Annotated in this window: 56 protein-coding genes (1 of these 56 running past the window's edge); 24 read left to right on the plus strand and 32 right to left on the minus strand. The window is 45.4% G+C overall.

The features are described 5' to 3' along the window. The first annotated feature begins 185 nt into the window (after positions 1 to 185). The 3 genes from G493_RS0113525 to G493_RS0113535 all read left to right on the plus strand — a co-directional run bounded on the left by G493_RS0113525 (position 186) and on the right by G493_RS0113535 (position 2,757). Positions 186 to 560 carry a TonB-dependent receptor gene (locus G493_RS0113525; RefSeq protein WP_028580835.1) on the plus strand — a complete coding sequence of 125 codons (375 nt, stop codon included), beginning with the start codon at positions 186 to 188 and terminating at the stop codon, positions 558 to 560. Between the two features lie 155 nt (positions 561 to 715). Beyond that, positions 716 to 1,996: a hypothetical protein gene (locus G493_RS0113530; RefSeq protein ID WP_028580836.1), complete on the plus strand. Its 1,281-nt coding sequence runs from the start codon at positions 716 to 718 to the stop codon at positions 1,994 to 1,996. A 191-nt stretch (positions 1,997 to 2,187) separates the two neighbouring features. Then, complete coding sequence (locus G493_RS0113535) at positions 2,188 to 2,757, plus strand: hypothetical protein (RefSeq protein ID WP_028580837.1); 570 nt, start codon at positions 2,188 to 2,190, stop codon at positions 2,755 to 2,757. A 91-nt stretch (positions 2,758 to 2,848) separates the two neighbouring features. Here the strand turns inward: G493_RS0113535 and G493_RS0113540 are convergent, their stop codons facing one another. The 4 genes from G493_RS0113540 to G493_RS29220 all read right to left on the minus strand — a co-directional run bounded on the left by G493_RS0113540 (position 2,849) and on the right by G493_RS29220 (position 10,029). Next, complete coding sequence (locus tag G493_RS0113540; RefSeq protein ID WP_028580838.1) at positions 2,849 to 4,786, minus strand: lipase family alpha/beta hydrolase; 1,938 nt, start codon at positions 4,784 to 4,786, stop codon at positions 2,849 to 2,851. Positions 4,787 to 4,830: 44 nt separating this feature from the next. After that, the gene (locus tag G493_RS29215; RefSeq protein ID WP_084813580.1) at positions 4,831 to 6,852 is read right to left on the minus strand and encodes a cation:proton antiporter domain-containing protein; all 2,022 of its coding nucleotides are present in this window, start codon (positions 6,850 to 6,852) and stop codon (positions 4,831 to 4,833) included. A gap of 348 nt (positions 6,853 to 7,200) precedes the next feature. Beyond that, a complete protein-coding gene (locus tag G493_RS0113550; protein WP_028580839.1) occupies positions 7,201 to 7,893 on the minus strand; it encodes an endonuclease/exonuclease/phosphatase family protein in 693 nt (230 codons plus the stop codon). Positions 7,894 to 7,899: 6 nt separating this feature from the next. After that, the gene (locus G493_RS29220; protein WP_035274488.1) at positions 7,900 to 10,029 is read right to left on the minus strand and encodes a VTT domain-containing protein; all 2,130 of its coding nucleotides are present in this window, start codon (positions 10,027 to 10,029) and stop codon (positions 7,900 to 7,902) included. Positions 10,030 to 10,848: 819 nt separating this feature from the next. On the opposite strand from G493_RS29220, the gene G493_RS0113560 reads away from it, so the two are divergent. Both G493_RS0113560 and ilvN read left to right on the plus strand, forming a co-directional pair. Then, a complete protein-coding gene (locus G493_RS0113560; protein ID WP_035274489.1) occupies positions 10,849 to 12,552 on the plus strand; it encodes a thiamine pyrophosphate-binding protein in 1,704 nt (567 codons plus the stop codon). 226 nt (positions 12,553 to 12,778) lie between these two features. Further along, the gene (gene ilvN / locus G493_RS29225; RefSeq protein ID WP_035274491.1) at positions 12,779 to 13,297 is read left to right on the plus strand and encodes an acetolactate synthase small subunit; all 519 of its coding nucleotides are present in this window, start codon (positions 12,779 to 12,781) and stop codon (positions 13,295 to 13,297) included. Positions 13,298 to 13,457: 160 nt separating this feature from the next. On the opposite strand, the gene G493_RS33425 is transcribed toward ilvN, so the two are convergent. Continuing rightward, positions 13,458 to 13,610: a hypothetical protein gene (locus tag G493_RS33425; RefSeq protein WP_153306519.1), complete on the minus strand. Its 153-nt coding sequence runs from the start codon at positions 13,608 to 13,610 to the stop codon at positions 13,458 to 13,460. A 423-nt stretch (positions 13,611 to 14,033) separates the two neighbouring features. Between G493_RS33425 and ftsH the strand changes: the two genes are divergently transcribed. Continuing rightward, positions 14,034 to 15,863, plus strand: a complete 1,830-nt coding sequence (ftsH, locus tag G493_RS0113575) for an ATP-dependent zinc metalloprotease FtsH (protein ID WP_028580841.1) — start codon at positions 14,034 to 14,036, stop codon at positions 15,861 to 15,863. Positions 15,864 to 16,063: 200 nt separating this feature from the next. Here the strand turns inward: ftsH and G493_RS0113580 are convergent, their stop codons facing one another. The 3 genes from G493_RS0113580 to G493_RS0113590 form a co-directional block, all read right to left on the minus strand. After that, complete coding sequence (locus G493_RS0113580) at positions 16,064 to 16,723, minus strand: CBS and ACT domain-containing protein (protein ID WP_232363765.1); 660 nt, start codon at positions 16,721 to 16,723, stop codon at positions 16,064 to 16,066. Between the two features lie 140 nt (positions 16,724 to 16,863). Further along, positions 16,864 to 17,244 carry a hypothetical protein gene (locus G493_RS0113585; RefSeq protein WP_028580843.1) on the minus strand — a complete coding sequence of 127 codons (381 nt, stop codon included), beginning with the start codon at positions 17,242 to 17,244 and terminating at the stop codon, positions 16,864 to 16,866. An 11-nt stretch (positions 17,245 to 17,255) separates the two neighbouring features. Further along, positions 17,256 to 18,251 (minus strand): helix-turn-helix transcriptional regulator, encoded by a 996-nt coding sequence (locus tag G493_RS0113590; protein WP_028580844.1) that lies wholly within the window; start codon positions 18,249 to 18,251, stop codon positions 17,256 to 17,258. A 513-nt stretch (positions 18,252 to 18,764) separates the two neighbouring features. On the opposite strand from G493_RS0113590, the gene extJ reads away from it, so the two are divergent. From extJ to G493_RS33430, 4 genes are all read left to right on the plus strand, one after another. Next, the gene (extJ, locus tag G493_RS0113600) at positions 18,765 to 18,977 is read left to right on the plus strand and encodes a selenite/tellurite reduction operon protein ExtJ (protein WP_028580846.1); all 213 of its coding nucleotides are present in this window, start codon (positions 18,765 to 18,767) and stop codon (positions 18,975 to 18,977) included. A 38-nt stretch (positions 18,978 to 19,015) separates the two neighbouring features. Further along, positions 19,016 to 19,459, plus strand: a complete 444-nt coding sequence (locus G493_RS0113605; protein ID WP_028580847.1) for a hypothetical protein — start codon at positions 19,016 to 19,018, stop codon at positions 19,457 to 19,459. Between the two features lie 314 nt (positions 19,460 to 19,773). Beyond that, complete coding sequence (locus G493_RS29230; RefSeq protein WP_205623682.1) at positions 19,774 to 20,271, plus strand: hypothetical protein; 498 nt, start codon at positions 19,774 to 19,776, stop codon at positions 20,269 to 20,271. 316 nt (positions 20,272 to 20,587) lie between these two features. After that, complete coding sequence (locus G493_RS33430) at positions 20,588 to 21,256, plus strand: hypothetical protein (protein WP_153306520.1); 669 nt, start codon at positions 20,588 to 20,590, stop codon at positions 21,254 to 21,256. A 139-nt stretch (positions 21,257 to 21,395) separates the two neighbouring features. Here the strand turns inward: G493_RS33430 and G493_RS33840 are convergent, their stop codons facing one another. Then, positions 21,396 to 21,542 carry a hypothetical protein gene (locus tag G493_RS33840; RefSeq protein ID WP_153306521.1) on the minus strand — a complete coding sequence of 49 codons (147 nt, stop codon included), beginning with the start codon at positions 21,540 to 21,542 and terminating at the stop codon, positions 21,396 to 21,398. Next, the gene (locus tag G493_RS0113625; RefSeq protein ID WP_028580850.1) at positions 21,514 to 21,792 is read right to left on the minus strand and encodes a GrlR family regulatory protein; all 279 of its coding nucleotides are present in this window, start codon (positions 21,790 to 21,792) and stop codon (positions 21,514 to 21,516) included. Before G493_RS0113625 ends, G493_RS33840 begins: the two co-directional genes overlap by 29 nt. A 111-nt stretch (positions 21,793 to 21,903) precedes the next feature. Here G493_RS0113625 and G493_RS0113630 point away from each other — a divergent pair, with 111 nt between their 5' ends. Further along, complete coding sequence (locus G493_RS0113630) at positions 21,904 to 22,149, plus strand: hypothetical protein (RefSeq protein ID WP_028580851.1); 246 nt, start codon at positions 21,904 to 21,906, stop codon at positions 22,147 to 22,149. A 206-nt stretch (positions 22,150 to 22,355) separates the two neighbouring features. On the opposite strand, the gene G493_RS33440 is transcribed toward G493_RS0113630, so the two are convergent. The 6 genes from G493_RS33440 to G493_RS0113660 form a co-directional block, all read right to left on the minus strand. Next, entirely contained in the window at positions 22,356 to 22,526 is a 171-nt protein-coding gene (locus G493_RS33440; RefSeq protein ID WP_153306522.1) for a hypothetical protein, read from the minus strand. Between the two features lie 194 nt (positions 22,527 to 22,720). After that, entirely contained in the window at positions 22,721 to 25,807 is a 3,087-nt protein-coding gene (locus G493_RS0113640) for a response regulator (RefSeq protein WP_028580852.1), read from the minus strand. A 21-nt stretch (positions 25,808 to 25,828) separates the two neighbouring features. Beyond that, the gene (locus G493_RS29235; protein WP_051309293.1) at positions 25,829 to 27,091 is read right to left on the minus strand and encodes a branched-chain amino acid ABC transporter substrate-binding protein; all 1,263 of its coding nucleotides are present in this window, start codon (positions 27,089 to 27,091) and stop codon (positions 25,829 to 25,831) included. Between the two features lie 225 nt (positions 27,092 to 27,316). Next, positions 27,317 to 28,606 carry a multiheme c-type cytochrome gene (locus tag G493_RS0113650; protein WP_028580853.1) on the minus strand — a complete coding sequence of 430 codons (1,290 nt, stop codon included), beginning with the start codon at positions 28,604 to 28,606 and terminating at the stop codon, positions 27,317 to 27,319. A gap of 122 nt (positions 28,607 to 28,728) precedes the next feature. Beyond that, on the minus strand, positions 28,729 to 29,961 hold the full coding sequence (locus G493_RS0113655) for an IucA/IucC family C-terminal-domain containing protein (RefSeq protein ID WP_028580854.1): 1,233 nt from the start codon (positions 29,959 to 29,961) through the stop codon (positions 28,729 to 28,731). A gap of 305 nt (positions 29,962 to 30,266) precedes the next feature. Then, entirely contained in the window at positions 30,267 to 31,523 is a 1,257-nt protein-coding gene (locus tag G493_RS0113660) for an MFS transporter (RefSeq protein WP_028580855.1), read from the minus strand. A gap of 934 nt (positions 31,524 to 32,457) precedes the next feature. Here G493_RS0113660 and G493_RS0113665 point away from each other — a divergent pair. From G493_RS0113665 to G493_RS29245, 7 genes are all read left to right on the plus strand, one after another. Continuing rightward, positions 32,458 to 34,467, plus strand: a complete 2,010-nt coding sequence (locus G493_RS0113665; RefSeq protein ID WP_028580856.1) for a CoB--CoM heterodisulfide reductase iron-sulfur subunit A family protein — start codon at positions 32,458 to 32,460, stop codon at positions 34,465 to 34,467. Between the two features lie 11 nt (positions 34,468 to 34,478). Next, positions 34,479 to 34,982 carry a 4Fe-4S dicluster domain-containing protein gene (locus G493_RS0113670; protein ID WP_035274492.1) on the plus strand — a complete coding sequence of 168 codons (504 nt, stop codon included), beginning with the start codon at positions 34,479 to 34,481 and terminating at the stop codon, positions 34,980 to 34,982. Between the two features lie 15 nt (positions 34,983 to 34,997). Then, a complete protein-coding gene (locus G493_RS29240; RefSeq protein ID WP_035274493.1) occupies positions 34,998 to 35,915 on the plus strand; it encodes a CoB--CoM heterodisulfide reductase iron-sulfur subunit B family protein in 918 nt (305 codons plus the stop codon). 2 nt (positions 35,916 to 35,917) lie between these two features. Then, positions 35,918 to 36,331 (plus strand): hydrogenase iron-sulfur subunit, encoded by a 414-nt coding sequence (locus G493_RS0113680; protein WP_028580858.1) that lies wholly within the window; start codon positions 35,918 to 35,920, stop codon positions 36,329 to 36,331. A 2-nt stretch (positions 36,332 to 36,333) separates the two neighbouring features. Next, positions 36,334 to 37,341, plus strand: coding sequence for an NADH-quinone oxidoreductase subunit B family protein (locus G493_RS0113685; protein ID WP_028580859.1), 1,008 nt, complete (start codon positions 36,334 to 36,336; stop codon positions 37,339 to 37,341). Positions 37,342 to 37,502: 161 nt separating this feature from the next. Next, positions 37,503 to 38,969: a Ni/Fe hydrogenase subunit alpha gene (locus G493_RS0113695; RefSeq protein WP_028580860.1), complete on the plus strand. Its 1,467-nt coding sequence runs from the start codon at positions 37,503 to 37,505 to the stop codon at positions 38,967 to 38,969. A gap of 137 nt (positions 38,970 to 39,106) precedes the next feature. Next, entirely contained in the window at positions 39,107 to 39,589 is a 483-nt protein-coding gene (locus G493_RS29245) for a hydrogenase maturation protease (protein ID WP_051309294.1), read from the plus strand. Positions 39,590 to 39,710: 121 nt separating this feature from the next. Here G493_RS29245 and G493_RS0113710 read toward each other — a convergent pair whose 3' ends face one another. The 6 genes from G493_RS0113710 to G493_RS32230 all read right to left on the minus strand — a co-directional run bounded on the left by G493_RS0113710 (position 39,711) and on the right by G493_RS32230 (position 43,846). Further along, positions 39,711 to 39,908 (minus strand): hypothetical protein, encoded by a 198-nt coding sequence (locus G493_RS0113710; RefSeq protein WP_028580861.1) that lies wholly within the window; start codon positions 39,906 to 39,908, stop codon positions 39,711 to 39,713. 186 nt (positions 39,909 to 40,094) lie between these two features. Continuing rightward, positions 40,095 to 40,997, minus strand: a complete 903-nt coding sequence (locus tag G493_RS0113715; protein ID WP_051309295.1) for a helix-turn-helix domain-containing protein — start codon at positions 40,995 to 40,997, stop codon at positions 40,095 to 40,097. Positions 40,998 to 41,282: 285 nt separating this feature from the next. Next, a complete protein-coding gene (locus G493_RS0113720; protein WP_028580863.1) occupies positions 41,283 to 41,885 on the minus strand; it encodes an O-methyltransferase in 603 nt (200 codons plus the stop codon). Positions 41,886 to 42,100: 215 nt separating this feature from the next. Further along, positions 42,101 to 42,670 (minus strand): DJ-1/PfpI family protein, encoded by a 570-nt coding sequence (locus G493_RS0113725; RefSeq protein ID WP_028580864.1) that lies wholly within the window; start codon positions 42,668 to 42,670, stop codon positions 42,101 to 42,103. Between the two features lie 139 nt (positions 42,671 to 42,809). Next, positions 42,810 to 43,322 (minus strand): hypothetical protein, encoded by a 513-nt coding sequence (locus tag G493_RS0113730; RefSeq protein WP_028580865.1) that lies wholly within the window; start codon positions 43,320 to 43,322, stop codon positions 42,810 to 42,812. A gap of 50 nt (positions 43,323 to 43,372) precedes the next feature. After that, positions 43,373 to 43,846: a hypothetical protein gene (locus G493_RS32230; RefSeq protein ID WP_051309296.1), complete on the minus strand. Its 474-nt coding sequence runs from the start codon at positions 43,844 to 43,846 to the stop codon at positions 43,373 to 43,375. Between the two features lie 185 nt (positions 43,847 to 44,031). Here G493_RS32230 and G493_RS0113740 point away from each other — a divergent pair, with 185 nt between their 5' ends. After that, a complete protein-coding gene (locus G493_RS0113740; RefSeq protein ID WP_153306523.1) occupies positions 44,032 to 44,280 on the plus strand; it encodes a hypothetical protein in 249 nt (82 codons plus the stop codon). 9 nt (positions 44,281 to 44,289) lie between these two features. Here the strand turns inward: G493_RS0113740 and G493_RS0113745 are convergent, their stop codons facing one another. The 5 genes from G493_RS0113745 to G493_RS0113765 all read right to left on the minus strand — a co-directional run bounded on the left by G493_RS0113745 (position 44,290) and on the right by G493_RS0113765 (position 49,468). Then, entirely contained in the window at positions 44,290 to 44,736 is a 447-nt protein-coding gene (locus G493_RS0113745) for a hypothetical protein (RefSeq protein WP_028580867.1), read from the minus strand. 965 nt (positions 44,737 to 45,701) lie between these two features. After that, positions 45,702 to 46,211 (minus strand): DUF6653 family protein, encoded by a 510-nt coding sequence (locus G493_RS0113750; RefSeq protein ID WP_028580868.1) that lies wholly within the window; start codon positions 46,209 to 46,211, stop codon positions 45,702 to 45,704. 423 nt (positions 46,212 to 46,634) lie between these two features. Further along, the gene (locus G493_RS0113755; protein WP_028580869.1) at positions 46,635 to 47,477 is read right to left on the minus strand and encodes a 3-hydroxyacyl-CoA dehydrogenase NAD-binding domain-containing protein; all 843 of its coding nucleotides are present in this window, start codon (positions 47,475 to 47,477) and stop codon (positions 46,635 to 46,637) included. Between the two features lie 75 nt (positions 47,478 to 47,552). Further along, positions 47,553 to 48,131, minus strand: a complete 579-nt coding sequence (locus G493_RS0113760) for a TetR/AcrR family transcriptional regulator (protein WP_028580870.1) — start codon at positions 48,129 to 48,131, stop codon at positions 47,553 to 47,555. Between the two features lie 485 nt (positions 48,132 to 48,616). Beyond that, complete coding sequence (locus G493_RS0113765) at positions 48,617 to 49,468, minus strand: hypothetical protein (protein WP_028580871.1); 852 nt, start codon at positions 49,466 to 49,468, stop codon at positions 48,617 to 48,619. 338 nt (positions 49,469 to 49,806) lie between these two features. On the opposite strand from G493_RS0113765, the gene G493_RS0113770 reads away from it, so the two are divergent. Further along, positions 49,807 to 50,316 carry a YgjV family protein gene (locus G493_RS0113770; RefSeq protein ID WP_028580872.1) on the plus strand — a complete coding sequence of 170 codons (510 nt, stop codon included), beginning with the start codon at positions 49,807 to 49,809 and terminating at the stop codon, positions 50,314 to 50,316. 98 nt (positions 50,317 to 50,414) lie between these two features. Beyond that, entirely contained in the window at positions 50,415 to 50,648 is a 234-nt protein-coding gene (locus tag G493_RS0113775) for a hypothetical protein (RefSeq protein WP_028580873.1), read from the plus strand. An 18-nt stretch (positions 50,649 to 50,666) separates the two neighbouring features. Here the strand turns inward: G493_RS0113775 and G493_RS0113780 are convergent, their stop codons facing one another. Beyond that, positions 50,667 to 50,864: a hypothetical protein gene (locus G493_RS0113780; protein WP_028580874.1), complete on the minus strand. Its 198-nt coding sequence runs from the start codon at positions 50,862 to 50,864 to the stop codon at positions 50,667 to 50,669. On the opposite strand from G493_RS0113780, the gene G493_RS0113785 reads away from it, so the two are divergent. Next, a complete protein-coding gene (locus G493_RS0113785; protein ID WP_028580875.1) occupies positions 50,863 to 51,306 on the plus strand; it encodes a hypothetical protein in 444 nt (147 codons plus the stop codon). The genes G493_RS0113780 and G493_RS0113785 overlap by 2 nt on opposite strands. 196 nt (positions 51,307 to 51,502) lie before the next feature. Here the strand turns inward: G493_RS0113785 and G493_RS0113790 are convergent, their stop codons facing one another. Then, complete coding sequence (locus tag G493_RS0113790) at positions 51,503 to 51,934, minus strand: hypothetical protein (RefSeq protein WP_028580876.1); 432 nt, start codon at positions 51,932 to 51,934, stop codon at positions 51,503 to 51,505. Positions 51,935 to 52,866: 932 nt separating this feature from the next. Here G493_RS0113790 and purU point away from each other — a divergent pair. Further along, a complete protein-coding gene (purU, locus tag G493_RS0113805; RefSeq protein ID WP_028580879.1) occupies positions 52,867 to 53,748 on the plus strand; it encodes a formyltetrahydrofolate deformylase in 882 nt (293 codons plus the stop codon). Between the two features lie 133 nt (positions 53,749 to 53,881). On the opposite strand, the gene G493_RS29255 is transcribed toward purU, so the two are convergent. Beyond that, positions 53,882 to 54,166 carry a DUF7352 domain-containing protein gene (locus G493_RS29255; RefSeq protein ID WP_051309297.1) on the minus strand — a complete coding sequence of 95 codons (285 nt, stop codon included), beginning with the start codon at positions 54,164 to 54,166 and terminating at the stop codon, positions 53,882 to 53,884. Between the two features lie 262 nt (positions 54,167 to 54,428). Between G493_RS29255 and G493_RS0113820 the strand changes: the two genes are divergently transcribed. Continuing rightward, the gene (locus tag G493_RS0113820; protein ID WP_028580881.1) at positions 54,429 to 56,318 is read left to right on the plus strand and encodes a transketolase C-terminal domain-containing protein; all 1,890 of its coding nucleotides are present in this window, start codon (positions 54,429 to 54,431) and stop codon (positions 56,316 to 56,318) included. 215 nt (positions 56,319 to 56,533) lie between these two features. Here G493_RS0113820 and G493_RS33445 read toward each other — a convergent pair whose 3' ends face one another. Together G493_RS33445 and G493_RS0113830 are read right to left on the minus strand one after the other, a co-directional pair. After that, a complete protein-coding gene (locus tag G493_RS33445; protein ID WP_153306524.1) occupies positions 56,534 to 56,707 on the minus strand; it encodes a hypothetical protein in 174 nt (57 codons plus the stop codon). A gap of 111 nt (positions 56,708 to 56,818) precedes the next feature. After that, positions 56,819 to 56,972, minus strand: the final stretch of a protein-coding gene (locus tag G493_RS0113830; RefSeq protein ID WP_028580882.1) for an Hsp20/alpha crystallin family protein. The gene runs 413 nt beyond the window's last position; 154 of the gene's 567 nt are visible here — the last part of the coding sequence; its start codon lies off the right edge, out of view; the stop codon is at positions 56,819 to 56,821.

The raw sequence follows: 56,972 nt of genomic DNA on the forward strand, positions 1-56,972 counted from the left end.
CCTGTCGAGCTATTCTGGAAATGGATAAAACCCAAAGTATACGGATTTTCAGCGTTAGGGGGACTTTCAGAATTAATTACCAGATTTCGAAAATTGGTCTGGCATTATAATCAAGGCATGATAGAAAACCCGATCCAATTCAGCTTTAAGGCATACAACTTGTTGTTATAGTTATTTTTGTCAATATGCTTAGCACTGATATAGAGCTGAATTATGTATTTCAGGATACGGAAAATAAAGATAACGGCAAAGAGTTAAGCTATGCTCCAATGCATTCTGTGAAGTGTATTTTCAAGACGCAGTTTGCAACTAAAACCCGCCTTGAGTGGACCACCCGCGGGTATTCCAAGCAGTACTCGGATATCGAGAACACAGAGGCTGAACGACTTGATAGCTACATTACAACAGATATAAAATTGAGCCAGCCTATTACCATGTGGGAAAAACAAGGCCTGGTATTCGCGGATGTTCATAACCTTTTTGATGAGGATTACTCTTCTCATTATGGATATCCCGATGACGGCATAACTTTTGAGGTCGGTATGAGTCTCAGTTTTTAATACCGGATTTTATTCCCCAGGTAATTTCCTTTATAAATCAGGCTTGAGAAAAGTTGTGAATTACGATTTGTAAACTTCCAAGCATGTCGTTGAACTTGCCTAGACTGATAAGACGATTGGAACTCAGGCTAACACTTGATAATTCGTAATTATTTATGAGCAAAAAACTGTCAACAAATATAGATATCATCTTATTTCAAAGTGGCCCAGCTTGGCATAGGATTACGTCGTCAAAAAACAAATTAATTACTGGACTTGTTGACTTCCTGAAATCTATTCCCTCTAGTTCTGGCCCATTAATTGCTGATGATATTTCAACGGATAGAGCAGCCAGAACAGCTATTTGGATGCTTGATCGTCTCGTTTCCCCAAGTCAATCTGAAATATTTTCTGACTTGGGTGAGAGTCAAAAATTCCATAATAATCAATGGCTGATTTATGCATGGGCAAGACGCAAAAGCAAGCAAGAGTTTGAAGGCATATTCCAGCAATCATGGATCAATTTAGAAAAAAGTCACCAAGGAGCATTGATGGCATGGATTGATGTCGTCAATACCAATAATCCTGGAAAGTTATTAGAGTGGTGGAAGTTGGTTAAAAGATCATGCATACCAATACGTGATGATTGGTTTTACACTCCTTTGTTAATTGAAGATTATTCCAAAAAAATCAAAAATAATAGGGAGAGGCAAGCTAAACTACTGGAGCTTGTATTCTCTGGCACAGATAAATTCAACTTGCTTAACCCGATCCATAACAGTTGCCTCCGGCTTATAATTCGTGATATTGCAAGCGAAGTTCCAGAATATGTAAACCAAATGCCAGAAACCGACAAGGGATGGTTTGCCTTTCTATACAATATGTTAGGTCAACTTGGGTTCCAGGATATTTCTAAAATCTGTCAAGAGGCGTATGTTCCAAATGAAGGTTATGGCGCTATCTTGTCATGTGCAAAATTGTTGTGGGTTTATAGCAATTTTAGCCATTCATTAATTCGCCTGATTGATAATTTAGATACAGTTGAAGATATCTGTCCGTATGATAGCTTGAGACTCATGACAAAATTGGTTCCAAAGAGCAAGGTTGAAATTTGGGATATTGTTCTCGACTATCCTGAACGAGGATTATTTCCAATGGTTGCATTTTGCAAATGGTTAAAACCTTCATATAGAGATTCATTGTTCCCTTACTTCGGACACTACGATAACGAAATTGCATCCTGCGCATATCAAGCCTATTTAAACAAAACGCCCCGCACTGTTGTAAACTTTTTATGGAAAAATAACGGGTTCAAGCAACCAATGTGGCAAGAGATAATTTTAGATAGACACCTCTTTGCCCCAAAAGAGATAAAGCCACCTTCAGTTGTTGAGGATGTACAATCTGTTGAGTATGATATGCGCTTATATGATCCATTAAATATAAGGAGATTTTAAGGAAAGATGACTCGATAATGAAATCCAGGCAACGGGAGAAAGCGCACTGGCACTGATTTCACCAATCTTCTTATCCCGGGAACACGGAGCTTGACCAACACTATAAATGTAACAATCAATCTGCGCTTGCCTGCGCTGCTAACCACCTGGTCAACCCCCGAGATGAGGCAAAAATTAATGGGAATGTGGGAATGAAATACATACGCATTCTTTATGCTATATTTTTTATTGGAACTATTTCAAATTGTTCAACTCCTCTCTATGAGATTGAATCGATAGTTTCAGATAAGCACTATGAAAAATCGCTTGTTTTAGATCTACCGTTTGAAGAGGTAAGGCAAGGCTGCTTGGAGGCACTGTCTTTGGATTATCAATTGAAGCATAAACTCGGTTTGGAGCGATGGGGAACTAGTACTTGGTCAGTTGAAGTTATGGAAGACCAATTATTTTGCAAGGACATATTCCAGAAAGAAAATACAAATTACGATGTCTGTTTTAACAAATTCTCAGAATACTGGTATTCAAAATCCTATATGGTAAACGGCAATCCTTCGTTAGCAACAGGGAAGTTTCATATTCATTTTGAAAAACTTGAAAATAATGCCACAGAATTATCGGTTAATATTGTAAATCATCGAGTAGTAAACGGACTTGAATGTTGTGGCCCACATGGTCGATATGTTCGATTAACTCCAGTGGATTCGACAGGTGCAGATGAATATCAGGTTTTAAAGTATTTGGCAGATTATTTTAAAAAGTGATAAAAGAAAAAAGCGAATTTACACATAAGGGTCCGAGGATTTTTTACAGGCTTAAGGACGTATATTCAAATAAAACAGCCTAGGTGATGTGCTACTCTTGCTGTTTTTGCACACTCCTCATCTCAAAAAACTCAGTGGGAGATTCCTTACCTGGCGTTACGGTATAGTATGCCTTGAGCACTTTGTAACCAGCGGCTTGCATTACCAGTTCATATTCACCTGCACGTAAGCCGAAAAAACGGAACCATCCTCGATAACAGTAGTCAGTACGCGATATTTCCTGATCTTCCCAATTGAAATCTTTCTCTCCACAAGAATCAAGAGAACGCGAAATTCCGTTTCCTTTCAATGTTATCCTCTCCACAGAAATCGGGTTGTTTTGAGGTATCTGTTCCCACTCCGGCATACCGACGACCTTGTCTTCCTCGGGAAGAGCTTCGATGATATATCCTGATATCGTGCCATCGGGTGTCAATGCAAATTCAAGATTACTGGTATTGTTGGCTCTGATGGTTATGGGCACCCATTCTTTCTTTGTTTTGAAGCCTCCTAGATATAACCTGGCCAGGTAGTTGCCTGTCGGAAAAGGGCCTATCGCATTCCCTTTATCCTGAGGCCGCAGGGTGATTGTTGTTTCCGCCTTGTTATCCTCAGTAGATCTGAGTGTGAGATTAGGCCATGGCGTAATATATTCTTGCGGCTGGTCAAAAGCAAATTGTACTCTGATTGAGCCTCCAGATGGTTGCTGTGCAGCGTTTTGAGTACCTGCATAGCTGTTGAGTATGGCATTATATTGTTCCATTACCTCTTTACTCTGCATAATGCTGGCGTGATCCTCATTAAAACCGTAAAGCATGTCTGCTTCACTCTGCGCCCTGCGATCCAACAGGCTGGAAAGGGTGATGGTACCATCGTTGTTCGAACGAAAGGGATTACGGTTGCCTGCATGACCAAAAAAAATATAGAAGCCTACTGGATCCGGCAGTTCGCTCTGAAACAGCGACTGGATGAACCTACCTTCCGGTTGCATATCCAGCCAGCAGGGTATAACTGCGGGAGATTGTTTGACCCCGTATTCGGCCATTTTGTCACCGCCCCATGGCGTAGCCAGGGAAATCAGCAGCTTCACATATGGGGTATCGCGTCCAAAATCCATGATAAATGAGCGGGCTATCAACCCGCCCATGCTGTGTGCCGTAATATAGAGTTCTTTGAACCGGTATTTTACCTGAAGATTGGTCAGCTTCCACAGCAGCAGATGAGACATGCTCCTCATCCTGGCACCTGATGGATAGTAGAAGAACCATGGCTGGAAACGCTCTCGATCGATATTGTCAACGAAATATTTCCATCCCCTTGGAGTTCCCCCTGCTCCATGTATAAAGAGTAGGGGGATCTTGTGTGGATCATATTCTTCCAGAAAGTAGATGGTTCCTCCGAATTGTTTATAAAAGGAAACCGGTTCCCAGAATCCCTGTCCACCGTATTCATCAAGAAAAATTTCATCATCCAGAGTTGTTATTGAGCCGGCAAGTCTGCTATGGAATGCATGTTTTGTGATATCTGCAATTTTTTTGCCGATCGGCCAATCAATGGCTGTCGTTATCTCTTGGATGAAGATTTCAATATTTTGGACAATGCCCCCGGACGGTGCAAATATCAGGTCTGGAGCGCCAAATTGGGCTGCGGGTTCACCCTTGTCATAGACGAGGTTGCTGTTTGTATCGACATAGGCGAATACATGGTACTCTCCCTTTGTGACCATCAGCTCAAATTCGCCGTAATCATCGAGAACCGTATAGTGTGACACAAGCCGTTCGCCATTTTGTGTATTGTAGGCGACAACGACAAGTGGGCTGTTCACCGCTACACGGCCGAAAACATGACCGATCAGTATGGTTGATGTTTCGGTGGCATCCACTTCCTGTCTGAGTTTTGTAAGCGTGCAGGACGAAAGTATCAGGCATACTATTGCAACGATGGCCGCTGTTTTCGGATTTTTTGGGTGCAAAGGATTTCTGCTAATCATTTGGCCCTTCAAAGTTTAACTCAATTTTTCCGTGAAAAAAGGGGTTACGATGTAATTGTCAGGCGCTGGTCATCCAGGTTTATCAGAATGCCTTCACAGCTTTCTGCCGTTGGATTGATGAAGCAATGAAATTTAGTGCGTGCCTTGGCTGATCCTATGGTGGCAACCAGATCTCCCTGGGCAAAGAGAAAATCAGGCCCTGGATTTACAGAGAGATCCTGGTCGCGGATAATACCTACCACGGAGACACCTGTTATTTTACGGAGCTCTGTCTCGGCAATGGTATGGCCGATGAGTGGATTACCCGTTTGCAGTTCGGTCCACTGCAGATCGAATTGCTGTTCTGCTGACCGAAGCTGTCCAAGGGTCTGGTATTCCTCAGTGGAATTACTTTCCGCAATAAGCATCTTATGTCTCAGTTCTTCTGTGTAGAGCTGGATCTCTGGAACAGGGATGCGGAGATAGAGCAAAACCTGTCGGATCATTTCAAGACCTGCTTCAAATTCAGGAAAGACGAGATCCTTAACATGCATTTCCTGGAAGACAGAGAAGAAATCCGGGTCGGAAATTCGGGCTATGACTTTCAGGTCTGGGTTGGCTTCCAATGCTTTTTGCGTAATGGTGGTGGCCATAACGATGCTTGGAAGCGTCACTACAAGCAGCGCCGCTGTATCAATGTGCAGGGCTTCCTGCACTACTTCATGGCTGCCGTCACCATATATCATGGGATATCCAGCCTGTTGCCCTATTTCCACACGGTACTGATCTATTTCCACTACAACAAAGGGGATACCGATTTTTTGTAAAACCTGGCCAATCTGAAAGCCGATGCGACCACATCCTGCTATGACAATATGGCGGTTCAAGCCTGTTTCCGGAAAGTTGATGGTTTCAACCGGTTCATGGTTAAACCATTTTTTCTTTAATGCATAGAGCCTGGCTGTACGTCCTGAAATCAGTGGTGTCATTACCATGGAAACAACAGCGGTGGTGAGAATAAGGTTATAGAAATCATTACTTATGGATTCGCTTGCAAGGCCTACTCTGGCAAGCACAAAGGAGAATTCGCCAATCTGAAACATTCCCAGGCCGAGAGCAAGGGGCACCACGTTTCGATACCGAAAGATCCAGGCCAGTGAAGAAAAAATGATACCTTTTCCCAGGCAGACAACGGTGACCAGGAAAAAGATTTCTCCGTAATGCTCAAAGAGAAATTTGGGGTCAAGCAGCATTCCCACAGACGCGAAAAAGAGCAGGCCAAACAAGTCCCGAAGCGGGATAATGTCGCTGAGAGCCTGGTGGCCATAATCGGATTCACTGAGAACCATACCTGCAATGAATGCTCCAAAGGCAAAAGAGAGGCCGAACAGGTGGGTCAGGTAACCGATGCCCAGCCCAATGGTGGTAATGGCAAGCAGGAACAGTTCCCTGGACCCAAGTCGTGCTATCCTTTTCAGGAGAAAAGGGAGCAGTCGTGTACCCAGCAGGAACATTCCCAGGAGAAATACAACTGCCTTGACCGCTGCAAAGCCTATGGCACTCAGTCCTGTGGCAGGATCATTCAGTTGTGGCAGAATAATCATTAACGGAACAACTGCCAGGTCCTGGACAATGAGCATTCCCACCATCACCTTGCTGGAAAGAGTCCCAAGCCACCCCTGATTCATCAGGGTTTTGAGGATCACCATGGTCGAGGACAGGGAGATAAGCGCACCAAACCAGAGTGAAGTTTGCCAGGGCCATGACATTATCTGGCCAATGAGGAGACCAAAACCGATGCTCAAAAGCATCTGGATGGGGGTACCTATCAGAGCAATGCCCTTGACAGGTTTGAGGTCTTTCAGGGAAAATTCAAGCCCCAGCGCAAAGAGCAGCAGGGCGACGCCTATTTCAGCGACAAGTTCAATGTGGTGGATTTCTGAATCTACGATCAGTCCTGAATGTGGACCAAGGATAATGCCTGCCAGAATGTATCCAAGAATCAATGGTTGATGCAGTCGCTGCATGAGAAGACCACAGACAAAGGCTGTGGCCACAAGAAGAATGATACCGGTTACTATACCCATGAAATTCGCACGTAGAAATAGAGGAAAATTTGAAAATAACCCAACACTTTAACTAGCCTATTTTTCTGAAACACCATTGTTTTTCAAACGTGTTCAGGACATGCTAGTAATCCAACCCGGGTTAAGGGTCACGGAAAAAATAAACTATCCAATCTCGCTTGTCTTTCAATTCGCTAACGTCGTCGCGTCAATGGCTCAATACGCCAGTATGGAACCATTGACGCGACGACGTTACCAAACCGATATCCTACGCAATTTTTGGATATTTATTATTTTCCGCGACCCTAAAAAGATGTACGTAGGTGCTGACTATACCAAATACTTGAGACGTAAAGCAATGTTAACGTCTCAATCATCCAGGGTCGCAATCAGGGGAAGATGATCAGACGCAAGTTTACTGAGATTTGTCTGGTGCCGCCAGATTTTCTGTATCCTGGAAGCCGGACGTACCCATATACGGTCAAGTTTCATGAGTGGCATGTGTGCTGGGAAGGTCGCGGGCGTGGGAGGGTGAAAGTTCTGGGTAAACATATTTTTGAGCCTTTGTAAAGATCGGCTCCAGGGCAACCATTCATTGAAATCACCCATGAGAACAACTATGTCTGAGTCAGTGCTGTTGAGTTTTACTGATAATTTTTGCACCTGTTGTCTTCGCTCTTTTGTACTCAGCCCCAGATGAGTGGCAAAAAGAGTGAGAGAAGTGTGCCGGCCTTTCATTGTAACTTCGATTAATCCACGAGGTTCCCGATGGGGGATACTCAGATGATATCTGTGAAACGACTCCGGTGCCGTCCTGGTGAGGATAACATTACCATATCGACTTTCCCTATCCATGAGAGTGAATCCGGAAATTGCGGTATAGCCAAGGGATGCTGTGACGCGGTGTAGGAAATCGGCTGGAAAAGAATAATGTGAGGCGACTTCCTGTAACGCAACAATGTCAGCATCAATTTCCTGCAAGACAGAGACAATACGACTCTGTGATATTTTTTTATCCAGGCCGATGCATCTGTGAATATTGTAGGTGGCGATTTTGAGCACAGAGGTTTAGCTTCCTGTATTTCGCTGTTGTTTTTTGTTTTTGAGCCATTTACGTAGACCATATAAACCAAGGCCTGAACCCACAAATACTGCCATTAGCGTACCGATGCTTCCAAAATCCGGAGTTTTCAGTGAGCGGGCAATCTGGTCGGCAACCAGCGTAATGGTAATTATCCCTGGCAGCAGGCCAATGAATGTACCCAGAATAAAATCCCTTCGAGAGATATTTGAGGCGCCAGCTACCAGATTCACCACGGAGAAGGGTGCCACAGGAATAATTCGAAAGGTTATTACAGCTGCTATGCCGTTTTCTGAGAGGCGTTTATTCACCCTGTTCAGGATACTTCCTGCCATACGTTGTACAGTGCTTCGTCCCAGATGGCGGCCAAGTATAAAAAGAATCAAAGCGCTGAGTTCCGCCCCTAAAATAGCGTACAATGGCCCTAGCCAGGGGCCGAACAATACCACCGTGGCAATAATCATTAAGGTAATGGGAAAGACAGCCAGCCCTCCAACAATGAAGGCCAGAGGAACCATGAGAGGTGCCAGAGGTTGTTGCTGCACCCATTTGCCTGCCTCCAGCACACTTTCCACTGTAAGAAACTGGTTAAGAGGAGTCCAACGCCACAGGGCTGTTATGCCAAGAAGAATAACCAGGCCTGAGACTATTTTTAGCAGGTGGCGGTACGCAAATACCTGATCTCTTGGTTTGATCAGATAATTGAAAAATTCATCCGGTTCCAATGGCTTTTCCGGGTCAAGGAGTTTGGATTCAGGTACCCACTGGTCGATTTCTTTGTTTTCATTTTCATCTACAGGGATAAGGGTCCGCTCTTCGTCTCGCAGTGCTTCTATGGCCGCGATAGGTGTTGCATGTTTGTGCATTGCCAGGGTTACTTCCTCTTGCTTTTTTCCCAGATGTTCCGCCAGAAGGCGGTTGCGAAAGGTTGCAATGGTTTCACTCTGCTCAGTTTCAGATTCGGCTGCCAGGGCCAGGTCGCATTCAGAGTCAAGGCCCAGTGAACGGTTACTGAGATTTGAAGAGCCTATATGGATAAAGGTATCGTCGATGATCATAACTTTGGCATGCACCATGAGACTTACCTCTGGGTTTATTCCTACCCGGGGATAGTATACGCGCAATCGATCATGTCTATCGGCTTCTTTAAGCTTCCTGAGGATACGGCCCCGTAAAATATCCATGGTGTGCTGCTCGAGCCACCCTCCTGTTTTTTGGGGCATAACTGCGATGATTTGGGGCCCATTTTTTTCAAGAAGTCGTTTTTTCAGGGCTTCTCCGATGATGTATGAGCTGAGATACTGGTTTTCGATGTATATGTAATGCTTTGCTGCAGCAATGGAGTCCAGATACAGCTGTTCCACCTCTCGGATTTCAGGGTAATCTTTGTATTTTGGAAAAGTGCGTGCTATGACAACCCGATGGTTGGCGAACAGTGGGGGAATGCTTTCTGGCCAGGGGATATTCGGATGCGCATGGGATGGAGAAGGCAGGACGTTCCCTGTTGCTCGTTGCCAGCGCTGTCTGACCAGTTCCCCCAGGGCCTGGGCCGCAGCACCTGATACAACCATCTGGATATCATGAAAAGGTGGGTAGGCATCTCCTTCCGGTGCAACCCGAAGCGGATTCTCCGGAAGGTGCTCTGAAGTGTCCCAGCGCCATTTACTTATATCCAGTCCCCCACAGAACGCAACCTTGTCATCGATTACCACGACTTTTTGATGTTGTGAGGCGCCAATCGGATGCTCACCATCCAGACAAAATTGAATACGTCTGTGCGTACGCCATTTTAATTTGTAACGTGGGAAAAACTCACGTTCCATCGCATAAATCATGGCAAAATCCCAGCTCAGGAGGAATATCTTAAGGTGCTTGTTTTTCCGGGCAAGTGTGTTGAGAAATTTACCAAGCTTGGTAGGGAGTTCTGATGGAGTATCCCCACGGATGAGCTGAACCTCGCTATGCAGATCCCAACCAGTTATCAATATGGACTCCTGTGCCATCTGCATGGATTCGTGAATTGCCTGATAATAATCTGCTCCATCAACGATAATAGAGACTTGATCCGCCTGAACTGTTTTCCAACAGTTTTTTCCAGGAGTAAAAGAGACTGTCACGATTGTTCTTCCTATTGCTTAGCCCGGAGAAACATAATTTTTTTTGGTGATTTTCCCAGGCGGATGTTTGTTAGGTCATTTGCCTTGTTACCCGTATTTACAGGTTCACACCCTGTCCAATAACAGGCGAAGACTTGGTCAGCTTTCCGCAGTTGCAAAAACATGCTTGAGAGAAACCCGGAACCATACATTGAGAAAAATCATAGAGTATCTCGACAATGGATCATGTTATGAACATAACAGAAAAAGATGTGTCCAATCTCCTTGGATGTCAAGATCCTGTATATTCACGTAATTTGTTGAAAACACCTCGGGCAGAATAAACAGATAGTGCCTGCCGAGGCTTTGGTTCAATGCATTGGCATAAGCTGTATCATGCGGATAATCTGGCAGTCATGGCTAGAAAGTGGTAATTTAAGTGTCTCTATTTCAGGTAATACCACAAGGTGACAAGAAATAGGGTCGCGGAAAGAATAAATATCCAAAAAATACGTAGGATATCGGTTTGGTAACGTCGTCGCGTCAACGGTTCCATACTGGGCGCATTGAGTCATTGACGCGACGACGTTACCGAGTTGAGAGACAGGCAAGATTGGATAATTTATTTTTTCCATGACCCATATATGAACGTAACTGCTCGCCGTGCACGGAATCTTTCCGCGATCAGATTGGCTTATGCATGATCCAATACGCTGCGCCAGCCTGCTTGTGTAAAGCTCAGGCACCTTGTAACCAGTTACAAATACAGGGGCGTTTCACGTTTATCCGTTTCCCCAAAGGGTAGTTATATATGAACTTTACAGGGAGTGAGATTGAGTTATGAATAATGCGCAGATTTTGGCGAAAAGTTTGATTGATTTAGGTGTTGAGCACATCTTTGGTTTTTCAGGGGCCACGATTCTGCCTGTTTTTCATGCCATTGCAGAAACTTCGCTGAACATAACCGTTTGTGCCAATGAGCAAGCCTGTGCCTTTGCGGCTGAAGGGTATTCGCGGTCCAGTGATCAGGTCGGCATTACGGTGGTTACTTCCGGCCCGGCTATCACCAATACCTTGACAGCGGTGGCAGATGCACACGCTGATTCCATTCCCATGCTTGTTTTTGCCGGTCAGGTAGCCCAAACAAAAATGGGAACCGATGAGTTTCAGCATATTGATGTGCAGGGTGTTTTTGCCAATGCGGCAAAAAAAGTGATACTGGTCAATGAATTACAGAAAGTCGAAGAGATTGTAAAAGATGCCTATTACTATGCAAAATCCGGTAAGCCGGGGCCGGTTGTTATCGATTTTCCCTATGATATTCAGCTGGCAGAAGGGGAATATGAAGGCGTTGCCATAGAACGTTTTGCTCAAAAGTATGACGAAGAGCGTCATCTTGGCGAGAATCAGTGTCGTCAGTTTTTTGACCTGTTGAAAAGTGCAAAACGCCCACTTCTCTATATTGGCGGAGGTATGAACTCGCAGGCTGCCAGTGACCGTATTCGGGCTTTTAACCGGAGATTTGCCGTTCCTTCCATAAACAGTCTGATGGGAAAAGGGATTCTGGATGAAACCGCGTACTGGGCACTGGGAATGCTCGGTATGTACGGTGTACCATGTGCCAACAAAGCTATTCAGGAAACCGATCTTTTTGTCGCTTTCGGGGTCCGATGGGATGATCGGGTCAACCAGAAAGTAGGTGAATCAGGATTACAGGCTGATATCGCCTACTTTGACATCAACCCGGAGAAGGTGCAGGAAGTCCGTTTTGCCAGAAACCCAAAGTTTTCCTTTATTGGGAAGGCAGAGACAGCACTGGACGATCTTCTTAATTATGCTGTTAAGAATGATATTCAGCTCGACATCGGAGAATGGCAGGAGCATATCAAAAGTTTAAAAAAGAAGTATGTACTGAATTTTAACAGAAGTGCACAAGAAATTCAGCAGGCGGAAGTGATGGAGTTGCTGGCAGGATTTATCACCGATGAAACCAGGGTGACGACCGGGGTAGGGAATCATCAGATGCTTGCTGCCCAATACCTGACCATGTTCAAACCAAAATCATTTCTTACTGCCGGGGGCTTTGGCCCCATGGGCTTTTCCCTACCCGCATCCATCGGGGCATATCATGCCAACCCTTCAAGTAAGATCCTGGCAATTGATGGTGACGGCAGCCTTTTGATGAACCTTGGCGAACTGTTTACCATTGGGCGTTATAAGCTGCCCATTAAGGTTTTGCTGCTGAACAACCGGGGGGACGGCATGGTTCGTAATCTGCAGGATGTCTTGTATAACGGCGACCATGTGGCGACCAATAAGGATTCAGATGTCGATTTTTCTGCAGTGGCAAGGGATATGGGGTTCCCGTTTGCACAGAGGGTAACGCATCGAGCTGAATTGAAAACACGTCTTGCCGATTTCATGGCTGCCACAGGGCCGTCTTTTCTGGTGGTGGAATGTGATGTCAATGAGATGATATATCCTCGTATACCCGCAGGATCTGGATACAAGGATATGGTTTTGGGCCCGTATATGGAAGAATAATAGTAACTGCTCACAGCGAACCGGATTTTTCCGCGATCAACCTGGTTTATATATAGGCAAATACGCTGCGCCAGCCTGGTTGCGAAAACCTCAGGCACCCTGTAACCAGTTACAGATACAGGGGGATACGTTTATTCGTCTCCCCCAATGAGTAGTTACCGTCTGTTTATAAATAGTCTGCAGTAGCCGTCTAAACTTACTCGAAACTCTGCATTAGAGGTCTGATATGGAAGAAAAAGTGTATATCCTGACCATGCTGGTGGCAAATAAGCCATCTGTAACAGCTCGAATAACCGGACTTTTTTCCGGTCGTGGTTACAACATACAATCTATCTGCGGTGCCCCGACTCATAATCCTGATATTTCTAGAATCACCATAAAAACACAGGCTTCTCCCAAGCAGTATGATGAAATCATGAAACAGGTCAGTCGGCTCATTGATGTCATCAAGCTCCGTGATATGACCGAGGATGATGCCGTGAAAAGGGAAATGGCATTGATAAGTGTCGGGGTGACGCCTCAAAATCGTACAGAACTTATCCAGACAGTGGATATATTCAACGCCAAAGTCGTCAATGCTGGAATTGATTCGTATATCATTGAGGTGACAGGGACAGAGAAAAAAATTGATGCCATGGTGGAGATTCTTCGTCCCATGGGGATAAAGAAGTTAACCAGATCTGGTGTTCTTGCACTGTACCGGGAGTTGGAGGAAGATCATCTGGAGCAAAGCACTCCGGCCTGATACTGAAAACAGCCTTGCTTTACTGAGTTGCTCAGTTTCTTCGGTTGAGTAGTGTGCAGCAGCTTTGTTGTCGCGGAGTTGTAATAATGTGCTACGGTAGTACCCTCGTTGCCTCGGTGATAGCGCTGCTGCCGCAAATATGTCTGATACGGCCTGTAACCTATTGTTCTTTTTCTTTTTTAGTCAATCGTGGTTTCAGGTATAATTTGACAGCATAGTACCCTATGATGGGCGCAGTACAAATGGTGAGCATGCCGAAAGGATCCTGAATATACAGGTTGATTTTTTCCATAATGAGAGTCAGTTGATCCATGTTTTCTCTCCACAGAAATATGATTAATTGTATTCAACAGCTGGAAAGCTGTCCAATGACAAGAAGATATATTCAAAATTGTATCTTCTTGCACGTTTTTTCAGATTCCTGCCTGTGAACTCTTCAGTATTCCCATAACGTGCACCCCCTGTCTATAGGTAGTCATACTATTGCCGGTGAAGTTCATATATCGCAACTGATTTTTGAATTACCCGAAAACTCCCTGTTTTTTTCTAGTTTAAAGACTATGTTATAGAAGACTGCATACAGATTATGGAGTGTATAGGCCGGTTGAAAACGTGACTGTTCACTGTGCACTTGATCCTTCCGCGACCCTTTCTTGAACAGAATGCTTTGTAGAGTTGGACATTGGGTCTTTCAAGCCAGGCATTGAATCAAACAGAGAAAACAACACAGGAAAAAATGGATAACAAGGTTCGTTTTAATCTCATTTATGCGTTTATCGCATTGTTTGGCATTCTCATGCTGCATGAGTTTTGGGTGCAGCAGCAGACTATTCAGCTTGTACCTTACAGCGAACTGGAAAAGTTACTTTCCGAAGGTAAAGTTGAAGAGTTGAGTATTCGTGAAAACTATATCTCCGGACATTTGAAAAAGCCTGATGAGCATGGCAAAACAGTTGTCCTTGCAAATCGTGTTGACCCTAAACTGGCAGAACAGCTTTCCCGGTATGATGTCCCTTTTACCCAGGTGAGGGAGAGTAAATTCCTGGCAACACTTTTATCCTGGGTGGTTCCCGCTCTGGTCTTTGTTGGTATCTGGTTTATCCTGATGCGTAAATTTGCTGAAAAGCAGGGCTTGGGCGGTGGATTTATGAACATTGGAAAATCTAAAGCCAAAATCTATGTTGAACAGGAGACAGGGGTATCTTTTGAAGATGTGGCTGGCGTCGAAGAGAGCAAAGCAGAACTGGAAGAGATTATCAATTTCCTGAAGACACCTGAACAATATGGCCGCCTTGGAGCCAGAATGCCTAAGGGTATTCTTCTGGTAGGCCCTCCAGGTACAGGAAAAACTCTTCTGGCACGGGCAGTTGCAGGAGAGGCTTCAGTACCTTTTTTTTCCATCAGCGGTTCAGAGTTTGTTGAGATGTTCGTGGGGGTTGGTGCTGCCCGTGTACGAGATCTCTTTGAACAGGCAAAAAAATCCGCGCCGGCCATTATCTTTGTTGATGAGCTTGATGCCTTGGGGCGCGCTCGTACCGCAGCTGGCATGGGGGGGAATGATGAACGTGAACAGACATTGAATCAGCTGCTGGTAGAACTCGATGGTTTTGATCCCACCAGTGGCTTGGTGCTTCTTGCAGCTACCAACCGTCCGGAAGTGCTCGATCCTGCGCTTCTTAGGGCAGGTCGTTTTGACCGGCAGGTACTGGTTGATAGACCGGATAAGGTTGGCCGGGTGGCTATTTTAAAGGTTCACATGCGTAAGGTGAGCGTTGGCGATGATGTGGAAGCTGAGAAAGTGGCTGATCTGACTACAGGTTTTTCAGGGGCAGATCTTGCCAATCTGGTAAATGAAGCAGCACTCCTGGCCACAAGGAGATCTGCAGACCAAGTGAGTATGGATGATTTCACCAATGCCATAGAGCGTATTATTGCCGGGCTGGAAAAGAAAAATCGTCTGCTGAATCCCAGGGAACGAGAGATTGTGGCCTACCATGAGGTCGGACATGCTCTTACGGCCCTTGCACTGCCAGGTATGGATCCTGTGCATAAGATCTCCATAATTCCCAGAGGTATCGGGGCATTGGGCTATACGATGCAGCGTCCAACCGAAGACAGATTTCTCATGACCAGGGAGGAACTGCTCAACAAGATTGCTGTTCTTCTGGGTGGACGAGCTGCCGAGAAGCTTGTTTTCGATCATCTTTCCACCGGTGCATCCGATGATTTACAACGGGTGACGGATATCGCCCGAAACATGGTAACCAAGTACGGTATGGATGAGCAGATCGGTCATGTTGTTTATGAGGATTCCCATCAAAACTTTCTTGGCCAGGAAGGGCATCCATACGGTGGGGGATGCTCGTTGAGCGACCAGACAGCTGAGCGAATTGATGCGGCTGTTCGCCGCATTATTGATGATATGTTCAGTAAAACCGTAAGCATCCTGGAAAGCAATCATTCCCTGCTTGAGGAATGTGCTCTATACCTGCTGGAGCATGAAACTCTGTTGGAAGATGATCTGCGCCAGATGACCACAGGTATAATAAAATGTGGAGAGAATTGAGTATTGCCTGGGAGGCTGTTGTGGAGAGGTATTATTTTCTGTGGTTCTTACTTTGGAATAATAATGCTCGCCATATCAAGTGAATGGAAGTGCTTGTTTTTCTGTAATGCCTTGGTCTGAGTGTTTGTCTGAAGACAAATGATAGAAACTGTGTTCCAGGTAAAATGCAGCTGTGCATTTTACCTGGGAAAATGCTGTTTTCAAGGGCGCTGGGGAAGGTAAGGCTCAATATCTTTCACATATTTGGTTGCCACCTTAAACCCTGCTTTTTCAAGGGCAATGACCGATTGTGCCCCATCTTCACCGTCAATACGCATGACCAGCTGTATTATCCCCGGATGATTTTTTACAGGCCAGCTGATAAGACTCTGTATATTGATATCAGCTTCTTGGAAAACATCGGTAATTTTGGCAAGCTCTCCAACATTATCTTGTACGTACAACGTGAGACGTACACTGCTCTCACTCATTCCAATGGCCTCAAGCAGTGTGCCCATAACATCAGTACTTGTGATAATCCCCACAAGATTCTCTCCGTCCTTGACAGGGAGGCAGCTGATATTGTTGGTTTGCATGATGTAGGCGGCCCGTTCAATGGTGGTGTCCGGAGAGGCGGTGATGACCGTTTTAACCATGATCATGCCCACCTCCACCTTTTCCAGCAGATAATTAAGCTCATGTGTGGACAACGCTGTAGCTGGCGAAGCCCAGTTTTGTTTCAGGTCACGATCAGAGATCACCCCTACCAGCTGGCCTTTGGTATTTACTACCAGAAGGTGGTCTACATCATTTTCAGCCAAGATATCACGTGCTTCAACGAGGGTGGTTTTCGGCTGAACCGTGATTAAATCCGTGTGCATTATCCTGCCGATATACATCCTGATCTCCTTCTCTGGTTTAATGTTTTATCAGCTCCGGGAACGGAACTCGGATACGAGTTATATTTTACTTTATACGTATAGTAGCTTAAATATCAGGTGCGGGCCATAGTGATATGTTATCAGTGGATTTTTTTCGTGATCATGGCCTGGTTACCTGGATGTCTGTACCGGATTTCACCCTGGAGTTGCCCGGGCGAGACAGGTTTTGAAAATTGCATGCTGATCGTGTAGCTGCCGCTTCGAGGTTGCTTGAAAAGCCATTTTGCAGAGGAACTGCCTAAGCCATTGACGGGTTTGGGGGTGGCAGAAACCAATTTCACCCCTGGAGGGGCCGTCTGCAGAATGATAAACGCCATGGGAGCCGGTGATCCGACTTTGACACTGATAGTGGCAGAGTTTCCTTTGCCCTGGTAATTTGCGGAGACCTCCGGTTTTGCCAGGCTGAAGGTCGGCTGTAACAGGAATAGGCATGAGAACAGGAATGTAAGATAATACTTCATGGAAGCTCCTCTCATTGTTGGGGCTGTGGCTGAAAGGTTTTTGTGTTTTCATCCCAAAAATATCGCCCAGCCAGCCATAGAGTTTCTGCCTCGCTGAAATCAAAACCAATGCTTCCTGGGATGGTGTATTCTTCGTAAGCCTTTAATATTTCGTTGTCTGTGATGATGTAATTTCGGTCAACATCAGCCCAGTGAAAAGGGGCGATGGCAACAACGGATTGACCTGTTATTTTTTCTCCATGTTGATGCGTTTCTCCTGACATGCAATTTCCAAAAAAACGGATCGTGTCTGTGTGGGTTGTTTTTGCATCGGGAATGACCATGTATAAAAATGCAGCTTTACCATCTTGTAATTTCCCGATCCATCGTGGTTTGGTCTCAAATTGATGATTGCGGGATTTCCCTGAAAGGCTTTCTGCGGTTGCATAGCCCTCTATTTCTTCCCGCAAGAGAATCGGCAGTTCGAGATCTTTATCGCCCCGGACACGTACAATGACTGGAAATGGCTGGTTCGGACCGGTGTGTGTAGGAGCGGTACGTACCGCAGTAATATTAGGCGAAGTGGTATTGTCCCTGGTCAGATTCAGTGCAAGCAGGAGGGCGATAATGCAGAGAAGGAGTATTATTATTCCTGAAAATATCATCGTCCTTTTGGAAAAATGAGTTAAAAAAGAAGAGTTCTTTTCCAACGGAGCTTCAGCATCATCCTGTTTTTCACCCTGTTCGTCTTCCTGCAGAATTTCCGGGCTCTCTACGTCGGTTGTCTGCTCTTCCTGCTCCTCATACTTTTCTTCATTGTCTGCATCAAGGATTTGATCAATTTCTACCTCCAGCGCCTGGGCAAGTTTTTCGGCATTCTCAAATTTTATAGAGGGGTATTTGCGGTTTTCCCATCTGGAAATGGTATCGGTGGTCACACCAACGACAGTGGCCAGGTAAAGTTGGGTTAATCCTTTTTCTTCCCTCAGGGAGCGAACTGCATCACCATCAATTTGCACACTACTCATAGGTAACGATCCTGCATGGTTGGGGCTGATACAGAGATCCAGGAGGATGTCTGAGAGTACCCTTTTTCCACAGCTCAAAGCGTTTTAGGAAAATAATGCCCACAATATGCCGTATATGGCTGGGCCGATTTTTCTGAAATGTCTTGATCTGAGTAAAAATGCTACTTCCCTGATAACCTTCTGGTTCATTTAGAGAAATGTGTGGCCGTGCTATTTTGCTCATCAGTTTTTTCCTTGTGGACATCCTGGTGTCCGTGTCCGTATGGACATGTCGCGATGCAAGCTAAAACAATGAGGTTCCACAACGGCGCATCCCTGAATCATTCTGCTTTGTATATACCCTATATTTTTATAAAGTGTTGATATTATGTGGTTACGTCGGGTCGACATCACCCTATGTCGGGTCCGATGTCCATATATGTCGGCTGACAGGCAATGACCAATCCCTTACAGTGGAATCACAAACGAGGCAAAAAATGTAATCACACAAATACTGACTAAGGAGGAAGCCTCATGAAAAAAACATTGGTCGTCACTCTGGTAACTTTTGTATCTGTTTTCATCTCAACAGCGGTCATGGCAAAATCCCAAATCTGTGAGATCACTGCCATTGAAGGTGAGCAACTCACCTTGCAATGCGATCAGGTTGAAGGGCTTTCCACGGGTGATACCGTCAAATTGAAAACAAAATCCAAAAAAACAACATCAGCAGTCGAAGGATGTTAATGAGTTCATTCCCGTAAGACAAGGAAATAGGTGAACAAATGAAAAGATATCTTAAGACATTAAGTGTTTGTAGTGTGTTTGCAATGGCTATCTGGGCTGCGGTTCCAGGCGCAGCAGAAGCAGGACATCATCATAAAGGTGTAAGCGTATCCATTAATGCTCCTGAACTTGGCATGAGTATGGTTATTGATGATTCAGGCCGGGGACCGCATTTTCGTCCGATGCACAGACCCAAGCCACATCGCAGGCCCCAGGTAACAACCACAACGACCACTACTACCACCACAACAACAACCTATCATGGGCGTCCTCACGGGAAGCCCGGATATTATAATGGCAGGGATTACAGGCCTGACCACAGGTACCCTACCCAAAATCAGTGGCATAGACCTCCACATCATGGTCAGGGACAGCATTTTGTACATTATCCCCCTCCTCCTCCCCAGGACTGGCATAGGGGACGTCTTGATCGCTGGAGATAGTAATTCTCCCTTGAAAAGATAATACAAAGGCTGCAGATCCATCGGATCTGCAGCCTTTTTTTAATCTGGACGAAGCAGGACACGAGAGGACTGTCTTGTACTGTCGTTAACGTCTATCTGTTTGATTTAGTTTGATTTCATAATTTTTTCTGAGACGGGCTTGCGTAAGTGGCTGTATATATGTTTGTATGTAAAGTTAGGTGCAGAAGTTATAGCGTAAATTGAGCAGCTGGCCTGAATATCTGTTAATTCGTTTGAGTTTTCCTGAACTCCCTCCCTTTTTCTGAACCGGGCAATGCAGAATATGTCTTCACATGATGAACTCATGTTTAAAAATGTTTGATCAATTTGGGAAAGTTCTCAAGATTTTACGGCAAGGCTGTTGGAAATCGAGTCTTTCAAGTGAACATGCCATGTATGTCTGTGTCGATTTTGATGGAACCATTGTAGATCATCAGTTCCCCAGATTGGGAGAACCGGTGCCCGGTGCAATCAGATGGTTGAAACGGTTTATTGAGCTTGATGCCAAACTGATCCTGTTTACAATGCGGTCAGATGGAATGCCCTATGGGGATGTTCTTACAGAAGCTGTTCAGTATCTCCAGCAAGAGGGAGTAGTGCTGTTTGGCATCAATCATAATCCTTCTCAGGATTCCTGGACTTCAAGTCCAAAGGCGTATGGAAATGTCTATATAGACGATGCCGCTGTAGGATGTCCGACTATCCATCCCCAGGGGTTTTCCAGGCCATGCGTTAACTGGAACATGGTTGGCCCATATGTGGAATCCATGCTGTTGACTCCACGGCAGTAGTCTGATGTTTTTAGAATAGCGTTAACGACTTCAATCTTGTAAATATTCATAGGGGTAGTGAGTAAGCTTGGCAACTCCCCTGTCTTTGAGAAGTTACTTAATCTTCTATATTCTGTGGTGGCGGTGGTCTAAAACAGAGTGGTTTCAGCCAGGTTATCTTACGGCTATATTTTGCTGTGGAGGTGAGGCCCTGTGTACGTGTACAGGTCTTTGTGCAGGTTGTGGTAGACTACTCTGTGAAGGATTGTAAAATGCCCTTAAAGACAGGTGCTTAATTCAAGAATAAATACTAATGAAGAAGGTGTGTATTGGAATTATGAAAAAAATATTTTCCTGGGTTATTGTTTTTTGCAGCCTTTTGGGGAGCCAGTACTGTATTGGTGAGGAAAATACCGATTGGAATCTGTTTCTGCCTGGTATTATTGGTTCTAAAAAGGACTGTGCTGGAGTGATTGGCGGTACTGCCTATCTGGACAATTGTGATATCTGCGTTGGCGGCAACACCGGCAATACGCCGTGTACGCAGGATTGTTCCGGTGTCTGGGGGGGCACTGCGGCCATTGATAATTGCGGCGTGTGTGTGGGCGGCACTACGGGACAAATCGCATGTACTCAGGATTGCAATGGGGTCTGGGGAGGGACCGCCACTGTCGATAGCTGCGGGATTTGCGGTGGCGATGGAACAACGTGTGACAATTTGAACCTGGGAGTGACATGTTCAGGTACTTGCGGACCTAGCTCTATTTGTCAATACAAAGATGTCGTCGGTGCCGAGGAATGTAGTGGCTCAGAACTTGACAGGCCATGCATAGGAAGTAGTGCAGGCATGTATTGTTCTGACTCCTGCTTAACAGACAATGATTGTGCAAATGGAAATATTGACATGAAATGCCTGAATAATTGTCCAGGTGCCCCTGAAGAGTATCTGGGAGTCTGCTGGAGTGAGTCGGATTATGCCATCATTAAAGGATGGTACTGTAACTGATCGTTTCCTGTAGCAAATTTCCATACTCTCCATGTAACTGCTTACAGCGGATCTAAAGTTTTCGCAAATTGGCTGGCACAGTATGTTGGCCCACATGTAAGCCAGTTTGATCGCCGAAAGATCAGAGTGCTGTGAGTGGTTATCTCTTAAAAAAAGTTGCTTCTTCAGGCCTGTTGCAAGCATCTTCCTTCCCATGCCTGTTTCGAAGGCGCAATACGGTCAGCACGACCCCATGGATCAGCCATGGGGGCTGGCCGTTATCCTGCCCAATTTTTCGTGAACTCATATTCTCCTTTACATGTGAGATGAATGACATGGTGGCCATAGGCATGCCCTTGGAGGGTAAATGTACCCAACTCTTGATCAAGTTCACCTTCCATGTAAAAAGTCGCTTCCTTGAATTTTCCTAAAGGTGCGTAGCCATTTGCTGTTCCTTGGGTGATGGTTAACACACCATTGATACACGCCTTTTTTACAGGACTGATTTGCCCCCGGATTGTGTATCCCTCTCCATTTCCTTCAATTTTTCCTTCCAAAATCTGTACAGTGTTGTTTATACAATTCTGATTCCGAGATTGTAAGTGTAAGCGGTAGTGTCCGTTTATAAGCATTTGTTAAAATATTTCGAGGAAGAGTTATGTGGGTTCATGACAGTATGGACAGCGCTGGTCATCGGCCTTTCTTGGCTTTCCGCAATTGGGGCAGGAAAGAGACACGGTTTGAGTAATGGTATTCGTACCTCTGAAGCTACACCGATTTTCCAATTGCTCCAGACGGGAGCGCAGCCCACAGACTTCTTTTCGGTATTGAGAAACTCGGTATTGCATGAACAGTGTGTATCCGGCAAGTGCACCGAAACAGACGAACAACAGATAAAACCATCCACCGATTAACTGCATGGGATATCCTCCATAAAAAAATCATGGGCGAAAACGTGCAGCAACGCTTCTCGATAAACATGAAACGTGCTCATGCTGAACGGGCAGTTTTGTGTTTATGGCGTGGGTTACAGATGAGTTGTTGTGTATGCTAACTGCCTTAGATGTTACATCATTTATCCACAGACAGGTAGAGATAAAACAGATGGAGCGAAGGCGGGCTAAACGGAGAGTTTTGTAACCGTTATAATCACACCATAATTACGTTCTTCGCGGTAAAGTATTTCTCCACCTTCATTGGCAATGATTGCATCCATGCCGTCAGCCATGAGCGGTACGCAGAGAAAAGTGAATTGCTGCCTTGGGGTCATATCTGTTAGACGTGCCCGCACGTCCGTGTATCCCCATCAGCAATCTTTTCGGTAGTCTATATCAATGCGTATTCGTTTTCTCATATTTTTTTGAGTTATCCGTTTTTTTTGAGGTCGCTGCAGCAACATTCATTTAAAATTCTGGAAAAACAATATATTATCCAGCCTTGTTGACTTGTTGCGAAATTTTGTGGTGCTTATTATTTTCCATACCCTTAACTGTCCAGTGCATCCCTCACTGCTTTTCCTAACCTTTCGATGTTGTATGGTTTTTTTAGAAAACCTCGGGCTCCTAGGGCCAGTGCATTTTTAACTGCGCTGCTTTCAGAAAAGCCGCTTATGAGTATTGCTTTTTGCTCAGGGTTGCGGTTGTGGATCTGGTTGAAAGTTTCTTCACCTGAGATCCCTGGTCCAAGGATCATATCAATGATGACCAGATCGGCGGTGTTGCTTGTAAGCCATTCCAGGGCCTGTTCACCTGTTTCTACCCCTGTAGTTTCATATCCGAGATGGTCCAGCATACGTGTCGCAATATCACGGGGCTGACGTTCATCCTCCACCACAAGAATGTGTTCGCCACTTCCTGATGCGGAGAAGGCTTCTTGCTCGGTAATGGGATGCGGCACGGCAGGCTTATCAGTACTTGGAAAATACAATTCAAAGCAAGCACCTTTATCAGGGGTGTTGGAAACAATGGCTGCCCCCTGGTGATCTTTCATTGTATTCCATACCACAGACAGTCCCAGGCCTGAACCACTTTTGGTTCCCATTGCCTTTTTACTGTAAAAAGGCTCAAAAATGTTTTCCATGTCCTGCTTGGCGATTCCCTTACCTGTGTCAACCACCCTGAGTACGGCATATTCACCCGGCTCCAGGCCATAACGTTGCAACAGTGCCTCCCCAGGGGTAACTCTCTGGGTAGATATATGTACTTTTCCTGGCTCTTCAATTGCTTCAGCAGCATTGGAAACCAGGTTCATAACACATTTTTTCACGTGGACAGGAGAACACTGTATAAGGGGAAGGTAGTCCTCGTAACTGAAAGTAAAACGTATGTGGGGACTGTTGGATTTCAGCTTGATAAACTCCGGTGAACCCAGGTATTCATTGACAAGATCATTCAGGCTGCGTACTTCCTGCACTCTGGCTACACCCCGTGCAATGGTGAGAAGATCGGCAACAACAGCGGCGGAACGCTCGCCAGCTTCTTTGAGTGCAAGGACTGGTTCTCGCAATTCGCTGTTTTTCGGCAGCTTCAACAATATGAGCTCCGGATACCCGGTAAGGGATGTTAAAATATTATTGAGATCATGGGCAACACCTCCGGCCATCAAGCCTATGGCCTCCATTTTTTGAGCACGTTGCAGCCGTTTTTCCATGACCAGTTTTTCATTTTCAGCCTGTTTTTGTTGAGTGAGGTCGTTAAAGACGAGTACTATTTCACAATTGGGCAATCGGTACACCCTTGTGTCACGCCAGCTGTCGATGTTTTTATCATGGTAATGACAAGTTGGATGTTGCTGGGGAACTCCTGTTTCCCATACCTTGCGCATCAACGGAAGTAGGCCTATATCTTCCGCAAAGGGATAGAGGTCCAGGATTGTCATACCTGCAAGGGTATTCCTTGACAGGTTGTTCATATCCATGCCTGCCTGGTTCATTTCCCTTATGCGAAAATTTCTGCCTCTGTCAACAGCTTCACACAGGGCAAGCCCGCTGCTTGAGTGTTCAAATATCTGACGAAAGAAGGCTTCATTCAGTCTGCTTGATTCCTGGGCAAGTTTCAGCTCGGCAAGGTCAAGGTCAACGCAGTAGATAGTTTTGCTTTGGTCGCTGTTCACCTGCATAACAGGTGAGGAGTAGACTGGTACCGTATTGCCGTTTTTGTGGAGGAGTTCCTGCTCAGAGGAAGGAAAAATAATACCGTGCTCGAACCAGTTGGTGAACTGAGACATACTCTGGGGACGTTGAGCAGGAGGAAGAAGCAACTCTTCAACTTTTTTGCCAAGGGCCTCGTCTGAGGTGTAGCCGTAGAATAATTCACAGGCTTTGTTCCAATAGACGATGCTTCTTGTTTCATCTAGTCCCCGTACAGCGAGTTTGGGAAGGTCGTTGACCAGATGGCGAAAACGCTGCTCACTGGCAGCAAGCTCTGCGGTACGTTTTTCCACTTCCTGTTCAAGGTTATTGATCAGGTTTTTAAGGCGCAATGCCATTGCATTAAAGATTTTACTTAACTGGCCGATTTCGTCGGTGGAATAGATCTGTACCTGGTTATCAAGCTCACCCATTGCAAATTTTTGCGCAGTATTGGTAAGCAGCAGAATATTTTTTGTAATTGTTGTGTGGGTCAGTTTGGCAATAAAGAAAAGAATCAGCGCGGAAATAACGGCAGCTGCCAGCATGACCACGCCGGTGACCAGCTTAAGTTGCTGAATAACCGTTTGAGAGGAGTTTATTTGATGTTGAACGTATTCGGTGAGCTTTTTAGACAAGGGACGGACTGTTTCTTCCTGGAGTGCAAAATCCCGAATTTTTCCCTCAAGTTCTTGATCAACATCGAGTAATGCATTGGAAAGTTTTTTCTGCTCAATAAAGAGTTGATATAACCTTTCAGCATCCTGCAGCTTGAGAGATGCGTGCCGCAGAGTGACCTGGATCTCTTCAAGTGCATTTGTTGAAGACTGCATGAGGTAGCGCTGGCGGCTCAGCAGGTAATCCTTAAAATACGAGAATGCTTCTCTATGCATGGCCCGTAGATCCGGATATTTACCAAGAGCCTTGTCGAGTTCTAGGTAGACATTGTTCAGTCTGGTTTCCAGGCCGCGTTCAGGAGCCACTTTTTGTGTAATCAGCTCCACCGCCTCAATGGATGTTGCCGCAAAGCGATTGGCAGAGCTGAGATAGAGGTTTAAATCAGCCCTGCTGATCGTTACCTTCTGCTCAGGTGTCTGCGAATATAAAAGGGTCTTCAGGCGTGTGCTGATACGTATGACTTCAGCGATTTCCCTTATGGCTGGCTGGGCATATTGTTCATGGGCTTTTTGGAGGCCAAGATAGGGGTAGTGAATAAGAAAATTGGCATGTAGCCTTTTCGCTCTTTCAAGGCCACGGTCCATTTGCAGAACCAGCTGGCCTATTTTCATGCTGTTATGAATTTTCATTTCTGCCCGGTGAATATGGCGAAATGCAATAAGGCCTGTGCCGATTATAAGGAGAATAAGCAGGAAGAGCAGAGAAAAAGCCAGACTGAATTTGGTTGTTATACCCAGATCATTCCAATTCAGTCGCTGTTTTTTCATATCAGGTTTGATCCACAAGGTTTAAAGGTGTTCTGGATAGGTATAGAGAACGTTTTTTTCAAGACCTTTTACACCGGCGCTCGGGTCTTCCAGGCGAAGAATGTTGAATACGGAGGTTCCGCAATCCCCATATCTGTCGCAGGTAAGTGAGCCGCTTACGGCATCATAATTGGCTATGGAATGAAGCATATTCCGCAAGGCTTGTCTGCCAATGTACAGGCTGCCGTCAGGCGAGGTTACTGATATGTTTTTTATGGCATAGAAGAGCATGTCCGCGGCATCATATGCCGTGATATAATAGCTGGTGGACGGAAGGGAGCCGAATTTTTGCAGGTATGCCGTTGTGAGCTGTTCGGTTTTTGCCCCTTCCGGAGGGCGTGGACCAACAAAGTAGAGGCCAATACCCCTATTGCCCACCGTATCAATGAAACTTTGTTCTATAAGGGCACCGTCGCTCATCAATATCAGATCTGATAGCTCGGGACTGGCTTTTGCCTGTAGTAATATTAGGTTGCCTTCAGGTTGAAATAACGGAAAAAAAAGGAGCTCGGCACCGGCTTGAGAAACCGCAGCAAGGACAGGCTGCATTTCGGTTTCCCCTTTGGCGATGGCTGCTCCCAAGACAATTTCACCGCCCAGCTCGGCAAAAGAATTGCTGAAACTCATGATCAGCCCTTTGCTGTAAATGTCTCCGTCATTGAGCGTAGCTGCTTTGCGAACCCCAAGTTTGTTAAAGGCAAAGAATGCAGCTGCTTTACCTGCGTTTTCTTCATTGCTAGCAGTGCGGAAAAATCCAGGCTGCCAATGTTGGCCAGCGACTCCGTTGACAGACGTCAGGTGTGGAGATGAATTGTTTCCTGATATCATGGTGAGCCCTGCGTCGGACATTACCTGGGAAGCCGTCATAGCCGCCTGTGAGCATGTTGTTCCAAAAATGGCAACGCTTTGAGGGTCAGCAATGATTTTAAGGGCGGCATTGGCACCACCTTCTGCGGTGCAACCTGTATCTTCAACCTGCAAGGCGATAGGATGGCCTAAAAGAATATTATTGTGTTTTTCCAGGGCCAATTCCAGCCCATGCAATTGTGCGAGGCCAAGGGGGAGAACTTTGGCGTGCAGCGCCTGGAGCACACCGATTTTTATCGGTTGGCCGGGGCCTACATGAACGCAGCCGAGTTTATCTGTGCAGGTAAACTCTTTTTCAGGTTGCCGGCAACCGTTCAGTGTGACAAGTATGAGGATGAATATAAGGAGAACGCAGGGAGTGCGATGGGCTGTCTGCATGGGCAGAACTCCAGTAAAAGGCTGTTTTCCTTTTTAAAAGGTATATGAGCTTGATTTGATACACCATACTGGAGAAAATGTATTCGGTCAATCGAAGTGTTTTTCATGTATGGTCTCCCTTTGGCAGGGGAGCGGAATCTGTCGGTGATATCCTAAAGGCGAGGAGGGCAAAAGGGACACTGCTTTGACAGTACCCCTTTTTTGTGTGTCCTAAACAGGCGGGGATTATTCGATTTTTCCTGCAGCCATGCGTTGTTTGTAGATGTGCTTCAGTTCATAGAGATCCTGTTGCAGCTCAAATACTCCATGCCAATGGGCATAGTCGGGTCCTCCCATGGCTGCACCATGACGCATGCGCCGTCCCTGATGATGCCACAGGTGGTAGTATATTTTTTGGAATTCATCATCCCACGGATTCTTTTTAACCAGCCCTTTTTCCTTGAGTTCCTTTAGCATTTTGTCTGCCACATCGAAGTAGCCTTCATTGTAGAGCTCTATATGATTATCTGTCTGCTCAAAGAAGTTGTCGGTGTGGGTTTTGGTGTGGCAGTTGCTGCACACCTGTTTCATCAAGGCGCGTCCTTTTTCACCATCGCCGGTTAACATGCTGAGCGGATCTGAAGAGTTTCTGATATTTGATCTTTTTGCCCACAAATTCCATTTCAATCGTTCTGAAATGTTGTGGGTGCTTTCAAGTTCACCAATGCCGCTCTGATGACACACTGCACAGGTAGGTGCGCGGTAGTCGCCAGGTTCCCAGGAAGCCGTTGGGCTGGAATAATTCCATTCACCGCCTTCGCTGTTATAGATATGGCCGTGTTTGCTGTTGTTGTATACCTCTATGTCAGGATGGTCTGGTCCCAAGTGACAGCTTGCACAGGCTGCAGGTTTTCTTGCTTCAGCAAGGTTGAAACGGTGCCTGGTATGGCAGACTACACAGTTGCCAACAGAACCATCTGGGTAGATTGTGCCTATTCCTGCGGCAGGCCATCCTTCTTTATTCGGCCTGTTGTCGGCTCCCAGTGTAACGACTGATCCATGACACTGCATGCAGCCCGTCATATCCGCAGCGTTTTTGAACTTTTCAATACCCTGGCCTTCGTGGGTTTCCATGAGGGCTTTCATACTTTTATAGTTACGTCCGTCTTCGGCATGGTATTGCAGGCTCGCCCGATAGTGCCCGCTGGCATTGAATTGTTCAACTTGCTCACTATGACAGTTGGCACAGACATTTGGTGTAACTGCCACTGTTATGTACGTTGCTGTTCCTTTTACTCCGGGACATGCTTGTGACGCCAGCGGGGAGTCGGCATCAACACTGTGGCAATCAATGCAGGAGACGCCCTCCTCACTGTGCCGACTGTTTTTCCAGTCTGTCACAATGCCGGGTTGCTTTTCAGCATGACATGTAATGCATTTTTGTCCTTCCACTTCAGTTGCGTTGGCAGCGCTTCCTGTCAAAAAGAAAGCAGCAGCCAGGCTGAGAGTGAGGGCTCCTGAGGTACGTAGTCGCATGTACTCCTCCTGTGTTTTCGGTTTATGGATGATGGCTATGGGGATTGCCCCAAGGTACTGATAGCGCTGTGGCAGAAAATGAACCAATGAAAGAAAAAACATCATCTATGGAAAGACTCTCACTATGGCCTCCATGTAGGTTTTTTACCTGTGTTTTTGTATAGGGGTTTGTTGAATTGGTCACGTTTTGAGCTGAAATAATAAATTGTTTTAGGCATATAAAGGTCGTGCTCTGGAAAAAAATCTACAAAATATTCTTTGCAGGATGCCTGAAAATCCATGAGTTTAAGATCTGGGAAATAGTGTTGAGCGCATTGTATCAAAGGCTCAAAGAAATGGTGTCCCATGAACATGTCATAGGTAATACTGAGAAATTCTCCAGATTCCATGCGATTGTACATGTTGCAAGTATCACTGGATATGCCCCTGTCACGTCGGCGACGCATATCTATACCAACACTGAGATCACGGTGGACGATACGTTGAATGTGACCTGTATCGCTTACTTCCAGCAGGATATTCTGGCCATGGGGTTCAAGCATGTAGCCCAGCTGGAGAAAACACTCTATCCAATGGCGAATGATGGGAAACATGATGTTATCGAGAAGGTATTGTGATGGAGAACAGGTATCGATGAGGTCCAGCAGGAGAGGTTTCTTTTCGGGATTAAAGGTCTGGGTACCGTATAAAGCAAAACCTGGTATCAGGAATTTTTGTTTTCCTGGGCAAGGGGGAAAAGGCGTCATTTCACGAATGAGGTAGCCCCACTGCTCTCTGGTTTTTACGGTTTCATCGTGAAGAGCCGTTTTTTTAATGGAAACGCCAATAACTTCTCTTAAAAAAGCAAACTGAGTATCCAGTGATGGTATGCTCTGTTCCAATTCGTGGGAAACATTGATTGCCTGCTCAATGACCTCGTCACGCATTTTACGGCTATACCTGGATACCTTGAATGGAAAGTGAACCTTGGCAGCATGGGGAGGAAGCCCGGAGTGCTTTACATACAGTGTTCTGGTAGAAGAACTTGGCTCTACGCATAGTGGCTGCAGCCGGGTTCCATAATTTTTTACGATGCGAAGATATGCATCATTATCAAGCGTCTGCAGAACCTGCGGGTGAATACAGAAAAGAATTTTGTTGTCACCCGGCATGTAAAAATCGAGTAGAGCCGGATCTGGATTTGCCGTATACGTATGCACCTGTTCACAATCCAGTGCAAACAGCGTGAGGTCAAAGCAGGGTGTGGCAGAGTTTGGTTGAAATTGTGTCTGGGCTTCGGTGTATGCCGATTGGTCGGAATAGGCTCTTGTGCCCTCGTTGTAATAACGGTCCAGATGTGCAAGAGATGGGAACATTGGCGTAACTCCTGCGCTGTAGAGTATCAGGTTGAATTCTCTGGTAACCAGTATACGCCAAGTTACATGGGGAATCTATGAAAAGAGGCAAAATGATAAAAAATTATGATGAAGATATGACTGGGCCTGTATGCATACAATGTAACAGCCCACAGTGTAGCTGATCTTTCCACGTTCAGCCTGGTTTACGTATAATACAATACGCTGCGCCAGCCTGCTTGCGAAACCTCAGGTCACCTGTAACCGGTTACAAAGACGAGAGACTTTCAAGCTTATCGGTTATCCCTGTGAGTAGTTACCATAAACTATTGTTTATCGGTCTGATATAAAATGAAGCCTCCAAGCACAAACAAGAGAAGGATGCTCAATATTCCCCAGCGTGTTTCCCCTGTCAGACGAGCCACGATGCCCATCAGTAGCGGGCCGCTGATAGCGGCGAACTTGCCGAATACATTGTAAAATCCAAAGAATTCAGCACTTTGATCAGCGGGAATGAGTTTGGCAAAGTAGCTGCGACTCAAAGCCTGAATACCGCCCATGGAGGAGGCAACCATGGTGGCGATGATCCAGAACAGAGTGACCTGGCTGCCATGACCAGCGAGTGAGGGGAGAAAAAAAGCCAAAAGGGTGACCAGAGAGTAGACAGCAATACCGGCAAGAAGCATATTGCGGGCGGAAAAATGGGCTGCAAGTTTGCCATAAAGCAGGGCGAACGGGAAGGCTACAACCTGGATATAAAGAAGGACCGCTATCAGCAGGGTACTGTCAAAGCCCAGGTCGTATCCATAGGCGGTGGACATGCTGATGATGGTTCCTACGCCATCGATATAGAAAAAATAGGCAAGAAGGAAAATAAAGACCTGACGGTGCTGTCTGATGTGTTTGATTGTTTGATAAAGTCTGGAAAAACTTTCTTTAAGCGGTGAATCAGGGGCGGGAAGGGCGTGTACCTGACGGACTGTGCACAGAGTCGGGATGGAAAGGAGCAGCCACCACACTCCGACGATAACAAAGCCGATTTTTACTTCATCGGGTGGGAGTGTGCTCCCCTGAAGGCCTGCAGACAGGACAAGGCCAATGACTGCTATGAAGGGAATGACACTCCCTATGTAGCCATACCCATATCCTCTGGCTGAAACCCTGTCCATACGTTCTGGAGGAGAAACATCCACCAGCAGTGCGTCATAGAAAACATTGGCGCCTGCCCAGCCGACCCGTGCGGCAACAAAAAGACCCAGGCAGAGCAACCATTGTCCTTGAGTGATAAGCGCCAGGCAGAAAGTAAAGAACAGGCCAATGCAAAGAAAGAAAGCGAAAAAGGAGACTTTTCGCTGTTTGTAATCTGCAAGGCTTCCAAGGATTGGTGACAGCATGGCCAGGATAAAAGAGGCTGTGGAGTTTGCAAAACCCCAGTTGGCCGTACTTACCGCATCAGGGAGATCAGCTGCTGCGTATTGTTTAAAAAACAGGGGCATGATGGCTGTGACCATAACCAACACAAAGGCTGAATTGCCAGCGTCATAAAGTATCCAGCTTTGTTCTGCGATTGCTTTTTTTTTCATGTACCACCATGTGTAGTCCGTATTTTCCAGGGCCTTTTAAAGTGGACTTGAAAACCCGTTTGTTGTTCAGGGAAATTCAAAAAAATCGCCCAAATTTGGCGATCTGCTTTGTTGCTGAACGTTAGAAGTCAGCCGCTGGTTCACTTTGGCCGGATGTCCGATGCCTGTTATAAATTCGGGATAGGTCTATTTTAAGTAACTGCTTACAGTGCCCCTGATCTTTCCGTGAATATCCTGGCTTACGTATGGGGCGTTACGCTACGCCAGCCTGCTAATATCTCAGCCACCCTGTAGGCAATTATCAAGCAGGAGAGTTGCCAGAGTTAGTCACTGACCCTATGCGCAGTTACCATTTTGATTACTGTGTACTTTACAGTCTGTGTGTCCTGAATGCCCATCTTTTTCACGTCGAACGATTAAAATACGTATTTTGTATGGATGTGCTTCTGCATTGCCTGCCCAGGTAATCAATACATTCTTTTCTGCTCATCTGGTCCAACAAGTATTCCAGTCACATTCATATTCTTTCTTGGTTTTATCAATTGAATTTATATGTGCTTACTGTGCTTAAGCAACGAATATGTGGTCTATTCTTTATAACATTCTGAAATAGTTTAAAGTTATACAATTCTATCTTTTTTCAAGTGTTCTAATTTGTGCTTTTGCACAAAACGAATTAGTCTTAATTATTAAATTGTCAAAATTTGATGTGCCAATTGTGCAAAAAAACAGTTGCGAGATTTTTACAGGCTGGATACTAGAAAAGGAGCGATTTTAAAAGGACTTAGTATCGAAATGACAGATGTTATTGTTCAGTTTTTTTGATGAATGCTTTTCAAGAGTATACAAGGGGGAGATTTTTAAGCAGTATTTTCGTTGTTTAAGGGATCATATTCTTTAGGGAGTAATTCAATAGACCAATAAGGAGGCCCGTATGGCAAAAGTCGGCGTGTACGTATGTCATTGTGGTTCAAACATTGCCGGCGTGATCGACGTAGAGGCGGTTCGTGATTTTGCAGCAACTCTCCCGGACGTCGTTATCGCACGAAAAGACCTGTTCATGTGTTCTGATTCAGGGCAGGAAATGGTTAAGCAGGATGTACGTGATGGATTGGTAGACAGGGTGGTAGTGGCGGCTTGTACACCGCGTACCCATGAACCGATCTTTCGGGCGGCAATAGAGAAGGCAGGATTGAATAAGTATCTTTTTGAGATGGCCAACATTCGTGATCAGGCAAGTTGGGTGCATGGCCATGATCATGAGGGGGCGACTGAAAAGGCTAAAAAAGTGGTTGCCTCAGCTGTGGCGAAAGCCCGCTATCTGGAATCTTTGGAAGATAAATATGTCGACGTTACCGACGCAGCCCTGGTTATTGGTGGCGGTATCGGAGGAATCAGCGCAGCGCTTGAATTGGCCAATATGGGGCATAAGACATATCTGGTGGAAAAACAGCCATCCATTGGCGGGGTCATGGCTCAGCTGGATAAGACCTTTCCTACCAATGACTGTTCAGCCTGTATCCTGACCCCAATGATGGTTGAAGCCTATAATCATCCAAATATTGAGACCATGACCTATTCAGAGGTGGATGATGTCTCCGGCTATATAGGGAATTTTACCGTCAAGGTACGACAGAAGCAGACCTATGTGGATTGGGCCAAGTGCACCGGTTGCGGCGACTGTGCAACCAAATGTCCTGCCAAAACTCCAGATGAATTTAATGCGGGTTTATCTGAAAGACGCGCTGCTTTCATAATGTTCCCCCAGGCTGTTCCCAAAAAAGCTGTCATTGATATGGCTCACTGTCTGAACTGTGCCGGAAGAGAAATAGGGACTATCCCCAAGGTCAATGCCAAGACGGGAAAACAGATTTTGGCCCCCTGTGAAAAGGTGTGTCCGGCTAATGCCATTGATCGGTCCATTGCCCATGATCCCAAGGGCGCGATTAAAGAAATAGAGGTGGGGTCGATTGTAGTGGCTACAGGGTATAAAGTGATGGAGAAAGAATGGTTTAAGGAGATGGCTCCCAGTTCTCCCAATGTGATCACAGCGCTTCAGTTGGAACGTTTGATCAGTGCCACCGGCCCTACAGAGGGCAAGCTGTTGCGGCCCTCTGATCATCAAAAACCAAAGACTCTTACCTTTGTTTCCTGCATGGGATCACGGGATAAGAAGTTCCATACCTACTGCTCCCGTTTTTGTTGCATGTACATGATTAAGCAGGCCCGACTGTTGAAAGAAAAATATCCGGATCTGGTTATTAACATGCACTTTATTGATGTGCGTACGGCTGGCAAGGATTACGACGAGTATTATACCGGCGCACGCAATATGGGAATCAACTTTTTTAAAGGAAAAGTGGGCGGGCTTGAAATGCTTCCTGAGGATAAGCTCCGCGTGCTTGCCTATGACATGGAGTCTGCAACCAATATTGAATATGAGTCTGACCTTGTCATATTAGCTACAGCTGTCGAGCTTCCCGAAGATGCAACTTCCCTGGCTCAAAAGCTTGGTCTGCAATTCTGTGGTTCAAAATTCTTCCGTGAATTACATCCAAAATTAGGTCCAGTCGAAACATCAACCGAAGGCTTGTTCCTGGCTGGATGCTGTCAGGGGCCAAAGGATATTCCCGATACAGTTTCCCAGGCAAAAGGAGCAGCGGCAGCAGCAGCGGTTCCGTTGGCCCAGGGCAAGGTCAAGATCGAACCTATTATTTCAGAAGTGCGCACCGAGGTGTGCAGCGGCTGTGGCATCTGTGTTCCGCTTTGTCCATATAAGGCGATTTCCATGCGTGAGTTCGGTGGCGAGTTGCGGGCACATATTGAAATATCAGCATGTAAAGGATGCGGGGTGTGTACTTCTGCCTGTCCTTCGGCTGCTATCGTGCTTCATGGCTATGAAGAAGATCAGATTTTTGCACAGATCGCTGCATTGACAGCCTAGGGGGGGACTTTATGAAAATCGAACAGAAGAAAATCGATGAGGCTGTGCAGACCATTACGGGGTATGGCGGACACGGTATTCTCAACTGTGTACAGTGTGGTGCCTGTTCTGCTGTCTGTCCCGGTGTGAAAGCGGGCTTTTCGCTGCTGTGCAGAAATCTTATCCGGCATTTGCTTAATGGAGAGTTGGAAGAAATCATTGAAGATCCTTCATCCTGGGGCTGTCAGGCGTGCAACCGCTGTACTGAAATTTGTCCTCAGGATGTGAGGCCACAGGAGGTTGTTTTTGCCTTTCGGCGCTATCAAGCCAACGAGATGGCTTTTTCCACCTCTGCCGTAACCAGTCAGATGAACCTGTACGAAACCGGCCATGCCGTTTTCACCGATGCTCGGGAGTTGCGTAAGAAGGTCGGGCTGCCTGCAGAACCACCTACGTCTGCATATAATGAAAAGGCGCAGCGGGAAATTCAGGCATTGATTAACAGCGGGCCCATGGGTGAGTTGGGCTTATTTTAAGGGAGGCAGTCATTCATGGAAAAGATAGGATTATACCTGGGGTGCAATATCCCCATGAAAGCACCGGATATTGAGCAGTCGTTTCGCAACATACTGCCTGAATTCGGTTATCAGCCTGTAGATCTTGAGGGTGCTACCTGTTGTCCTGCCTGGGGTACTGCCCCTTCCTTTGATATGGATACCTGGTGTGCTGTTTCCAGCCGTAATATTACCATCGCTGAAGAAAAGGAGGTGGATGTCATTACTGGCTGCAACTCCTGTTTTGGTGTGCTTTCGGAGGCGAAACATTTTCTTGAAGACAAAGCCCGGCGTACTGCGGTCAATGCAAAGCTTGCAGAAATCGGCCGAGAATTTAAAGGAACTTCCGATATCTATCATATTGCCCATTTGTTGCATAACAAGGTCGGTGTAGACAGGATTCGGGATAAGTTGAAATACAGTTTTAAAGGAATGAAAATAGCGGTGCAGACCGGCTGTCATACTCTCTGGCCAAGTGATGTGTATAAGGTGAAGGAAGAAAATCCCTATTACCCGACCATCCTTAAAGAGCTGTGCGAAGCCACGGGCGCTGACGTCCCCCATTATTCCCGCCTGGAAGCATGTTGCGGGATGGGCGGTATGCGGTCCACAGATGTGGAAAAGTCACTGAAGCTTTTTGCTGAAAAGTTGTTCTCCATCAAGGAAGAGGTTGATCCGGATATTATTGTGACAACCTGCTCATCCTGTTTTCTGCAGTTTGATATGTCTCAGCCTATTTTGAAAGAACGCGGAGTCATAGACTTCGAACCAATCCCCACCTTTTATTATACTCAGATTCTGGCCTTAGCCATGGGATTTGATCCTGCGCAGGTTGCCGCGATCTCCCAGATTGACAGGAGTCAGATCATTGCCGATATGCAAAGTGAACGACGATTGGTCAAGGAGGTAGCCTAACCATGTCATTTAGTCCGAATATTGTTGGATTTGCCTGTCAGTGGTGCACCTATGCGGGTGCAGATTTAGCCGGAAACCTGCGAGCTAAATATCCTCCTACGGTGAAACTTATAAAAGTTCCCTGTTCCGGGAGGGTTGAGCCTGAACATGTCCTGGAAGCCTTTGCCAATGGTGCAGACGGTGTATTGATTGGCGGCTGTCACTTTGGGGACTGTCATTATAAAACCGGTAACTATAAAACCAGCCGGCGGATCGCTATTTATGAGAAACTTCTTAAAGATAGCGGCTTTGAAGCTGATCGCCTTCGCTTGGAGTGGATATCCGGAGCTGAAGGATACCGTTTTGCTGAGGTGATTGAGGAGTTTACCAAACAGTTGCAGGAAATGGGGCCCAGCCCAATGAATGGAGGGGTATGACGATGGCTGAAAAAGTAAAAACAGCATTTCTGCTGGCAGGAGGGTGTGCTGGTTGTGAAATGAGTGTCGTTGATCTGTCCGAGGCTCTTGTGGGTGCATTGGAGCATCTGGAAATCGTGTTTTGGGCACCTACCGTCGCTGATGTAAAGTATAAGGATCTCGAAGATATGCCGGATAAATCCATTGATCTGGCCTTTGTCGACGGCATGATTCGTAACAGTGAAAATGAGCATACTGTAAAGGTGCTCCGGCAAAAATCCAAGGTTCTGGTTGCTTTTGGTGCCTGTGCATCATTGGGGGGCATTGCCGCTCTTGGTGATTTACACACCAAGGAAGAGCTTTTCAAACAGGCCTATAAGGATTCTTTTTCCACTGATAATCCGGAGGGAATCTATCCCACCCCAGAGTATCTCCTGGATGGCAAATACAACCTGACTATCCCAACGTTTCTTGATAGGTGTTCCACCATTGATCAGATCGTTGATGTGGAATATTACGTAGGGGGCTGCCCGCCTCACCCGTCTTTTGTAGGAAAGCTTATTGAAGCTATTTTAGCTGGAAATCTGCCAGCTCCCGGATCCTGGCTGACCAGTGGTAAGGCTGTCTGTGAAAGCTGCTCCCGCAACCCTGCTAAAGATGGTGTTGAAAGGTTGCCCGTGGGTGACATCAAGCGCACCATAGATGGTACTCCGGATTCAGATAAGTGTCTTCTGCAGCAGGGCTATATGTGTTTTGGTCCCGTTACCCAGGGTGATTGCGGCGGCTCGTGCCTTAATGTGAATATCCCCTGTCGAGGCTGCGGTGGCCCCATACCAGGCGTAAAGGATTTTGGTGCCCGCTGTGTCAGTATGATAGCTTCCAGTCTGGCAGATGATGCGACAGCGCAGAAGTTCATCGATCAATATAATGATATGGCAAAGATGTTTTATCGCTATAGTCATACTGCAAACAGACTGAATCACAAAATTGCCGGGATGAAAGAACAAAAGGTGTCTGAGGCGTGTAAGTGAAAAGGTAAGCTGGAGACCTTGAATAATTGTTATTAGCAAAATAAGCGTTATGCGTATATTGAACAATCATAGTATTCAAGGCTCCTATTTATCTGCAGAGGCATGTTATACCCGCCTGGCCATGGGCCAGTGCAGAGAAAGAGACTGCAAGGAGCAGCAACATGAAGAAGATCGAAATTAATCCCATTACTCGTCTCGAAGGTCACGGGAAGATAGCTATTTTTCTTGATGACCAGGGCAATGTAGACGATGCTTTTTTCCAGACCGTGGAATTTAGAGGGTTTGAAAAATTCCTTCAAGGGATGCCTATGGAAGAAGTGCCACGCACTGTTTCGACAGTGTGCGGTGTGTGCCGTGGTGTTCATTATATGGCTTCGACCAAAGCTGCTGACGGTGTTTTCGGGGTCACGCCTCCATCAGCAGGTCGTAAATTGCGTGAGCTGTTTTTCAATGCCCATTATGTTGAAGATCATGCTGTTATCCTCTATGCCCTCGGCTTTCCCGATTTTGTGGTAGGCCCGGAAGCCAACCCTGCAGAGAGGAACGTGGTCGGCCTGATTAACGCTGTGGGGGCGGAGGTCGGCAAGGAAGTCCTGCGAAAACGGGGGCTTGCCGTGAAGATTTTTGAATTGCTCGGCGGAAAACCCAACCATGCGGTGGCAGCCCTGCCCGGTGGGTGGTCCAAAAGCCTCAATGAAGAAGAGCGTAAACAGATTGAAGAGTGGTCCAAGGAGTTGGTTGAGCTTGGCGAACTTACGCTGAAAATATTTGACGATGTGGTCCTGCAAAATGATGACTACATGAAGCTGGTAACCGGTGATGTTTTTAAAGTGGAAGTCGGTTACATGGGCTCCGTCAATGATAAGGATCAGATAACCTACTATGACGGCACTCAGAAGATCATTGACAGTGCCGGTAAGCCGGTGGGCAGTTTTACTGGAAAGGAATATCTCGATTTTATTTCCGAACGTGTGCAGCCATGGACCTATTTGAAATTTCCCTACCAGAAAAAAATCGGTGACTGGCAGGGAATAGTTGAGGGGCCGGGTACCAATATTTACAGTGTCGGGCCATTGGCCAGGTTGAATATTGTCAAAGAGATGGATACACCCAAAGCCCAGGCTCATTTTGAAAAGTTCCACGCAACTTTCGGGGCCAAGCCTGTGCACAACATTCTTGCCTACCATTGGGCACGCGCCATAGAGTTGCTCAACGCTGCTGAGAAGTGCCTGGAGCTGTCCCGTGATCCGGAAATTACCAGTAAAGACATCTGGAATAAACCCACTTCCTGCCCTGGTGAAGGTGTTGGCGTCATCGAGGCACCGCGCGGAACTCTTATTCATCATTACTGTACTGATGATAAGGGGATCGTGACAGATGCCAACCTTATTGTGGCAACCACCCACAATAATGCGCCCATTAATCTTGCTGTAAAGAAGGCAGCCAAGCATTTTATCAAAGGTGGTGAAGTGCCTGAAAGCATGTTGAACTATGTGGAGATGGCATTCAGACCGTATGATTTATGTCTTGCCTGTGCTACCCATACGGTAACAGGTGGGCAAACTCCCATGGAAATCGAGATTTATGACAGCAAAGGCGGGTTGTACAAATCAATGAAAAATTTCTGATATGTATTTTTCATCCGGGAAATGGGGGATGAACTGGATTTCGTAAATATTGATACGAAAAATACGGGATAGATGACCCATAGTCAGGAGGCCGGGCGTTTCATGCACGGCCTCTCCTCTTGATTTGGAGTGCTTGTATGAGCGAAAAATGTGTTGTGGTAGGTATCGGTAATCCGTATCTGCAGGATGATCGCGCTGGCGTGGTAGTTGTGGAGAAGCTTGAAGAACAAGGGGTTCCCTGTAATACGGAGATAGTCTATACCGTGGGTTTCGAAGTTATGGACAAGGTAAAAGGCTATGATCGGGCGATCATTGTGGATGCCTGTATGCTGGGCAATGAACCTGGATCCATTCTGGAAGTAACCATGGACGATATTTTTACCACCAGTTCATTGGTTAATTCCCATGCAATCACTTTGGGAACAACTCTGAAAACAGGGTATCTTTGTTTTCAGGAAGAAATGCCAAAAGAAATTCAGATTGTTTTGATTGAAGTCAAGGATATCAAGGAGTTTACTCAGGTGATGTCACCGGAAGTGGACAAGGCGGTCGAGGTAGTGGTGGATCGTATCAAGTCATTGGTTTGTCATTGGCACACTGCAATTCCCAGTGGTTCCTGAGACTGTGAGAAATGATTCAGGGAATCTGTATCAGGATCCCCTGAATCATGGTGCTGCGGGGCGCAATACCCTTGAGAGGATCGCGCTGTAAGTGGTTTTTATATGATGTCCTGTGTTTGTTTTACCCGTTTACTGCCACCAGGGTCAGGCCCAGTTTCTCTTCTGCTTCTTTAATCTTTGCCACTTGTTCTTCGCTCAGTTCGGCAGCGCTCAGAGCATTGCATGAATACGCGAGGATAGGTCTTCCTAAATCTTTTTCCAGGTCATTGATGGCTTTCAGGCTGTCCTGTGCTACATCCGGTGCTATTGAACAAAGCATAGTGCATTCTCCGTGTTGTGTTGGGGGGATTACTTGTTATTTCTTATCGATATAGTAAGTGGTAATCAGGGTTACAGCAATACGGGACTGTTGATGGTAAAATGACGGGTGAAAACTATCAGTTTTGCAGCTCAGCTACGTCTGGTGTCTGGCACCTGTTGCAGGGGATGTCTGTAGGAATTCGGGCTAGTCTGTCAAGCGCATGAGATATGATTGTAAATTGGTGTTGGTATTGTTCAGGCCCAGCTTTTTTCTGAGGTTACGGCGGTGAAAGTTGACAGTGGTAATACTGAGATTGAGAATGTCGGCTATTTCTTTGCTTCTTTTTCCCTCGCGTATGAAGTTTGCGATCTGAATTTCCTGTGGAGTCAGTACTGTTTCCACTGCCTGTAACCGTTTGAGAAAATGTCCGGATAATTCGCTAAGCCTGCTTCGCAGGCTACTTAGCAGAAGCAGAGCCTGACCCGCCAGAGGAAATTGCTCCAGCTGTTCAAGAATGGGGAATACCGTTTGCCTGAGGTTGTCGAGAGTTCGGGTTTCCATTTCTTTCTGATCCCGTTCCCGTTGCTGAAGAAGCACTTTGAGTGCTGTGTTGGATTCCTGGAGTTTCAGTTTTTCTTCGCGCAATGCCTGTTCGGTTTTATGCTGTTTTTCTTCGGCGAGCTTGAGCGCAGTGATGTTTTCGTGGCTTACCACTATTCTGATAGGACCTGATTCCGGAGACCTGGTCACGCGCATGTAGAACCACCGTTTTTCAGTGGGAGAATGGCATGGGTAGTCTTGTACGAACTCGTCAATTTTCCCATCAATCACATCCCGAATGCCCTTGGCTACGGAGTGGGATTCATCAGCTGAATACCCATCGGCGGTATCGCAGATATTCAGATAGTTAATTTTGAGTGTTCCCGGTCTCATTTGGAATTCATTTTCTTCAGCAAATTTTTTCCAGGACCTGTTGGTCTCCAGTATGTAGCCTTCTTCATCCAGGATCGCAACATGGGCAGTAAGAGAATTGAGAATAGTTCGGGCAAGGAGTTCGGGGTGATTGCCCAGAGGATGACTGGGGGGATCCTCATTGTGTTTTTTCATGGAAAGTGCCTGATATTGTTGGCTATGCCAAGAGCTGACCAAAGTGCTGTGTTTATCGAAATTGCATGTTATGCAGAGTTAATGGATTGGATTTATATGATTATTTCGAATCTAGGGGAGCACTCCGAAATCCGCCAAGAGAGGAGGAACTCAAAAGGCTCAGTGGCCAGTTTCTGCCCATAAATGAAGATTTTTATGTAACTGATCACGGGGTTAACAACACTGATATCTCAATTATTTCTGAGTCGTAACTGGTCACAGATGCTAGGCAGTTGACCCATTGAATTACGCGTTGAGAATCTCTTTAAGGCTATTTTCACCTTTGTAAACGAGCAGTTCACCTTTACCTACTGGTACTAATGAAATACTTAGATTGTCCTGAATGTTTAACCAGGCTATGAATTCTTCAAGCTCGCTACGATGAGAAGTGGCATTGTCGCAGACGAGTAAACCACCATTCTTAAGTAAGTTACATAATTGTTCTGCTAAAGTTGTATACGTTTTGCGATCTGCATCAAGAAAAATGAAATCCACGTTTTCGGGAACTTCATTTAAGACTTCACTGACGTCACCCACAAGCTGAGTGATCTTTGAATTGACCTTAGCTTTATCAAAGTTTACGGAGGCTTCCGCGACTTTCTGAGGATTGGCCTCTATTGTGTAAACCATCCCGTTCTCTGGGAGTGCTGACGCCAGCCAAAGTGTCGAATATCCATTTGATGTGCCAATTTCAAGGATCTTCTTTGCGCCTGTAGCCTTGACAAGTACAAATAAAAACTCACCAGTATCTCTTGTTATATTAAGGTATTTCTTAGATTTAACAGACTGATTCTGGTCGTTTTCGGTGCCAAGTTTTTCTAGGTCATCCATGATTTTTTGAAGTACCACATTGGTCTCCTTGGGGATATGTGTTTATCAAAAGGATGTTCGTGTCCGTCCATAAATGGTCATTTTACCCAATTTTTGCGTTATGCTCAAAATCTAATCCTTGAAGCTAAGCGAAGACTCCGATATCCATCAAATGTCTGCGGAAAAATCTATCGCATGCCTCGGAGTCTACGCTTACCTAAACTTAAGCAAAAATAATCATTTATGGATAGACACTAACTCAGATTCCAATACGGATAGTCCATTTGTTGCGCAATGCGGCGTCGAGCATCGGCACCTGCTAACCGTTCGACAAGGAAGAGTCCTAGGTCAATGGACGATGATACTCCTCGCCCGGTAATCACGTCACCTTCATCAACTACACGCTGATCAACTACAGATTGGCAATAGGGTTCGAGTTCATTAAAGGCAATTGGATGGGTAGTTGCACGCTTTCCTGCAAGAAACCCGGCGGAACCCAATAAGAGAGCTCCGGTGCAAACGGAAACTTTCAATTTTGCAGAACTGGCTGTTTGTATCCAGGCTGTAAACTCAGTATCAAACTGGAGAGATCTTGTCCCAAAACCACCGGGAACAAAGATGAGATCGTACTCACCCAGGGGCTCTCCTGCCGTATCCGGAAAGAATCGAAGCCCTCTATCGTCGGCTACCTTCTGGGTGAGAGAACACATATCCCATTCAAATTCGGGAAGAATGTTCATTGACTTCAGTCGGGTAAGTGGATCATAGGCCCCGATCAGATCCAGCGTAGTCATCTGGTCAAAAATAATAAATGCCGCTTTCATGTTGCTCCATCCAATGTATGCGGATACCTTGTAATCAATGTTATGCCAAGCCTTAATGAACAACCATACATCACCAAGCTCTATTCATAATCCATCTGGACGATGTTCCGTATTCGGGGATGGCTGTATATCATATACGTCAAGCAATAACATTCAGGTAAGACAGCTTGTCGGTCAATTGATTTTTTTCCTGAATATATTCAATAGACTGTCTTGCAATCAATGCGTCGTAAGATTCTCCATGTATTTGTTCGTGAATTTCTGCATAGGTAGGTCCCTTTCCTTGTTCATAAACCGCAATATCATAGCCGGCTTTTTTCAAGGTAGAGGAAAATATATCAGTGTCACCATGCACCTTATCCCATAAACCTGCAAGTGCAGAATCCTGAAACGTGGCAAAATTTTCTTGAGATATAGAACCGACGATCGTACCATCCCTGGTTATTACCATAGATTGCTCTTGCTTCCCTTGAATACTGAGCTGATTTTGATAGGCTGCCAGGTTGGGTAAGGCGAAATTCTCACTGTTGCTAGATGGAGAATCGTCTTTTTGTAAAGTGAAAGTTTCAGTATTAATATGTGTTGCTGTTTTTTGAGTTGTGTTTCTTGTTGCAATCGTTACTGGGGTTGTAGGGATTGGATTGAATTGCATAGCAACTCCTTTTTGAGATATGCTTCACCTGTATATGTTTATCGAACCACTTATGTATGATTCGCCTTGGCGATTGTGTCTATATTGCTAAGTATGTTCAAAATTCTTTTGTCGTTTTCGGCGTATGCACGTTCCCCATGTTGCTCGTGTAATTGTAATTGTTGTTCCCAATGTGCAATAAAATCTTTCGGTATATCTGCTTGGTGTATATTCTCATTGGAGCTAAACCCGAGTTCAGGCTGAAAAGACAAGAGAGCATGATCTTGGAAAGAAATAGCTCCTTTTTGATACAGTTCTTGACTCATATCTGACATTTCTCGCGGTGACATATTTCGAATATTGTATTTTTGAGCAATATCGGAAAGAGATTCAGCCGTGTCCAAGTTAATTTTTTCAGAACGAGATGAAGCTGAATTTACCTCTGTTGCTGAATTCGGCAAATTCTGGCCGTCTTTATTTCCAGCAACGGTAGAAGGTGTCGTGGAAAGAGCTTGCGTCTGTGGTTGTTTCACACTGGTCATCATGTTGTCTATCTCCCTTTTGTTCCGTAAGTGAGTATAGGGGGCCATATGTGCAAGATCGTGATAGCCCGTATAGGTAGACTGACGGAGTCTACGCTTACCTGCGAACAATCACGCTTGCATAAGCTTGAACCACCTGAAATCACTTGCAAGTAAGATATAGGTGAAGGCCGGAAGGTATGTCCCCCATGATCAGTGACTTTGTTCCTACTGCAGGCATGAGAATGGGGATGCCCTCTTCGCGTGATTTTGTTACGACCTCTAACAGTATCCTTCTAGCAGTAACTGTTCACATTGCCCCTGGTCTTTCCGCGATCAGCCTGGTTTATGTATGGGCAATACGTTGCCTCAGTTTGCTTGCTAAAATTCCAGGCGCCCTGCAAGTGGTTACAAGTACAAGAGAGTTTCCCCTGTTTAGTCACTTGCCCTATGAATAGTTACTTCTATCATGCACGCTCATTAACTCCGATTGTTTTCCCTTGCGCTGTGTGCATGAGTTCTATTGCCATTTGTAATTTATCGGCCAAATCTTGATCATTGCGCGACAATGCCCCCTCGATTCCGAGACGGGCTTTTTCGATAAAATTGATGCGCGAAGTGTCTGTAGCCATATCTACCGGTTGCTGACCTGCCGCTACCGGAATCTTTATTGTCATCCCCATGAAAGGTGAACTTTCATCGAGCGACATATTCCCACTGCGGATTTCGTTGTTCATCCAATCGAACATATCCTGGCGGGTCATGCTGGTAAAATCAGCCTGTTTGACAGTAGAGTTTTCGGCAGTGGCTGCTGCCAATTTGGCTGAAAACGACGTTGGGTTCGACGTCTTGGTGGCGGGTATCTGTGTATGTTGGCTCGTGTAAAGTTGGTTGGCATCTGCACCGATCTTCATGGAATTCTCCTCCTGTTGCCTGGGCTATACAGATATAACGTAATAAATACCAGTTTGGCCGGTACCTCATGTATTACGTGTTAAGTCCACGGAAAAAATAAATTATCCAATCTTGCTTGTCTCTCAACTCGGTAACGTCGTCGCGTCGATGGCTCAACACGGCCAGTATGGAACCATTGACGCGACGACGTTACCAAACCGATATCCTACGCAATTTTTGGATATGTATTATTTTTCGCGACCCTTAAAGGGGGTCTTGGAATAGGGATCTTGTTTCGTTAATCATTCCAATCATGATTTTACTGAGACTTCAGTTGTGTTTGCTGTTGATTGTTTTGTTGAAACAGTGGCGTTATAGATGCGAACCATATCCTCTAACAGGTTGTTGAAGAAACTCTAAAAACCTACTCCTAACCAACCTCATAATGTGCTAAGGATTTACGGAAGAGTACTATGTGGTATGCCTTTATCAGCAGCCTGCTAAATGGTTTCCTGTCGCTATTCGTTTCATCGGTCGCTACCCGATGGTTACTTATCGGAAATTTGCCAAGACCACTTTAATAAAGATTTGCAGCAGGGCAAAAGGTCAGCTATAAACAAGGGTAGGAGTCTGTCGGAGTAAGCTCTTTTTCCCCCATATTTGTGTTGCTTTTTTGAAAGTCGATGCTCCCAATATCAACTATATGGCTGTGCTTGATTTCCTGAAAAAGCCTTAATCTGAGAATAAATAACAAGGCTCCTACAGACTGCCTAGTGTCCTGTTTGCGCAAACTTCAGGTACCCTGTAACCAGTAACAAATGCGGAAGATTTCCAAGCTTATTCGTCTCACCTGTGAGTAGTTATTTCGCTGAAAGATTACCTATGTCATCTTGAAATGTCCTAAATTATCCATCAATGCTGCCATAACAGTATCTTTTCGTGGGAAATGTAGATTGTTGGTGTTGAGGTGCTGGCTATTTTACGTTCAGTATTCCCATTTGCGATACTTTTCATCCTTATCTTTCATCGTCTCATACAACCAGACCATTCGATCCAAATACCAACTTTTTCCAAGGTAGGCCAAGGCTATGCCAAGAATAGCGGCCCAAACTGAATAGTAGACAATTGCCCAAAGCGACAGCACCATACCGATGAAAGAAATTGTATTGAGAATGTTATACAGGGGCGTTTTATGAATGTCAGGAATCTCAACATTGTCTCTATTGCGATAAACTCTTTCTCCCAACACAGATTTTGAGGCCCAATTTTTTGTCGATTTTGGTTTGTTGAAAAAAACAGGATTGAAAAACATCCAGAGAATAGACCCTATTCCTGGAACCAAACACCACCAGCCTATTAAAGCCCGGCTCCAAAAACTGATCACAATCAATGGAAGAACTGAATATCTTGTCCAGACGCTCCACGGATTGGAATGTTTCATCCAATTCTCGTCTGTCAATCGGAATATCTTTGCTACTGTTCTTTCTAGGGTCATACTGTCATTTTGTGTGAATGTACGAATAGGTTGACCTTCAGCAACAGTGGTTACCTGGTACCTCTGTTCATAAATGGTCTTTTCAGAGTCTCGTCCCTCGTTTACCCGCCTAATTTTTACGCTATGCTCAAAATTTTATCCTCGAAGGCAAGCGAAGACTACGATATCAACTATATGTCTATGGTGCAATTTATCGCATGCCTCGGAGTCTATGCTTACCTAAACTTGAGCAAAGAGCCTCATTTCTGGATAACTACCTGACGGCTGAATAATAACTACAGTTTTCATGTTTACTCCTTGGCCATGAGGAGTGTTACCCAATACGATACTCTGCAATTCCTTGATGTTCCCTTATTGACGAAGTTTGGAGCATCTAAGCAAATTCGAATAATTCACTTTGTGAAGAGCAGAAAGAAATAGGCATTAGCGTAAAAAGTCATCTTTGTTGTATTCAGGATCGGGGTAGGTGTAAAATCCTTGCCCTGACTTTACGCCCAGTCTTCCTTGTTTTACGTATTGCTGAAAAAAAATGATCCCTGGTAGCCGTAACGGATTTTTTCTTGCACGAACCTTTGTTACTTCAAGGGCAGTATCCAAGCCAATGGCATCAAGCATACCAAAGGGACCGATCTGCATTCCAGTATTGCCCATCCAGGCTCTGTCAATATCTTCTGCATCTGCCACCCCCCTGATAACCAGTTCCACAGACTTGTCCATGATTGCATTAAGGATATTGTTATACACATAGGCACTGTGTTCCTTGCGAAGGACAAGGGGGATAAGCCCTATTTCCCGGGTAAAGTCAGACAACAGGAGAGGGATCTCATGGTCTGTTTGTTTGTGGGGCATGATATCAACAATATTGGCTCCATTCATGGGCGCATGAAAATGGTAGGCGCAGAACCTGTGCCGCAGTCGCATTTTTCTGCTCAATTTTGACGGCAGCAGGTCAGAGGTGTTGGAGCAGATAACCATACGTTCGTTATCGAAATAATCTTCAATCCAGGCCAGAACGGCCTGCTTAATTTTCATGTTTTCTGTGACAGATTCAATGATCAGATCCGGATTTTTTGAAAGCGCTTGCGTGTCATCACAATAGCGAACTGAATTTCTGCCGCAATACTGCTCAATGGCTTTCCGGGCTATACGTAATTGCTCTTTGGAGGTGTCATACACTTCAACATGGATCCCATGCCTTGCTATCTGTCCAGCGATCTGGATCCCCATGGTTCCTGCGCCAATAATCAATATGTTATTGAAAGTCATTTCTCATCTTTGTTTGTAGAAGTTTATGAAAAGATTCGTAACTGATCACAGCACAGGTTACGTAATCCCTTACTTTCACCTGTGATCCTTTGCGAAGATTCCATACAAAAACTGGTGTACTGTTCGATCAATCAGGCTTTGGTTTAATTCAACGTAGCCGTTAAGAGATATGCCGATATAGGTATTGGTCATGCCGAGAAAAGTTGCGGCATATGTCTGATGTTGTTCTTTCATGCTTTGGTTTTGCTCTGCAGCATCGATAAATAGTTTCTCCAATAGCTCCTGCTGTCTGAGACTAAACCCCAATGCCACCTTAAATGCCTCACTGTGTACAGGGGCAAACCACATGGAAAGCTGCAAGCGGTAAAAAACAGGATTCTTTTTAGCAAAATGAAAATACGCAGAGACAACCCTGCTTAAGCTCTCCTGTAAATTGCCATTTTTTGCGGTCGCTTCTTCAAGAAGCTGAAACAGCTCACCAAATTTGTTTTCCAGCAAAGCGAGCAATAATCCCTTTTTACTACCGAAATAATGATACAGTGTGGGTTTGGTGACCTTGGCCGCGGCCACAATACTTTGCACGCCAACCGCGTCATATCCGTGCAGGGCAAATAACTCCAAAGCTGAAGATAATATTTTGGCTTGATTATTCATTTTTCCACATCGTGTTTGAGATCAATTTTTAAAAGTATACTGACCGGTAGGTATAGTGTCAATGTATTTTTATTCCGTCGATGAATTACAAATCTTGTAATTACCACCAATCCTCAGTATGGGATAACGGACATTGAGGGATAGGAGTGTTAAGTCGTATTAACCGGCACCTGGTCTTTTTCTCTATTTTTAATCAAACCGTCTGTATAGACCGGGTTGGAGCATATACACGTGTTATAGAGTAAATGATGAGCGGGTAACGGTTGCCGACATAACAAAGGTTGTGCAGTTGTGAGAGAGGGGCTCTCTTCCAAGCTCATTGTAATACGCAAGGCTTGGGATCAGGTAGCTGCTGATGTTCGCAACCAGTCAATAGCGGTAAATCAGTGATCAGTTCAAGATTGCTGTGATTATTTTGGTGCGTTTGCAGGCTCTGCAGTGATGGGTATTCTGCGATTTACACCAGTTTACCTTAATCGGACGTCCTACACGTTATAGCCGTATTTAGCAAGGATATCACCTACAGCATCGCTGTTGATAAAGCCCTTGTGTACTTCGCTGATAATAGTTTGAACAGCACTCTCAGCACTGTTCATCTCTCCATAGCGTGCATCGTCGGGTGTAAGCATGATATAGCTGTGATCGGTGTGGCTATAAACAAGCTTCACATCGTTCCCGTACGATTCTTTTAACTGTCGCTCGACGTCGACAACTGCCATGTATTCCTCTGTTTTCCTGCGATAGTAGTCGTCGTCAGATCCTTCAGTTGTCGGCCTGGACAGAGTGTCTTCAGTCCATTGCCCTGCAGGTGTGAAGAGATCTATATCCATGTATGAGGATGTGGCTCCGGCGGGCAGAGGACCAAGAGCTATGGATTCAATGACCGTCATGCCCGGAGCGTTCTGTACACTCCCTGGGTCATCGCCGGATACCTTTGCCCCTGGTTCATATGTCTGGGCAAAGGCGGCTAGCTGTGAAAAAATGCTCTGGCTTTCGGTTGCGGAAACGGTCTCCAGAAGTGATATACCTTCCCGACGGTCCAAACTGTGTCCAGTTGTAATAACGGTTATGCCATCGATAAGAACGCTTGTTGGTTCTTGTTCTGCCTGGGTCATAACTGTATTTGCTTCTGCATCCACTCCTTCCACATCATTCTGAATGCTGGAGGCATCACTGTTAACTGAGGGCGTGCTGTCTTTTGACGGGGCCATCTTTTGTTGTTCAATCACTGTTTTTTGCAAGATAGTGCCAAAATTTTCAATCGGTTCAGCTTTTTTCCTGGTAGGGGATGAAGCTGAAAATAGACCGGCAGTGGCACTTGTTGTGGAAATCGTCATGACAATACCCCTTAATTATTAGCAATGATGTAAAGTGTTGCAGGGTCAGGGTAAAAGGGAACATACGCGGAAAAAGTTTCTCCGGCACTTTTTTGATAGTGCAGACAGCGCTGACCTGTTGGGCTTATCGGCTACGAAATAAAATTCTTTATGGAGGGGAACAATTTAGAGGTGTGAGGAGCATCAGGATATTAGGTTGGATAGCCAAAAGAAAATAAAGGTCTATTACATAAACCTGTTGTCTAAGCTATGCCAGGTACTGTAAGGTACAGCGTATTAAGGGGGAAGGGTGTATAAAAGCTGTAGTGTCAGCGCTATGTTTATGGGAATACAACCTTATGACCGCCTTTTTTGCTTCACAACTTTTGGTCGGCCTGGCTATCTGCACGGATTTGCTGTCCTTTCAATTCAAAGAGCGTGAACGGGTTCTTTTTTGCCTGGTCATTTCCTGTGTCCTGGTCTCTTTTCACTTCATGCTACTGGGACATTGGACGGCAGCGTGCCTGGGATTGCTCGGGTGTGTGCGTTTTACAGTATGCTGTTTCACCACTTCCACCCGTTTCATGTTGCTTTTTCTTGTTGTTTCCTTGGGCATAAGTCTCCTGACATGGGCAGGGACGTTGAGTTTATTGAGCACTGCCGCTGTGGCCTGCAATACTATAGGTGCGTTTTGTGGGAATGACCGCCGCTTACGCGAAGTGATGTTTGCCGGTACCTTGCTGTGGTTGATACATAATTGTCTGGCTGGATCTCCGACAGCCGTATTACTTGAAACAATTTTTATAAGCAGCAATATCATTGGTTACTATCGTTATTATTTGCGTAAACCAGAGTATACCATTGCGTAGTTTATACACTCTCTGCTGTTATCGAGGCGCAGGCATGCGGCAGTTGGTATCTTAGCGGTAACCATGCAAAATCTATCTGAAAATCTTGAGAGGGAAATATGCTGCATGATGCGCTTTTGGAGCGATTGGATATTGAATTTTATACCAATCTCAAAGAGCTTTTTATCGTTGCAGTGGGTGTAGAGCAAGTACCGAAAGATTCACTCGTTGCCATAGAGAACCATGCTACGGCCAAGCATTGGTTTGATTCGTTGGACATTGAAGCAAAACAACGGGTGATTGCGTATTTAACCTGCAAGAGCAGCTGTTCGACCCGGTTTTGTACGTTGTAAGTGTTAAAAGAGATTTTGTTAAAGGATTGCAACCCATCCATTCGTGTCTATAGTGTCTCTACTGAGATGTCTTTCTATATAGTGCTGACCGGAATCTAAAAACGGTATATCTCTGTTGTTCATGTCGGCTATAACTGGCAGTTCTTCATGTTCAGGCGTTGGGATACCGCAGGTCGGTTTCTTATTCAGGGCTTCAATGAGACAGGAGGTGGCCATGCCCGGATGTAATGTATTCAATCAGGAACATCAGATGCTCCTGGTGCATTTTTACGGCATTGTAACAGCGGACGATCTCGAATTGCAGGCAGTATCTGTACTTTCAAATCCAGACTTTACTCATTCCACACGAGAATTAATCAGTTTTGCAGATGTTGAGGGTTTTGCTCCGGATGTTGATATTGAACGATTAGCAGAAATCATTGCCCTGCATAAGAAACAGGTAGAAAAATATCCCGATATTCAAGTAGCCATTTTTGCCCCGGGAGGATTGGCGTTTAACTTGGCGATGCTTTATAAGCAGCAATCGGAACGTCTTGGAAGCAAAGGGGAAATAAAGGTTTTCACAGAAAGAGCAGAGGCTGTAACTTGGCTTGGCGGAAGCCCTGCGGAGTGGAATCTCCTGCTCGACAGAATGGTGAACATCTGTACTTTTCGTTAGCATCTGTCCATAAATGGTCCTCCCGGAGTCTTGTTCCTCGCTCCCGGAACGGTAGCTGTGTTACCTGCAAAATTATATCTTCGAAGGTAAACGTTGACTTGGTGTCAATTTTATGCCTGCGATACAATTTATCGCAGGCATGTATCACAATTCCAGCCAATTGCTCTCTGGCAACGAGGCTTGCCGGGAGGTATACCTATTTCATGATGAGATCTTTTGAGTTTATATTGTAATTAAGGAGATATGCTTTCTCATCTTGGATTCTAAACAGAAAGGATTCTTTAGCTTGCCCCTCTTGAAATGTTGTCTCTTGTGTTAAAGATACGTAGGTTTTCAGATTATGGGTGTTAACTTTCCACCCTACGTTTTTACTCTCTGTTTCTTCCCCAAGTTTTTGGCGGACAACCATCATAAAGTCGAGAAACTCTTTTCTTGGTGTTGATTTCTTAAAATCTTCATGTGCCTGATCATAAATCAGTTCAAAATTTGGCGAATTATAGTTCCTATAAAATTCAGCTAAAGCTTGTTCTGCTTTTGGTTTACCTTCAGAAAAATTTGAACAGGAAGATATAAAGAGGGAAAGTATCAGTATGATTGACGTTGATAAGAGTGTGGGTGTCAGTCTCATTTCATTCCTTGTCATTGGTCACGGGGTATAATAACAGTATTTTTCCATTTATCGTAACTGTTCAGGTGGGGTACGAATAAGCTTGAATAACTCCCATATTTGTAGCCAGTACCATTGCGTATCAGTATTCCTTTTGTAATTGTGCAGCTTTTCCTTTTTTTGCATTATTAAAAATCGGCAGACAAAATAAATATAATGATTCCAGAGTCTGCATTTCCTTCAACCCTCCCTAGGAGATCCATCACAACAAAAAATGCCGATGAGATTAAGGCAAATACCGACTAAGAACATCAATATTCTTTCTACTGGCTCTCAGTTTTTGCCAGATTGTTTATCTTTCAATTTTCAGAATTTTTTTAAGCATAGTAAAATAAACGTTTTTCTCCCTCTTAAGAAAAAGTCGGTTATTTGTCACGATGAAAATTTTGGAAAGCTGGTGGTGTGTTGGCTGTATAATGTCGGTATCTCGTTGAAAATACGGGTAAAGTGGCCTGAATGCACTGTGCGGAGCAAAATAACTGTGGAAGCACCTGCACTGCGGTGGCAATAAATGTAGCATTTCCCTGTCTTCAATGTGTTCAGTCTCTTGCAACTCTGCAAACAATCATTTACAGTAGCTTCCGTTTCTTAGGAGCACGTTTGAATGACTGATGGTCTATCTGCCCGTAGAGAGCCCGGTGTGAACTGAGTATGTCTGGTGTGCTGGTACATCTGGAACAGTTATCAAGGAATGTGAGAATTGCGGGCCATGTTTGATTATGGAGAAGTGTTCAAGCTTCTTGTGACTGGCAGCAAAACATTCTGTGCCGTGCGCCACATCAGTATTGAACTATTTGTAACCGTTGATGAAATGATTCAACGAATCATACTTATTGAGCATCCCCGGAGGGGAATGATATTCGGCTGCTTTCAGCCTGCACAGCATTATAGCCATGGAAAATAATGATACAGGCGTTAAGCCATCTTCTGCCATACTTCTCATTCACTGCAGTGACAGCAAAGGTATTATTGCTTCTGTAAGTGAGTTTATTTTTAAAAACAACGGGAATATCACCAATCTGGATCAACATGTCGATACGAGCCAAGGCGTTTTCTTTATGCGTATCGAATGGGATCTGGAAAATTTTATCATTCCGGATGATAAAATAGGAGAATACTTCCAAGTCCTGATAGCCAGCAAATATAATATGCAGTGGAATCTGCATTTTTCTCATTATGTGCCGAAAATGGCATTGTTTGTGTCTAAATTACCCCACTGCTTTTATGACATCCTCGCCCGTTGGCAATCCAACGAAATTACAGTGGATATCCCACTGGTTATCAGCAACCATAAGGATATGCAACCGGTTGCCGAGCAGTTTGGTATTCCTTTTTATCATTTTGCCGTCAACGGTTCCAGTAAGAAGGAGATTGAGGAAGAGCAGCTTGCGCTTCTTGAGGAGTATGATGTTGATTTTATTGTTCTTGCCCGCTATATGCAGATACTGTCAGCAGATTTTGTGGGACATTTTAGAAATAAAATCATCAATATTCACCATTCCTTCCTGCCAGCTTTCCCCGGCGCCAAGCCCTACCATTCAGCATTTGAACGTGGCGTAAAAGTTATCGGCGCAACCAGCCACTACGTTACAGCAGATTTGGATGGAGGACCGATCATTGCCCAGGACGTCATACAGGTCAGTCATGCGGACTCTGTACATGATTTGGTGCGTAAAGGAAGGGATCTGGAAAAAGTGATTCTGTCACGTGCCATTTATCATCATCTTAAACGACAGACTCTGGTCCATCAGAACAGGACCATTGTTTTTACCTGACCGGGCTACTCTTTGTACCTGATCACAGACTCCACGGAGTCTACACTTAGCTGCGTAAAATATGAAGTACCTGTAGTCAGTTACAGTGCTGAGGCATGTGAAATCAAGAAGAGACAGTCTCTGTGATGAGTCGCTACTCTTGTGTCGAGAGTGTCTGCTCCTCAAAGGCGTGAAACTCAAGAGTTCCGTCGAAAAGTTGAAAACTTCCGAGGTAGTGGCCAGGGTCATCTGGTAGCTCCGTCCCTGTTGCGTACAGGGCCAGACTTTTGAGTTCTGTATCCTTTTCCGGGTCAACCAGTGCCCAGAGAACCGGCGTATCCTCTCCTTTCGCATCTACGCCAAGTATACGACTTCCTGTGGGGAGTTTAATGGTCTGGTGTTTGTTGGGCTGGAGGTGATATTTACGTATGGTTTTCATTGCGTATTATGTACGTGGAGGTTCATGAATGGAATTCCGATATTCCTGTATACCAGAATCCTATTGAATATACAGAGGTTTTTTTGCGCACATTGCCTGGAGCAATACGGTCTGACCAAAAAGTGCAGATCTCTTTGATTTGGCAGAAAAACCTTGTTGCGGATTTTGATATTTCTGGTATCAGTGCTGTTACTTGTATTCCGTAGGGAATCCCGAGAGAGCATCTACTCTGTATCTTTTTATTTACCCCATAGGATGGATTATGACTTTTCCCATTGATTTATCAACATATACTCCGCTTGAATTCAATCTGACTCAACAGGGCTTGAGCGACGAACAACGAAGTGCTTTGCTCAGTAATATCAACCTTGTTCGCGATTCCATCGTGTTTTTTACAGCCCTTGCAAATACGAAAGGACTTGGCGGCCATACAGGTGGTGCATATGATATCGTTCCTGAATTGCTTATCGTTGACGGATTCATGCGCGGAACCGATAGCTGTTACCCCGTGTATTTTGATGAGGCTGGTCACCGGGTTGCCATCCAATACATGATGGCTGCACTTAACGGCCACAATACCATTGAATCTCTGCTGCATTATCGGGAATTCAATCAGGGATTGTATGGGCATCCGGAGCGTAACGATGAAGATGGTATCTTTTTCAGTTCCGGCAGACTGGGGCATATGTGGAGCTATGTGAACGGTATAGCTGAGGCCAATCCGGATAAAACCGTCTTCATGTTTGGCAGTGATGGTTCCCAGCAGGAGGGTGATGATGCAGAGGCTGCCAGGTATGCTGTGGCACGTAAACTCAATGTCAAATTGCTCATCGACGATAACGATGTAACCATTGCCGGGCATCCCACTGAGTATATGCAGGGCTACGATGTCATGGCAACCCTTGGTGGACACGGCCTGTCCGTGCAAGAGTGTGCAGGTGAAGATATCGATGCGCTGTTTGCCAGAATCCAGGAAGCCATCGCCGGTCAGGGACCCGCGGCTGTGGTCTGCAAAAGACTGATGGCAGTTGGTGTGCCCGGCATTGAAGGGCTGCCCAAGGGCCATGATGTAATACCTGTGGATATGGCCATCGAGTACCTGAAGAGCAAAGGGCATGATGCGGCTGCGGCCATGCTGGAAGCCGGTGCCCCGAAAAAAGAGAAAGCTGTGTATCTTGGCAGTAGCGAAGAGTCTGGAAAAAATAGGGATGCCTTCGGCAAGATCATCTGTGATATTGTTGCCGGCATGGACGATCCCAAATCCAAGGTCATTGTTGTGGATTCAGACCTGGAAGGTTCCTGTGGCTTACACCATATTCGTAAAAATGTTCCTGAGATTTATGTGCATGGCGGAATCATGGAGCGCAATAATTTTTCCGTGGCCGCTGGTTTTGGCGCGGAAAAAGGCAAACAGGGTATTTTCGGCACCTTCTCCGCTTTTCAGGAGATGGTTATCTCCGAAATCACCATGGCCAGGCTGAACAATGCCAATGTTCTTGCTCATTTTTCTCACTCGGGCGTGGATGACATGGCGGATAACACCTGTCATTTCGGAATTAATAATCTGTTTGCCGATAACGGCCTTGCCGAGCACGATACAACACGGTTGTATTTTCCGGCAGATACCCTGCAACTTGAAGCGGTGTTGAAAACCGTTTTCCATGATAGTGGCCTTCGGTTTATTTACTCCACCCGATCTGCCACCCCTTACATCCTGAACGAAGCAGGTGAAAAATTCTATGGCGAAGGCTATACCTTCACCCCTGATAAGGATGAGGTAGTACGAGAAGGTGATGCCGGATACATCATCTCTTATGGAGAGATGCTCTACCGCTGTCTGCATGTAGTCGAAGAACTGAAAAAAGAAGGCATCAATGTAGGACTGATAAATAAGCCCGTTCTCAATGTTGTGGATGAGGAGATGCTGGCCAAAGTTGGTTCCAGCCCGGCAGTGCTGGTTGTGGAAACCCAAAACGCAAAAACAGGATTAGGCAGCAGAATGGGCTCCCAGCTGCTTGAGCGTGGTTTGTGCCCTAAATTTGCACATCTGGGTACCTGGAAAGATGGCGCTGGCGGATTATCAGAACAGATTCCATATCAGGGTATGGGAACCGACGATATCAAAGAGAAAATTCTCAGCCTTATCAAATAATCTGCAGATATGGACTTTCAGAAGGATGAAGCGTGAGGAGGGGACAAGCAGGATGGTGTTACCCTGCTCCTTGTAAAAGTTTGTTCTGAGTTTCGTTCCTCTGAAAGTAGGCGTGAAGTCTGTACTGTTGAAGCTGAAGGGCATCCCGTAAAAGGGATGCCCTTTTTTTTATCTGGCAATATCCACATTGGGCAACAGCATTTGCCTATATGCTGCTATTTGTTATCGGAATCCGGTTTGTATGAAGTAAGATCCGTTTTAGGTCTGTTGTGCTGTATTTCAAAGGAGTGGGAGATGTCACCTTCGCCGGACTGCTGAATTTTTCTAGGGATTCTCATAATTCCCTGGCCAACTTTAATGATAATGCTATCTGCAATTTTTCCTTTCATAATTGTGTTACTGTACTCCTTCCCTGAAGGGGACTGCTTGATTGTTTACTCTGTGTTGTGACTTGCCACCGGTGCATCAGATGTCTATTGATGCACCGGTGAAAAATATGTTCAGTTTATCTGGATTTTTTTTGTCTCACTTTGAGGAAGGCTTTTTCTCGGCATCGTAATGGTCAAAATACCATTGTTAAAGGTCGCTTTGATGTTGTCTTGGTCAGCGTCGTCCGGCAGTGAAAGTACCCTTTGGAAAGAGCCGTATGAACGC

This window comes from Desulfogranum japonicum DSM 18378, from assembly GCF_000429945.1.
Lineage (GTDB): Bacteria > Desulfobacterota > Desulfobulbia > Desulfobulbales > Desulfobulbaceae > Desulfogranum > Desulfogranum japonicum.

What these genes read in the sequence shown, in the direction of transcription:
- G493_RS0113525 (WP_028580835.1), top strand. Translation starts at nt 186, where the DNA reads ATGCTTAGCACTGATATAGAGCTGAATTATGTATTTCAGGATACGGAA.
- G493_RS0113530 (WP_028580836.1), top strand. Translation starts at nt 716, where the DNA reads ATGAGCAAAAAACTGTCAACAAATATAGATATCATCTTATTTCAAAGT.
- G493_RS0113535 (WP_028580837.1), top strand. Translation starts at nt 2,188, where the DNA reads ATGAAATACATACGCATTCTTTATGCTATATTTTTTATTGGAACTATT.
- G493_RS0113540 (WP_028580838.1), bottom strand. Translation starts at nt 4,786, where the DNA reads ATGATTAGCAGAAATCCTTTGCACCCAAAAAATCCGAAAACAGCGGCC.
- G493_RS29215 (WP_084813580.1), bottom strand. Translation starts at nt 6,852, where the DNA reads ATGGGTATAGTAACCGGTATCATTCTTCTTGTGGCCACAGCCTTTGTC.
- G493_RS0113560 (WP_035274489.1), top strand. Translation starts at nt 10,849, where the DNA reads ATGAATAATGCGCAGATTTTGGCGAAAAGTTTGATTGATTTAGGTGTT.
- ilvN (WP_035274491.1), top strand. Translation starts at nt 12,779, where the DNA reads ATGGAAGAAAAAGTGTATATCCTGACCATGCTGGTGGCAAATAAGCCA.
- G493_RS33425 (WP_153306519.1), bottom strand. Translation starts at nt 13,610, where the DNA reads ATGGATCAACTGACTCTCATTATGGAAAAAATCAACCTGTATATTCAG.
- ftsH (WP_028580841.1), top strand. Translation starts at nt 14,034, where the DNA reads ATGGATAACAAGGTTCGTTTTAATCTCATTTATGCGTTTATCGCATTG.
- G493_RS0113580 (WP_232363765.1), bottom strand. Translation starts at nt 16,723, where the DNA reads ATGCACACGGATTTAATCACGGTTCAGCCGAAAACCACCCTCGTTGAA.
- G493_RS0113585 (WP_028580843.1), bottom strand. Translation starts at nt 17,244, where the DNA reads ATGAAGTATTATCTTACATTCCTGTTCTCATGCCTATTCCTGTTACAG.
- G493_RS0113590 (WP_028580844.1), bottom strand. Translation starts at nt 18,251, where the DNA reads ATGAGTAGTGTGCAAATTGATGGTGATGCAGTTCGCTCCCTGAGGGAA.
- extJ (WP_028580846.1), top strand. Translation starts at nt 18,765, where the DNA reads ATGAAAAAAACATTGGTCGTCACTCTGGTAACTTTTGTATCTGTTTTC.
- G493_RS0113605 (WP_028580847.1), top strand. Translation starts at nt 19,016, where the DNA reads ATGAAAAGATATCTTAAGACATTAAGTGTTTGTAGTGTGTTTGCAATG.
- G493_RS29230 (WP_205623682.1), top strand. Translation starts at nt 19,774, where the DNA reads ATGATGAACTCATGTTTAAAAATGTTTGATCAATTTGGGAAAGTTCTC.
- G493_RS33430 (WP_153306520.1), top strand. Translation starts at nt 20,588, where the DNA reads ATGAAAAAAATATTTTCCTGGGTTATTGTTTTTTGCAGCCTTTTGGGG.
- G493_RS33840 (WP_153306521.1), bottom strand. Translation starts at nt 21,542, where the DNA reads ATGAGTTCACGAAAAATTGGGCAGGATAACGGCCAGCCCCCATGGCTG.
- G493_RS0113630 (WP_028580851.1), top strand. Translation starts at nt 21,904, where the DNA reads ATGACAGTATGGACAGCGCTGGTCATCGGCCTTTCTTGGCTTTCCGCA.
- G493_RS0113640 (WP_028580852.1), bottom strand. Translation starts at nt 25,807, where the DNA reads ATGAAAAAACAGCGACTGAATTGGAATGATCTGGGTATAACAACCAAA.
- G493_RS29235 (WP_051309293.1), bottom strand. Translation starts at nt 27,091, where the DNA reads ATGCAGACAGCCCATCGCACTCCCTGCGTTCTCCTTATATTCATCCTC.
- G493_RS0113650 (WP_028580853.1), bottom strand. Translation starts at nt 28,606, where the DNA reads ATGCGACTACGTACCTCAGGAGCCCTCACTCTCAGCCTGGCTGCTGCT.
- G493_RS0113655 (WP_028580854.1), bottom strand. Translation starts at nt 29,961, where the DNA reads ATGTTCCCATCTCTTGCACATCTGGACCGTTATTACAACGAGGGCACA.
- G493_RS0113660 (WP_028580855.1), bottom strand. Translation starts at nt 31,523, where the DNA reads ATGAAAAAAAAAGCAATCGCAGAACAAAGCTGGATACTTTATGACGCT.
- G493_RS0113665 (WP_028580856.1), top strand. Translation starts at nt 32,458, where the DNA reads ATGGCAAAAGTCGGCGTGTACGTATGTCATTGTGGTTCAAACATTGCC.
- G493_RS0113670 (WP_035274492.1), top strand. Translation starts at nt 34,479, where the DNA reads ATGAAAATCGAACAGAAGAAAATCGATGAGGCTGTGCAGACCATTACG.
- G493_RS29240 (WP_035274493.1), top strand. Translation starts at nt 34,998, where the DNA reads ATGGAAAAGATAGGATTATACCTGGGGTGCAATATCCCCATGAAAGCA.
- G493_RS0113680 (WP_028580858.1), top strand. Translation starts at nt 35,918, where the DNA reads ATGTCATTTAGTCCGAATATTGTTGGATTTGCCTGTCAGTGGTGCACC.
- G493_RS0113685 (WP_028580859.1), top strand. Translation starts at nt 36,334, where the DNA reads ATGGCTGAAAAAGTAAAAACAGCATTTCTGCTGGCAGGAGGGTGTGCT.
- G493_RS0113695 (WP_028580860.1), top strand. Translation starts at nt 37,503, where the DNA reads ATGAAGAAGATCGAAATTAATCCCATTACTCGTCTCGAAGGTCACGGG.
- G493_RS29245 (WP_051309294.1), top strand. Translation starts at nt 39,107, where the DNA reads ATGAGCGAAAAATGTGTTGTGGTAGGTATCGGTAATCCGTATCTGCAG.
- G493_RS0113710 (WP_028580861.1), bottom strand. Translation starts at nt 39,908, where the DNA reads ATGCTTTGTTCAATAGCACCGGATGTAGCACAGGACAGCCTGAAAGCC.
- G493_RS0113715 (WP_051309295.1), bottom strand. Translation starts at nt 40,997, where the DNA reads ATGAAAAAACACAATGAGGATCCCCCCAGTCATCCTCTGGGCAATCAC.
- G493_RS0113725 (WP_028580864.1), bottom strand. Translation starts at nt 42,670, where the DNA reads ATGAAAGCGGCATTTATTATTTTTGACCAGATGACTACGCTGGATCTG.
- G493_RS0113730 (WP_028580865.1), bottom strand. Translation starts at nt 43,322, where the DNA reads ATGCAATTCAATCCAATCCCTACAACCCCAGTAACGATTGCAACAAGA.
- G493_RS32230 (WP_051309296.1), bottom strand. Translation starts at nt 43,846, where the DNA reads ATGATGACCAGTGTGAAACAACCACAGACGCAAGCTCTTTCCACGACA.
- G493_RS0113740 (WP_153306523.1), top strand. Translation starts at nt 44,032, where the DNA reads ATGATCAGTGACTTTGTTCCTACTGCAGGCATGAGAATGGGGATGCCC.
- G493_RS0113745 (WP_028580867.1), bottom strand. Translation starts at nt 44,736, where the DNA reads ATGAAGATCGGTGCAGATGCCAACCAACTTTACACGAGCCAACATACA.
- G493_RS0113750 (WP_028580868.1), bottom strand. Translation starts at nt 46,211, where the DNA reads ATGACCCTAGAAAGAACAGTAGCAAAGATATTCCGATTGACAGACGAG.
- G493_RS0113755 (WP_028580869.1), bottom strand. Translation starts at nt 47,477, where the DNA reads ATGACTTTCAATAACATATTGATTATTGGCGCAGGAACCATGGGGATC.
- G493_RS0113760 (WP_028580870.1), bottom strand. Translation starts at nt 48,131, where the DNA reads ATGAATAATCAAGCCAAAATATTATCTTCAGCTTTGGAGTTATTTGCC.
- G493_RS0113765 (WP_028580871.1), bottom strand. Translation starts at nt 49,468, where the DNA reads ATGACGATTTCCACAACAAGTGCCACTGCCGGTCTATTTTCAGCTTCA.
- G493_RS0113770 (WP_028580872.1), top strand. Translation starts at nt 49,807, where the DNA reads ATGACCGCCTTTTTTGCTTCACAACTTTTGGTCGGCCTGGCTATCTGC.
- G493_RS0113775 (WP_028580873.1), top strand. Translation starts at nt 50,415, where the DNA reads ATGCTGCATGATGCGCTTTTGGAGCGATTGGATATTGAATTTTATACC.
- G493_RS0113785 (WP_028580875.1), top strand. Translation starts at nt 50,863, where the DNA reads ATGCCCGGATGTAATGTATTCAATCAGGAACATCAGATGCTCCTGGTG.
- G493_RS0113780 (WP_028580874.1), bottom strand. Translation starts at nt 50,864, where the DNA reads ATGGCCACCTCCTGTCTCATTGAAGCCCTGAATAAGAAACCGACCTGC.
- G493_RS0113790 (WP_028580876.1), bottom strand. Translation starts at nt 51,934, where the DNA reads ATGAGACTGACACCCACACTCTTATCAACGTCAATCATACTGATACTT.
- purU (WP_028580879.1), top strand. Translation starts at nt 52,867, where the DNA reads ATGGAAAATAATGATACAGGCGTTAAGCCATCTTCTGCCATACTTCTC.
- G493_RS29255 (WP_051309297.1), bottom strand. Translation starts at nt 54,166, where the DNA reads ATGAAAACCATACGTAAATATCACCTCCAGCCCAACAAACACCAGACC.
- G493_RS0113820 (WP_028580881.1), top strand. Translation starts at nt 54,429, where the DNA reads ATGACTTTTCCCATTGATTTATCAACATATACTCCGCTTGAATTCAAT.
- G493_RS33445 (WP_153306524.1), bottom strand. Translation starts at nt 56,707, where the DNA reads ATGAAAGGAAAAATTGCAGATAGCATTATCATTAAAGTTGGCCAGGGA.